The 55,355-nt window shown below is 66.8% G+C and carries 56 protein-coding genes and 3 tRNA genes (1 of these 59 running past the window's edge); 44 read left to right on the top strand and 15 right to left on the bottom strand.

The features are described from left to right. Together V2S85_RS17905 and V2S85_RS17900 are read left to right on the top strand one after the other, a co-directional pair. Positions 1–1,226, top strand: partial view of a TonB-dependent receptor gene (locus V2S85_RS17905; protein WP_330704199.1) — the final stretch only. Its footprint begins 1,516 nt before the window's first position; only the last 1,226 of its 2,742 coding nucleotides appear in the window; the start codon falls outside the window, past its left edge; its stop codon occupies positions 1,224–1,226. Positions 1,227–1,292: 66 nt separating this feature from the next. Beyond that, entirely contained in the window at positions 1,293–2,699 is a 1,407-nt protein-coding gene (locus V2S85_RS17900) for a DUF1593 domain-containing protein (RefSeq protein WP_330704198.1), read from the top strand. 38 nt (positions 2,700–2,737) lie between these two features. On the opposite strand, the gene V2S85_RS17895 is transcribed toward V2S85_RS17900, so the two are convergent. Continuing rightward, entirely contained in the window at positions 2,738–3,043 is a 306-nt protein-coding gene (locus tag V2S85_RS17895) for a hypothetical protein (protein ID WP_330704197.1), read from the bottom strand. Positions 3,044–3,298: 255 nt separating this feature from the next. Here V2S85_RS17895 and V2S85_RS17890 point away from each other — a divergent pair, with 255 nt between their 5' ends. Further along, positions 3,299–6,694, top strand: a complete 3,396-nt coding sequence (locus tag V2S85_RS17890) for an acyl-[ACP]--phospholipid O-acyltransferase (protein WP_330704196.1) — start codon at positions 3,299–3,301, stop codon at positions 6,692–6,694. A gap of 207 nt (positions 6,695–6,901) precedes the next feature. Here the strand turns inward: V2S85_RS17890 and V2S85_RS17885 are convergent, their stop codons facing one another. The 4 genes from V2S85_RS17885 to aroA all read right to left on the bottom strand — a co-directional run bounded on the left by V2S85_RS17885 (position 6,902) and on the right by aroA (position 11,874). Next, complete coding sequence (locus tag V2S85_RS17885; protein ID WP_330704195.1) at positions 6,902–8,248, bottom strand: anti-phage deoxyguanosine triphosphatase; 1,347 nt, start codon at positions 8,246–8,248, stop codon at positions 6,902–6,904. Positions 8,249–8,430: 182 nt separating this feature from the next. Further along, a complete protein-coding gene (locus tag V2S85_RS17880; RefSeq protein ID WP_330704194.1) occupies positions 8,431–9,855 on the bottom strand; it encodes a hypothetical protein in 1,425 nt (474 codons plus the stop codon). A 76-nt stretch (positions 9,856–9,931) separates the two neighbouring features. Continuing rightward, complete coding sequence (locus V2S85_RS17875; RefSeq protein WP_330704193.1) at positions 9,932–10,561, bottom strand: d(CMP) kinase; 630 nt, start codon at positions 10,559–10,561, stop codon at positions 9,932–9,934. After that, positions 10,558–11,874: a 3-phosphoshikimate 1-carboxyvinyltransferase gene (aroA, locus tag V2S85_RS17870; RefSeq protein WP_330704236.1), complete on the bottom strand. Its 1,317-nt coding sequence runs from the start codon at positions 11,872–11,874 to the stop codon at positions 10,558–10,560. The genes V2S85_RS17875 and aroA overlap by 4 nt, the downstream gene beginning before the upstream one ends. Before the next feature lie 221 nt (positions 11,875–12,095). Here aroA and V2S85_RS17865 point away from each other — a divergent pair, with 221 nt between their 5' ends. The 8 genes from V2S85_RS17865 (at position 12,096) to V2S85_RS17830 (ending at position 17,544) form a co-directional block, all read left to right on the top strand. After that, positions 12,096–12,419 carry a TIGR02300 family protein gene (locus tag V2S85_RS17865; protein ID WP_008829084.1) on the top strand — a complete coding sequence of 108 codons (324 nt, stop codon included), beginning with the start codon at positions 12,096–12,098 and terminating at the stop codon, positions 12,417–12,419. Positions 12,420–12,810: 391 nt separating this feature from the next. Continuing rightward, positions 12,811–12,886, top strand: a tRNA-Ala gene (locus V2S85_RS17860). Between the two features lie 161 nt (positions 12,887–13,047). Continuing rightward, complete coding sequence (gene ffh, locus V2S85_RS17855; protein WP_330704192.1) at positions 13,048–14,505, top strand: signal recognition particle protein; 1,458 nt, start codon at positions 13,048–13,050, stop codon at positions 14,503–14,505. A 37-nt stretch (positions 14,506–14,542) separates the two neighbouring features. Then, positions 14,543–14,977, top strand: coding sequence for a 30S ribosomal protein S16 (gene rpsP, locus V2S85_RS17850; protein WP_330704191.1), 435 nt, complete (start codon positions 14,543–14,545; stop codon positions 14,975–14,977). A 3-nt stretch (positions 14,978–14,980) separates the two neighbouring features. Next, entirely contained in the window at positions 14,981–15,496 is a 516-nt protein-coding gene (gene rimM / locus V2S85_RS17845) for a ribosome maturation factor RimM (protein ID WP_330704190.1), read from the top strand. Positions 15,497–15,849: 353 nt separating this feature from the next. Further along, positions 15,850–16,596 (top strand): tRNA (guanosine(37)-N1)-methyltransferase TrmD, encoded by a 747-nt coding sequence (trmD, locus tag V2S85_RS17840; protein WP_330704189.1) that lies wholly within the window; start codon positions 15,850–15,852, stop codon positions 16,594–16,596. Further along, entirely contained in the window at positions 16,593–16,958 is a 366-nt protein-coding gene (gene rplS / locus V2S85_RS17835; protein WP_008829168.1) for a 50S ribosomal protein L19, read from the top strand. Before trmD ends, rplS begins: the two co-directional genes overlap by 4 nt. 313 nt (positions 16,959–17,271) lie before the next feature. Next, positions 17,272–17,544, top strand: coding sequence for an HU family DNA-binding protein (locus V2S85_RS17830; RefSeq protein WP_330704188.1), 273 nt, complete (start codon positions 17,272–17,274; stop codon positions 17,542–17,544). 225 nt (positions 17,545–17,769) lie between these two features. On the opposite strand, the gene V2S85_RS17825 is transcribed toward V2S85_RS17830, so the two are convergent. Both V2S85_RS17825 and V2S85_RS17820 read right to left on the bottom strand, forming a co-directional pair. Then, positions 17,770–18,618: a hypothetical protein gene (locus V2S85_RS17825; RefSeq protein ID WP_330704187.1), complete on the bottom strand. Its 849-nt coding sequence runs from the start codon at positions 18,616–18,618 to the stop codon at positions 17,770–17,772. A 30-nt stretch (positions 18,619–18,648) separates the two neighbouring features. Next, on the bottom strand, positions 18,649–19,476 hold the full coding sequence (locus V2S85_RS17820; RefSeq protein ID WP_330704186.1) for an RNA methyltransferase: 828 nt from the start codon (positions 19,474–19,476) through the stop codon (positions 18,649–18,651). A gap of 185 nt (positions 19,477–19,661) precedes the next feature. Here V2S85_RS17820 and V2S85_RS17815 point away from each other — a divergent pair. The 4 genes from V2S85_RS17815 (at position 19,662) to V2S85_RS17800 (ending at position 22,912) form a co-directional block, all read left to right on the top strand. Continuing rightward, positions 19,662–19,747: transfer RNA gene (locus V2S85_RS17815), tRNA-Tyr, on the top strand. 134 nt (positions 19,748–19,881) lie between these two features. Then, the gene (locus V2S85_RS17810) at positions 19,882–21,228 is read left to right on the top strand and encodes an LLM class flavin-dependent oxidoreductase (protein ID WP_330704185.1); all 1,347 of its coding nucleotides are present in this window, start codon (positions 19,882–19,884) and stop codon (positions 21,226–21,228) included. Between the two features lie 80 nt (positions 21,229–21,308). Next, a complete protein-coding gene (locus tag V2S85_RS17805; RefSeq protein WP_330704184.1) occupies positions 21,309–22,058 on the top strand; it encodes a phosphatidylserine decarboxylase in 750 nt (249 codons plus the stop codon). A gap of 53 nt (positions 22,059–22,111) precedes the next feature. After that, a complete protein-coding gene (locus V2S85_RS17800; protein WP_330704235.1) occupies positions 22,112–22,912 on the top strand; it encodes a phosphatidylcholine/phosphatidylserine synthase in 801 nt (266 codons plus the stop codon). Here the strand turns inward: V2S85_RS17800 and V2S85_RS17795 are convergent. The 3 genes from V2S85_RS17795 to V2S85_RS17785 all read right to left on the bottom strand — a co-directional run bounded on the left by V2S85_RS17795 (position 22,890) and on the right by V2S85_RS17785 (position 23,924). Beyond that, entirely contained in the window at positions 22,890–23,150 is a 261-nt protein-coding gene (locus V2S85_RS17795) for a hypothetical protein (RefSeq protein ID WP_330704183.1), read from the bottom strand. The genes V2S85_RS17800 and V2S85_RS17795 overlap by 23 nt on opposite strands. A 158-nt stretch (positions 23,151–23,308) precedes the next feature. Further along, the gene (locus V2S85_RS17790) at positions 23,309–23,578 is read right to left on the bottom strand and encodes a hypothetical protein (protein ID WP_330704182.1); all 270 of its coding nucleotides are present in this window, start codon (positions 23,576–23,578) and stop codon (positions 23,309–23,311) included. Between the two features lie 115 nt (positions 23,579–23,693). After that, on the bottom strand, positions 23,694–23,924 hold the full coding sequence (locus V2S85_RS17785) for a hypothetical protein (protein ID WP_330704181.1): 231 nt from the start codon (positions 23,922–23,924) through the stop codon (positions 23,694–23,696). A 55-nt stretch (positions 23,925–23,979) separates the two neighbouring features. Here V2S85_RS17785 and rpsB point away from each other — a divergent pair, with 55 nt between their 5' ends. The 3 genes from rpsB to V2S85_RS17770 all read left to right on the top strand — a co-directional run bounded on the left by rpsB (position 23,980) and on the right by V2S85_RS17770 (position 26,488). Beyond that, positions 23,980–24,738, top strand: a complete 759-nt coding sequence (gene rpsB / locus V2S85_RS17780) for a 30S ribosomal protein S2 (protein WP_330704180.1) — start codon at positions 23,980–23,982, stop codon at positions 24,736–24,738. Positions 24,739–24,858: 120 nt separating this feature from the next. Beyond that, the gene (tsf, locus tag V2S85_RS17775) at positions 24,859–25,782 is read left to right on the top strand and encodes a translation elongation factor Ts (protein WP_036522544.1); all 924 of its coding nucleotides are present in this window, start codon (positions 24,859–24,861) and stop codon (positions 25,780–25,782) included. Positions 25,783–25,948: 166 nt separating this feature from the next. Next, a complete protein-coding gene (locus V2S85_RS17770) occupies positions 25,949–26,488 on the top strand; it encodes a carboxymuconolactone decarboxylase family protein (protein WP_330704179.1) in 540 nt (179 codons plus the stop codon). Positions 26,489–26,680: 192 nt separating this feature from the next. Here the strand turns inward: V2S85_RS17770 and V2S85_RS17765 are convergent, their stop codons facing one another. Next, positions 26,681–27,289 (bottom strand): NAD(P)-dependent oxidoreductase, encoded by a 609-nt coding sequence (locus tag V2S85_RS17765; RefSeq protein ID WP_330704178.1) that lies wholly within the window; start codon positions 27,287–27,289, stop codon positions 26,681–26,683. A 54-nt stretch (positions 27,290–27,343) separates the two neighbouring features. Here V2S85_RS17765 and V2S85_RS17760 point away from each other — a divergent pair, with 54 nt between their 5' ends. The 12 genes from V2S85_RS17760 (at position 27,344) to V2S85_RS17705 (ending at position 38,430) form a co-directional block, all read left to right on the top strand. Further along, positions 27,344–27,775, top strand: a complete 432-nt coding sequence (locus V2S85_RS17760; RefSeq protein WP_330704177.1) for a helix-turn-helix domain-containing protein — start codon at positions 27,344–27,346, stop codon at positions 27,773–27,775. Between the two features lie 101 nt (positions 27,776–27,876). Beyond that, positions 27,877–28,596: a UMP kinase gene (gene pyrH / locus V2S85_RS17755; protein ID WP_330704176.1), complete on the top strand. Its 720-nt coding sequence runs from the start codon at positions 27,877–27,879 to the stop codon at positions 28,594–28,596. A 3-nt stretch (positions 28,597–28,599) separates the two neighbouring features. Next, the gene (gene frr, locus V2S85_RS17750) at positions 28,600–29,157 is read left to right on the top strand and encodes a ribosome recycling factor (RefSeq protein WP_330704175.1); all 558 of its coding nucleotides are present in this window, start codon (positions 28,600–28,602) and stop codon (positions 29,155–29,157) included. 31 nt (positions 29,158–29,188) lie between these two features. Beyond that, positions 29,189–29,878, top strand: a complete 690-nt coding sequence (uppS, locus tag V2S85_RS17745; protein ID WP_330704174.1) for a polyprenyl diphosphate synthase — start codon at positions 29,189–29,191, stop codon at positions 29,876–29,878. Further along, entirely contained in the window at positions 29,865–30,638 is a 774-nt protein-coding gene (locus V2S85_RS17740) for a phosphatidate cytidylyltransferase (RefSeq protein WP_330704173.1), read from the top strand. The genes uppS and V2S85_RS17740 overlap by 14 nt, the downstream gene beginning before the upstream one ends. Positions 30,639–30,640: 2 nt before the next feature. Continuing rightward, positions 30,641–31,792 (top strand): 1-deoxy-D-xylulose-5-phosphate reductoisomerase, encoded by a 1,152-nt coding sequence (locus V2S85_RS17735; protein WP_330704172.1) that lies wholly within the window; start codon positions 30,641–30,643, stop codon positions 31,790–31,792. A 13-nt stretch (positions 31,793–31,805) separates the two neighbouring features. After that, entirely contained in the window at positions 31,806–33,185 is a 1,380-nt protein-coding gene (rseP, locus tag V2S85_RS17730; protein WP_330704171.1) for an RIP metalloprotease RseP, read from the top strand. 174 nt (positions 33,186–33,359) lie between these two features. Beyond that, a complete protein-coding gene (gene bamA / locus V2S85_RS17725) occupies positions 33,360–36,026 on the top strand; it encodes an outer membrane protein assembly factor BamA (RefSeq protein WP_330704170.1) in 2,667 nt (888 codons plus the stop codon). After that, on the top strand, positions 36,026–36,751 hold the full coding sequence (locus V2S85_RS17720) for an OmpH family outer membrane protein (RefSeq protein ID WP_330704169.1): 726 nt from the start codon (positions 36,026–36,028) through the stop codon (positions 36,749–36,751). Before bamA ends, V2S85_RS17720 begins: the two co-directional genes overlap by 1 nt. A gap of 15 nt (positions 36,752–36,766) precedes the next feature. Then, positions 36,767–37,219: a 3-hydroxyacyl-ACP dehydratase FabZ gene (gene fabZ, locus V2S85_RS17715; RefSeq protein ID WP_330704168.1), complete on the top strand. Its 453-nt coding sequence runs from the start codon at positions 36,767–36,769 to the stop codon at positions 37,217–37,219. Between the two features lie 200 nt (positions 37,220–37,419). Continuing rightward, a complete protein-coding gene (gene rpmE / locus V2S85_RS17710) occupies positions 37,420–37,647 on the top strand; it encodes a 50S ribosomal protein L31 (RefSeq protein WP_008996844.1) in 228 nt (75 codons plus the stop codon). Between the two features lie 189 nt (positions 37,648–37,836). Then, on the top strand, positions 37,837–38,430 hold the full coding sequence (locus V2S85_RS17705; RefSeq protein ID WP_330704167.1) for a superoxide dismutase family protein: 594 nt from the start codon (positions 37,837–37,839) through the stop codon (positions 38,428–38,430). A gap of 75 nt (positions 38,431–38,505) precedes the next feature. On the opposite strand, the gene V2S85_RS17700 is transcribed toward V2S85_RS17705, so the two are convergent. Continuing rightward, complete coding sequence (locus tag V2S85_RS17700; RefSeq protein WP_330704166.1) at positions 38,506–39,138, bottom strand: 2OG-Fe(II) oxygenase; 633 nt, start codon at positions 39,136–39,138, stop codon at positions 38,506–38,508. A 179-nt stretch (positions 39,139–39,317) separates the two neighbouring features. On the opposite strand from V2S85_RS17700, the gene V2S85_RS17695 reads away from it, so the two are divergent. The 10 genes from V2S85_RS17695 (at position 39,318) to V2S85_RS17650 (ending at position 48,014) form a co-directional block, all read left to right on the top strand. Beyond that, positions 39,318–39,394: transfer RNA gene (locus V2S85_RS17695), tRNA-His, on the top strand. A gap of 134 nt (positions 39,395–39,528) precedes the next feature. Further along, the gene (gene ccmC, locus V2S85_RS17690; protein ID WP_330704165.1) at positions 39,529–40,263 is read left to right on the top strand and encodes a heme ABC transporter permease CcmC; all 735 of its coding nucleotides are present in this window, start codon (positions 39,529–39,531) and stop codon (positions 40,261–40,263) included. Next, positions 40,263–40,415 carry a hypothetical protein gene (locus V2S85_RS17685; protein WP_330704164.1) on the top strand — a complete coding sequence of 51 codons (153 nt, stop codon included), beginning with the start codon at positions 40,263–40,265 and terminating at the stop codon, positions 40,413–40,415. Before ccmC ends, V2S85_RS17685 begins: the two co-directional genes overlap by 1 nt. Continuing rightward, positions 40,415–40,873 carry a cytochrome c maturation protein CcmE gene (gene ccmE / locus V2S85_RS17680; protein ID WP_330704163.1) on the top strand — a complete coding sequence of 153 codons (459 nt, stop codon included), beginning with the start codon at positions 40,415–40,417 and terminating at the stop codon, positions 40,871–40,873. The genes V2S85_RS17685 and ccmE overlap by 1 nt, the downstream gene beginning before the upstream one ends. Then, positions 40,870–42,837, top strand: a complete 1,968-nt coding sequence (locus V2S85_RS17675; RefSeq protein ID WP_330704162.1) for a heme lyase CcmF/NrfE family subunit — start codon at positions 40,870–40,872, stop codon at positions 42,835–42,837. Before ccmE ends, V2S85_RS17675 begins: the two co-directional genes overlap by 4 nt. Beyond that, positions 42,834–43,415 carry a DsbE family thiol:disulfide interchange protein gene (locus V2S85_RS17670; RefSeq protein ID WP_330704161.1) on the top strand — a complete coding sequence of 194 codons (582 nt, stop codon included), beginning with the start codon at positions 42,834–42,836 and terminating at the stop codon, positions 43,413–43,415. The genes V2S85_RS17675 and V2S85_RS17670 overlap by 4 nt, the downstream gene beginning before the upstream one ends. Continuing rightward, positions 43,412–43,837, top strand: coding sequence for a cytochrome c-type biogenesis protein (locus V2S85_RS17665; protein ID WP_330704160.1), 426 nt, complete (start codon positions 43,412–43,414; stop codon positions 43,835–43,837). The genes V2S85_RS17670 and V2S85_RS17665 overlap by 4 nt, the downstream gene beginning before the upstream one ends. After that, entirely contained in the window at positions 43,834–44,514 is a 681-nt protein-coding gene (locus tag V2S85_RS17660; protein WP_330704159.1) for a tetratricopeptide repeat protein, read from the top strand. The genes V2S85_RS17665 and V2S85_RS17660 overlap by 4 nt, the downstream gene beginning before the upstream one ends. A 124-nt stretch (positions 44,515–44,638) precedes the next feature. Next, positions 44,639–46,591 carry a potassium transporter Kup gene (locus V2S85_RS17655; RefSeq protein ID WP_330704158.1) on the top strand — a complete coding sequence of 651 codons (1,953 nt, stop codon included), beginning with the start codon at positions 44,639–44,641 and terminating at the stop codon, positions 46,589–46,591. 307 nt (positions 46,592–46,898) lie between these two features. Further along, on the top strand, positions 46,899–48,014 hold the full coding sequence (locus V2S85_RS17650; protein ID WP_330704157.1) for a TonB family protein: 1,116 nt from the start codon (positions 46,899–46,901) through the stop codon (positions 48,012–48,014). Positions 48,015–48,132: 118 nt separating this feature from the next. On the opposite strand, the gene V2S85_RS17645 is transcribed toward V2S85_RS17650, so the two are convergent. Then, complete coding sequence (locus V2S85_RS17645) at positions 48,133–48,798, bottom strand: extensin family protein (RefSeq protein WP_330704156.1); 666 nt, start codon at positions 48,796–48,798, stop codon at positions 48,133–48,135. A gap of 224 nt (positions 48,799–49,022) precedes the next feature. Between V2S85_RS17645 and V2S85_RS17640 the strand changes: the two genes are divergently transcribed. From V2S85_RS17640 to V2S85_RS17630, 3 genes are all read left to right on the top strand, one after another. Beyond that, positions 49,023–50,156 (top strand): phosphoserine transaminase, encoded by a 1,134-nt coding sequence (locus V2S85_RS17640; RefSeq protein WP_330704155.1) that lies wholly within the window; start codon positions 49,023–49,025, stop codon positions 50,154–50,156. A gap of 141 nt (positions 50,157–50,297) precedes the next feature. Next, positions 50,298–51,881 (top strand): phosphoglycerate dehydrogenase, encoded by a 1,584-nt coding sequence (serA, locus tag V2S85_RS17635; protein ID WP_330704154.1) that lies wholly within the window; start codon positions 50,298–50,300, stop codon positions 51,879–51,881. 138 nt (positions 51,882–52,019) lie between these two features. Continuing rightward, positions 52,020–52,928, top strand: coding sequence for a helix-turn-helix domain-containing GNAT family N-acetyltransferase (locus V2S85_RS17630; protein ID WP_330704153.1), 909 nt, complete (start codon positions 52,020–52,022; stop codon positions 52,926–52,928). Between the two features lie 4 nt (positions 52,929–52,932). Here the strand turns inward: V2S85_RS17630 and V2S85_RS17625 are convergent, their stop codons facing one another. Next, on the bottom strand, positions 52,933–53,712 hold the full coding sequence (locus tag V2S85_RS17625) for an EF-hand domain-containing protein (RefSeq protein WP_330704152.1): 780 nt from the start codon (positions 53,710–53,712) through the stop codon (positions 52,933–52,935). 151 nt (positions 53,713–53,863) lie between these two features. Here V2S85_RS17625 and V2S85_RS17620 point away from each other — a divergent pair, with 151 nt between their 5' ends. Next, positions 53,864–55,003: an ATP phosphoribosyltransferase regulatory subunit gene (locus V2S85_RS17620; RefSeq protein ID WP_330704151.1), complete on the top strand. Its 1,140-nt coding sequence runs from the start codon at positions 53,864–53,866 to the stop codon at positions 55,001–55,003. 53 nt (positions 55,004–55,056) lie between these two features. On the opposite strand, the gene V2S85_RS17615 is transcribed toward V2S85_RS17620, so the two are convergent. Then, a partial coding sequence (locus V2S85_RS17615) for a hypothetical protein (RefSeq protein WP_330704150.1) occupies positions 55,057–55,355 on the bottom strand: 299 nt, incomplete at its 5' end.

Here is a 55,355-nt window from a genome sequence, read left to right as displayed (position 1 = left end):
CTGACCGTGTGCTTCCGGGCTATCTGTTCCAGCCCACCAACCGCAACTTCTTCCAGGGTGGCGGTCCTTCGAACATTATCCGCGACTGGGTGATCTACAGTCCGCAGCAGCTGGTGAGCGTGATCGACCAGTTCGCGGCGGAGGACGGCATTGCGTTCAACCCGGCGGTCTTCTCGCCTTCAGCCTCTTCGGTGGTCGATGAGAAGGTGAAGATCGGCTACGTCATGGCCAACTTCCGCACCTCGCTGGGCTCGATGCCGCTGACGATCAACGCGGGTCTTCGCTATGAGGGGACGACCTATACCTCGACCGGCGCATCGCGCACGGTCCTCAGCGCGCAGCCGAACGGGCAGGGGCAGAACATCATCGTCGTCTCGCCGGTCGTGCCGGTCGGTTTCAAGGGCAAGTACAACGACTGGCTGCCCTCGGTGAACATCAAGCTGGAGGCGACCAACGACCTCATCCTGCGCCTCGCTGCCTCGAAGGTGATGACGCGCCCGACGCTGACGGACCTGTCGCCGCGCCAGTCGATCCAGACCAACCCCGGCAACGAGACGATCAGCCGCGGCAACCCCGATCTGCAGCCGTTCCGCGCCAAGCAGATCGAGGCGGGCGTGGAGTGGTACTTCAACGCGAGTTCGCTGCTGTCGGCGGCCGCGTTCTACAAGAAGATCGACTCCTTCGTGACCCTGGTGACGACGCCGCAACTGGTCGATCAGGTGACGTTCCAGGTCACCGTGCCCGACAACGGCAAGGGTGCGACGGTGAAGGGCTTCGAGCTTGGCTATCGTCAGGCCTTCACCGGCCTTCCCGCGCCGTTCGACGGTCTGGGCGTGCAGACCAGCTTCAACTACACCAAGTCGAATGCCAACTACACCAACCAGGTCGCGGGCGTGTCCTACGGGCTGGAGGGCCTGTCGAAGACCTCCTACAGCCTCGTCGGGTTCTACGAGAAGTACGGCCTGCAGGCGCGGGTGGCCTATACCTGGCGCGACAACTTCCTGCAGGTGGCCTCTGGCCGCAACGGTGAGCCGGAATACTTCGCCGCCTATGGCCAGCTCGATGCCGGGCTGTCCTATGAAGTGACGCCGCAGTTCACGATCTTCGCCGACGCGCTCAACCTCAATGACGCCAAGGAGTTCATCTACTCCGTCAGCGAGGACCGCACCAAGGAGTATCGCAGGACCGGGCGCCGCTTCTCCGGCGGTGTGCGCGTCCGCTTCTGACCATCGATGGAAGGGACCGGGTCGCGATACCCGGTCCCTTCTTGGCATTCGGGATGACATATGGTGATGAAGCGCCTTGCTCCGGTTCTGCTCGCAGCCGCAGCGCTCGGGTTGCCGGGGCTGGCAAAAGCCGCTCCGGTGTCCCGCGTCGCGGAAGCCGGAAAGCCGCGCGTGATCGTCCTGACGGACATCGGCTCGGACCCGGACGACATGGAATCGATGGTGCGGTTCCTGCTGTACTCCAACGAATTCGAGGTCGAGGCGCTGGTGCCCTCGACCTCGCGGCATCTGCAGGATTCCGTCCATCCCGAGCAGATCCTGAAGCGCATCGACGCCTACGAACAGGTGCTGCCCAACTTGCGTGCCCATGCACAGGGTTGGCCTACTGCCGCGCAATTGCGCGCGCGCGTAAAGCCGGGGCGGCCTGAATACGGGATGCTCGGCGTCGGCGCGGGGAAGGATACCGAGGGATCGCGCGCCATCGTCGCCGCGCTCGACAAGGCGGACCCGCGCCCGGTGTGGATCTGCGTCTGGGGCGGGGCGGTCGATCTGGCGCAGGCGCTGTGGTCGCTGCGCGAGACACGCCCGGCAGAGGACGTGGCGCGCCTTGCGGCGAAGCTGCGCGTCTACTCGATCTCCGATCAGGACAACGCGGGGCCATGGGTCCGGCGGCAGTTCCCAGACGTGTTCTGGATCGTCAGCCTCACGGCCCACCGGCACTACAACTTGTCGACCTGGGGCGGCATCTCGGGCGACCGGATGTACTATTTCGACGGACCGGACTTCACCACCGTCTCGAAGGAGTGGCTGCGCGAGAATGTGCAGATCGGCCCGCTCGGCTCGCTATATCCCGACTACGAGTTCATCATGGAGGGAGATACGCCCAGCTTCCTCTACCTGGTTCCCAACGGCCTCGGCGATCCCGAGCATCCCGACTACGGGAGCTGGGGCGGGCGTTACGGCAAGGTTTCCGAATGGGACGGCATCTGGACCGATACCAGCGACCTCGCCACCGGCATCGACGGCAAGGTCCGCCAGACCAACAAGGCGACGATCTGGCGCTGGCGCGAGGCGTTCCAGAACGACTTCGCGGCGCGCATCCAGTGGACGCTGCAGGGTGCGTTCAGGGGCGCCAACCATGCGCCCCGGCTGGTCCTGAACGGGCAGGGCGGGATCGTACCGGTGGAGATCGCGGCGCAGCCCGGCGACACGGTACGGCTCTCCGCCGCCGGATCGCGCGATCCCGATGGCGATGCGGTGCGCTACGACTGGTGGCAGTATCGCGAGGCCGAGGCGGTGAACCGCAATCCGCGCCTCGAACTCCAGCGCGGCGACCCGCTCGATACCCGCTTCGTGGTTCCCCAAGTGAGCGAGCCGACGCGGTTCCACATCATCCTGGAGGCGCGCGACGCGGGCAAGCCGGCCCTCACCAGCTACCGCCGCGTGATCGTTTCGGTGACCCCGCGCTCCTGACCTGAGGGTCGGCAGCGCAGCGGATCAGCCGGCGGCGATCACACTTCGACGGTCAGGAGCGTGATGTCGTCTTCGCGCGGGGCCGTGATGCGATCGGCCGGGAGCGGCGAGAACTCGTCGTCCTTGAGCGTGGCATCGGCAAGCCCTGCGAGCTTGAACTGACCGAGGCGCGGATCCTCGTCCGATCGCCAGGTCTTGTCGATGTTGAGCGCAGCGACGAACAGGTCGCCATGCCGCTCGAACAGCAGGTGCGGGGCGAGATTGATGACGCTTCCGTTGTAGCTCGCCTGCACCAGCCGGCGGCGCGAAATCGCTTCCATCATCGTCAAACGCATGTCGGTCATCGCGCGGCGACACCGGGAACAGGGGAATTCAGCATGCCGGCATAATCGCGCAATTGGCCGGCGGGCACAAGTCGCGGTTTGTCCAGGTCGGTCATAACCGCCGATCCGTTTCGGGATGGGATGCCGAAAACGGCATGCAGAAAATAATTGAACGTTGTATATTTTTATGCGATCCCGTCTCTCATCGCTGCCCCAATGGCGGTCGGAGCGTTAAGCTTTGGCTGCTAGGCAGGGGTCCATACGGGGGAAGTACGCATGTCCGCACCTGATCTGTCCTTGCTTGCCAGGCGCCGTTTCGCGCCGATGTTCGTCGTTCAGTTCCTGGGGGCGTTCAACGACAACCTCCTCAAGTTCGCGATGCTGTTCCTGGCGAACTTCGGCATCTTCGCGAGCCAGCCGGACAAGGCGGAAATGCTGGCGGCGATCGCCACAGGGCTGTTCATCGCGCCGTACTTCCTGTTCTCGGCGCTGGCCGGGCAGCTGGCGGACCGGGTGGACAAGGCGCGGCTGGTGCGCTGGATCAAGCTGGCCGAAGTGCTCATCATGGCGCTGGGGCTGGCGGGCTTCTGGTTCCAGTCGATCCCCGCGCTGCTGACCGCGCTGTTCCTGATGGGGCTGCATTCGACGATCTTCGGCCCGGTGAAATACTCGATCCTGCCCCAGCACCTCGCCCCGAACGAGATCATGGGCGGCACCGGGCTGATCGAGGCCGGCACCTTCCTGGCGATCCTGGGCGGGCAGCTGCTGGCCGGCGTGATCCCGGCGTGGGAGGCGGGCCTCGCCGCGATGGGCGTGGCGCTGCTGGGCTACCTTGCCGCCCTGGCGATCCCGCCCGCGCCGCCGGTACGCGGCGAGCATGCGGTGGAATGGAACGTCTGGAAGGGCACGCTGCATGTCCTTGGCACCGCGCATGCCGGGCGCGGCGTGTGGCTGTCGATCCTGGGCATCAGCTGGTTCTTCGCGGCGGGCGCGGTGCTGGTTTCCGAATTCGCGCCGCTGGTGAGCGGCACCCTGGCCGCGACGCAGGAAGTGGCGACGGTGTTCCTCGTGATCTTCTCGCTGACGATCGCCGCGGGCTCGGTCGCGGTCAACACGCTGCTGCGCGGCGAGGTTTCGGCGCGCTATGTGCCGGTCTCGGCCTTGGGGCTGGCGCTCGGCCTCATCGACCTGTGGCTGTCGAGCAGCGGCTTCGCGGTCCACACCGCCGGCGCCTCGATCGGGCAGTTCGTCGCCACTCCGGGCGCGATACGGATCCTCGTCGACCTTGGCGTCATCGCCTTTTCCGGCGGCATGTTCATCGTGCCCCTCTACGCGATCCTGCAGACGCACAGCCTGCCGGAGGAACGCTCGCGCATCATCGCGGCCAACAACATCGTCAATGCGGCGGTGACGGTGGTGGTGGTGCTGGCGATCACCGGCCTGCTGGCGCTCGGCGCGCAAGTGCCCGAACTGATCGGCGTGCTGGGCTTCGCCTCGCTGGTGGTCGCCGTGGTCAGCATCTGGCTGCTGCCCGAAACGCTGTTCAAGAGCGTGATCCGCGCCGTGCTCAAGGTGCTCTACAGGGTGGAACTGAACGGCACCGAGAACATGCCAAGGGGCGGCGAAGGTGCGGTGGTGGTGGTCAATCACCTCAGCCTGCTCGACGGCGTGCTGCTGGGCGCGTTCCTGCCCGGCAAGCCGACCTTCGCGGTCAACACGCATATCGCCAAGGCCTGGTGGGTGCGTCCGTTCCTGGGCCTGTTCGATGCCTTCCCGGTCGATCCGACCAACCCGATGGCCGCCAAGGCCATGGTCAAGGCGGTGCGCGAGGGGCGGACCCTGGTGATCTTCCCCGAGGGCCGCATCACCGTGACCGGCGCGCTGATGAAGGTGTTCGACGGCCCCGGCATGGTGGCCGACCGCGCCGACGCACCGATCGTGCCGGTGCGGCTGGACGGTCCGCAGCGCACGCCGTTCTCGTATCTCAAGGGCAAGGTGCGCCGCCGCTGGTTCCCGAAGATCACCGTGACCGTGCTGCCCCAGCGCCGTTTCTCCATAGAGGGCGAGATGAGCGCGCGCGAGCGCCGCGCCATCGCCGGGCGCCGTCTCTACGACGAGATGAGCGCGATGATCTTCGACACCACCGAGACCGACCGCACCCTGTTCGAGGCACTGTGCGACGCGCGCGATACCCACGGCGGCAAGGCGAAAGTGGTGGAGGACGTCAAGCGCCAGCCGCTGACGTACGACCGCCTGCTGATCGCCTCGGGCCTGCTGGGCCGCCGCCTTGCCGCCTCGACGCGGCAGGGCGAGGCGGTGGGGCTGCTGCTGCCCAACGTCAACGGCGTCGTCGCCGCGTTCTTCGCGCTGCAGGCCGAGGGCCGGGTGCCGGCGATGCTGAACTTCACCGCCGGCCTCGCCAACTTGCGCTCCGCCTGCGCGACGGCCGAGATCCGCACCATCGTCACCGCCCGCGCCTTCGTCGAGCAGGCGAAGCTGGGCGAGGTGATCGCGGCACTGGAGGCGGACGGCCTCGCCGTGGTGATGCTGGAGGACGTGGGCGCCGCCATCGGCACGGGTGCGAAGCTGTGGGCCGCGCTGCGGCGTGGCGGCATCGCGCGGCGCCACCGGCGTCTGCGGGTCTCGGCCGATGCCCCGGCGGTGATCCTGTTCACCAGCGGCTCGGAAGGGACGCCCAAGGGAGTCGTGCTCACCCACCGCAACCTGCTCTCCAACTGCGCGCAGCTGGCCGCGCGGATCGATTTCAATTCGAGCGACGTGGTGCTGAACGCACTGCCGGTGTTCCACAGCTTCGGGCTGACCGGCGGCACCTTGCTGCCGCTACTGAACGGCATCCGCACGGTGCTCTATCCCAGCCCGCTGCATTACCGCATCGTCCCCGCGCTGGCCTATGACGCCAATGCCACGATCCTGTTCGGCACCGATACCTTCCTGTCCGGCTATGCCCGCATGGCGCACGGCTACGACTTCTATTCGCTGCGCTACATCTTCGCGGGCGCCGAGCGGGTGCGTGATGAGACGCGCCGGGTCTATGCCGAGAAGTTCGGCCTGCGCATCCTCGAAGGCTACGGCGCCACCGAGGCGGCGCCGGTGATCGCGGTCAACACGCCGATGCACTTCAAGGCGGGAACCGTCGGCCGCCTGCTGCCGGGGATCGTCGGGCGGCTCGACGCGGTGCCCGGCATCGCCGAGGGCGGGCGCCTGTTCATCCGTGGCCCCAACGTCATGGCGGGATACCTGCTGGCGAGCGCGCCCGGCGTGCTGCAGCCGCCGCAGGAGGGCTGGCACGACACCGGCGACATCGTTACCATCGACGATGCGGGCTTCGTCACCATCCGGGGCCGCGCCAAGCGCTTCGCCAAGATCGGCGGCGAGATGGTCTCGCTGCCGGCGGTGGAAGGCTATGCCGCAGCGGTGTGGCCCGGTTTCGAGCATGCTGTGGTGACCCGCCCGGACGCGAAGAAGGGCGAGCAGTTGGTGCTGTTCACCACCGCGCCGTCGCCCGATCCCAGGGCGCTGCAGGAATGGGCGCGGGCCAACGGCGTCACCGAACTGATGGTCCCGCGCGACATCCGCGCCGTCGAGGCGCTGCCGGTACTGGGCACGGGCAAGCTGGACTACGTGACGATGGGCGAGATGGCGCTGGGGTGAGGGGGCCTATGTCGCGCACCCCGTCATCCCGGCGCATGCCGGGACCGTGGGCCGGTCTTGAGGCGATCGCTCTCGGCGTGACGCTCCGGCGCGAGGGCCTGTGGCGAGAAGGGAGCGCCAGACGCTTGGCCTCAGACGGTTCGGATCAGACAGGAACCGCCTAAAGACCTGCCCGCGGTCCCGGCATGCGCCGGGATGACGGGTGTTCTACAACCGGTCGAACACCGAACCCATGCGCGGGCTGAACAGTCGCTCATACGTGCGCAGCAAGTGCGTGTCGGTCATGGCCGCCACGTAGTCGCAGATCACGCGCACGCCGCCGCCCGCCTCGTAGAGCGCGCAGGTTTCGCGCGGGAGCAGGCGGCGCGGGTCGGCGGCGAGGGCCTCGAACACCGCGACCACCATCGCCTGGCCCTTGAATTCGAGCTGCTGCACTTCCGGGCTGGCGATGACCTCGCGCACCACGAAGCCCTGCAGGGCATCGAGAAACGCGCGGCGCGGCGCGGGCAGGGCGATGCGCCAGCGCAGCAGCGGTTCGCGGAATCCCTTCTTCTCGACGAAATGGGCGCCGGTCAGGAAATGGTGCACCAGCCGGCCGACGAAGCGCTTGCGGGTATCGGCGCCGCCGAACAGCCCCTCGACCATGTGCGAGAAGACGTCGTTCTCGCTCTCGCCGGGATACTTCTCCTTGAGGGCGTCGAGGAACGAGCCGCAATGGCCGTCCAGCGCGGCGGTGAAGGCCTCCCTGGTGACCAGCCCGAGGGCGATGGCATCCTCCAGATCGTGGACGCCGTAGGCGATGTCGTCGGCCACATCCATGATCGTGCAGTCGAGCGACTTGTGCAGCGTGCGGGCATGCTTGCCCTCGACCTGTTCCAGCGCCTGGAATTTCTGCCGGTCGGATGCGGAGAGGGGATCGAGGATCCAGTCCACCACGTCCTGCTCGCCGTCGAAGTGGCACTTGGGCGGCTTGCAGGCGGCGGGATCGAGCACCCGGATGGTCGAGGGGCCGGGCAGCAGGCGCGGCTCCAGCGCCGGATTGCGCGCCGCCGACCAGGCGACCGGGTACTTGAGCACGCCGAGCAAGGTGCGGCGCGAGAGATTGGCACCGGCTCCGGCGGAGAATGTCTCCAGCCGCGCGAGGATGCGCAGCGTCTGGCCGTTGCCCTCGAAGCCTCCCCCGCCTTCGGCATCTGCTCGCATGCAGTAGTTGAGCGCCACTTCGCCGCCGTGGCCGAACGGGGGGTGGCCGAAGTCGTGGGTGCAGCCGATCGCGTGGATCAGGCTGCGGTCGGGCAGCAGCGCGGTGGCGACGTGGTCGGGGAACGACTTGGCCAACTGGCGCGCCAGGCCGCCGGCGATCTGCGCCACTTCCAGCGAATGCGTCAGGCGGGTGCGGTAGAAATCGCTGTCGCCCAGGTTGAGGATCTGCGTCTTGCCCTGCAGCCGCCGGAACGAGGCGGAATGGATGACGCGGGCATAGTCGATATCGCCGTCCTCGCGCGCGTCTTCGGCCTGCGGGGTCCAGTTCTCGCGGCGTGCGTGCCAGCTCATGCGTTCACCATGCGCGCCGGTATTCCAGCCGCCGGTGCCAAGGGCAATGCGCGCCTTGTGGAAAAGGGCTTGCCTAGCCTCGTCATTGCGAGCGCAGCGAAGCAACCCAGGGCGTTTTAATGCTGCCCTGGGTTGCTTCGCCGCGCTCGCAATGACGAAGGGCGGCATCGCGAAGGAAGAGGCTACCGCCCGATCAGGCCCAGTGCGTGGCGGACGAAGGCGTCGCGGTCGGTCACCCATTCGGCTCCGGCGGGCAGCTCCGGCTCGACATAGGCCCAGCCGCGCCGGGTCGATTCCTCCGAATAGACCCTTGCGTAGTTGCCCGAGGTGCCGAACGCGATCGAGACCGCCCGCTGCTGCTCGCGGGTGGTGTCGTCGTCTCCCTCGACGTGCGATCCGTCGGCGCCGAGCCGGTAGCCCGTCTGCCTGAGCGCGAAGATCCAGGGCTCGTCGCGGAAGCTCTCGATCGCGGTGTTCATGAAGACCGAGAGATAGACCTTGTCCAGCGCCCGGAGCGGATCGGCGGGCATGCGCCAGGAGGGATCGGCGACGACGTTCCACGGATAATTGCCCGGCTCGCCGTAACGGATGTCGGTACGCAGGTCGACGAGGGTGTCGCGCGGCGTCTGGGCGGACTGCATGCGCTCGATCCGCAGCCCGTCAGCCCAGGTGAAGCCGAAGGCCGAGGCGTCGATCAGCGGCATCGCCGAAGCCGTCGAATTGCGCGGCACGTTCGAGACGGTGACGTTCTCGTAGATCCGCAGGTAGGCCTTGTCCTTGAGCTGATGCCCGCTCGCCATGTTCTCGTAGGCGCGCTGGCCGTGGAACACGGTGTTGCGGAAATGCGAGACGAGGGTGCCGTTGATGTAGGTGGTGTGCTCCTGGTCGGTGTTGGTGCCGACGTTTCCGGCGATGTCGCTGTCCTCGACGTAGAGCATCGTCTGCCCGTTCGGGACGAACAGGCCGTTCTTGCCGCCGTAGATCGTGGAGCGGCGAATCACGGCGGTGAACAGGCCGGGCTTGCGGGTGTCGGTGACTTCCAGGTGGAGCGCCGCCTTGGGCATGATCGCGGCCGGAAAGTCGAGTTCGACGTCGCGCATCTCGAAGTGGACGCGCTGGTCGCCGACTTCGAACAGGCGCAGGTCCACACTCGCCCAGTCGTCGCCGGTGCGAAAGGCCACGCGCCGCCCGGGCATCGACGAGCGCAGGATGTACTGCGTCCCCTGCAGCGAGCCGGCGACTTGCGGCAGGAACGGCGCGAAGGGGTAGACGCACGGGTTCCCGGCGGCATCGAGCGCATCGTAGACCAGCTCGAACCCGCCTTCGACGCGGCCGCCCAGGCCATCGGCGCCGCGTCCGTAGTAGACCTCGCGGCCCGCCTCGCGCGATGCGTCGCACTTGACCTTCAGGGTGACCGCCGGGGCGCGGAAGCCGCCCATCGGCATGTAGAAGGGGTAGAGCCGGTCGCGCTCGCCGGGCGCCGGGCTGTTCACCGCGGCGGGCTGCGGTGGCGGCAGCGGCGCGGCGTTCACGGTAGCCGGCGCGACGTCGAACAGCAGCGGCAGCGCCAGCGCGAACGCGGTCTTCAGGCGATGGGTCGAGGTCAAGACGGTCTCCGCGCGAATGTCCGGGGCAGGGCTAGCGCAAATTGGTGAACGAAGCGCTGCTGGGCCGGACCTCGCGTCAGGTGTCGGCTGACGCCAGCGCATCGACCGCAGCGATGGCGGCGGCGATGGCCTCCTCGCGCCGCAGGGTCGAGGTGTCGATCACCAGGGCGTCCTCGGCGGCCCTGAGGGGCGCGTCCTTGCGGCCCCGGTCGCGTTCGTCGCGCGCGGCGAGGTCGGCGGCGATCTCCTCCAGCGAAACGTCGCGGCCATGCGCCTGCATTTCGAGGAAGCGCCGCTGCGCGCGGGCCTCGACCGAGGCGACGACGAACAGCTTGGCCTCGGCCTCCGGCGCGATGACGGTGCCGATGTCACGCCCGTCGAGCACGGCGCCGCCGGGCTGGGTGGCGAAGCTGCGCTGGCGCTCGAACAGGGCCTGGCGCACGGCCGGGTGGATCGAGACGCGGCTGGCGAGCCCGCCGGTCGCCTCGGAGCGCAGTTCGGGATCGGCCAGCAGTTCGGGCGCGAACGTGCAGGCAGCCAGCGCGTCTGCCGGATCGTCCGGATTGCCGCCGCTCAGCGCGCACTGGCGGCCCACCGCGCGGTAGAGCAGCCCGGTGTCGAGGTGCGGCAGGTGAAAGTGCGCGGCCAGCGCCTTGGCGATCGTGCCCTTGCCCGAGGCGGTCGGTCCGTCGACGGCGATAATCATGCGGTCAGGCCCTCCAGCATGGCTTCGAACACGGGGAAGCTGGTGGCGATCGGGCGCACGTCGTCCACTTCGACGCCCGCCCGGCTGGCGAGGCCGGCGACCGCCATCGACATGGCGATGCGGTGGTCGAGATGGGTGGCGATGGCGCCGTTGGTGCCGACCAGCGGCTCGCCGCCGGAGCCGGTGATGACAAGGCCGTCCTCGGTCTCGCGCACGGTGACACCGGCGGCGGCGAGGGCGGTCGCCATCACGGAGATACGGTCCGATTCCTTGACGCGCAGTTCTTCGAGGCCCGTGGTGGTGGTGACGCCTTCGGCCAGCGCGGCGGCGACGAAGAGGACGGGGAACTCATCCACCATGGCGGGCACGATCGCGGGATCGACCGCGATACCCTTGAGCGCGGAGTGCCTGACCAGCAGGTCGGCGACCGGTTCGCCGCCGACCTCGCGCGGATTCACTTCCTCGATGGAGCCGCCCATCTGGCGCAGCACTTCGACGATCCCGGCGCGGGTGGGGTTGAGGCCGACGTTCTCGATCAGCACTTCGCTGCCCGGGATGACCAGCGCGGCGACGATGAAGAAGGCGGCGGACGAAGGATCGCCCGGAACTTCGATGGTCTGCGGCTTCAGTTCGGCCTCGCCCCGGATCGAGATGACCCGCGCGCCGTCGGCATCCGTCTCGACGGTGAGATCGGCGCCGAATCCGCGCAGCATCCGCTCGGAGTGGTCGCGGGTGGGCACCGGCTCGATGACGGTGGTGATGCCGGGCGTGTTGAGGCCCGCAAGCAGGATCGCGCTCTTCACCTGTGCCGAGGCCATCGGCAGGCGGTAGCGGATCGGCACCGCCGGGCTGGCACCTTTAAGGATAAGGGGCAGGCGGCCGCCTTCCGATGCCTCGAAGCTGGCACCCATCTCGGAGAGCGGATCGATGACGCGGCCCATCGGGCGCTTGGAGAGCGAGCCGTCGCCGATGAAGGTCGCGGTGATCGGGTGGCTGGCGACAAGGCCCATCAAGAGGCGCGTCGACGTGCCCGAATTGCCCATGTCGAGCGGCGCTTCGGGCTGGAGCAGCGCACCCACGCCGACGCCGTTGACGGTCCAGGCGCCTTCCCCGGTGCGCGTCACGGCGGCGCCCATCGCGCGCATCGCGGCGGCGGTGGAAAGCACGTCCTCGCCTTCGAGCAGGCCGGTCACCTTCGTCTCGCCCACTGCCAGCGCGCCCAGCATGATCGAGCGATGGCTGATCGACTTGTCGCCAGGCACCCGGATTCGCCCTTTGAGCGGCCCGGTCGGCAGGAAGCGGCGGGGGCGCATGTTCAGGGTGTCGTGGCTCACGGGGTTGGACTTTCGAGGCTGGAATGCTGCAAAAACGGGGCGGCTTTTGACAGCGCCTGTCCGCTATGGCAAGGCGCGCGCCCTGATGCGGCCTTGCGCGCCTAATCTCGCGAGACTTGATTAAGTGCGCAGGCTTTCCCATCAAGACACGCAATTTACTTTGCCCGCGCCATCCGGAACGGGCCAGACGAGGACTTTCCATGGCCAAGGCTGAATGGGGCGCCAAGCATGGCTGCCCGAAATGCGGCACCCGCTTCTACGACCTGGGCAAGGATGACCCGGTCACCTGCATCGAATGCGGCAACGAATGGACCCCCGAGCCGGTGCTCAAGTCCAAGCAGCCGATTCCCTACGAGGAAATCCAGAAGAAGAAGGAAGTCGTCGAGACCGAAGACGAGGATCTGGCCGAAGAGGATCTCGACATCGATGACGACGGCGATTCGCCGGACAACGATGTGGACCTCGGCGGCGACGACGATCTCGGCATCGGTGCCGGCGGCGACGACGAAGACCACGACAACTGATCTGACACGGGGCCGGTCCGCTTTATAGCGAACCGGCCCCGGCTGATTCTGGGGTGCTTGTTCGGTGGCGCACGCTGCTGCGCTTTCGCTCCCCCAGTCATTCTCCCGCGAAGGCGGGAACCGATCTCCCGACGGCTCCTGTTGAACCCGCATCAGTTGGGCCCCCGCCTTCGCTGGGATGGCAGGGGAGTGGGAGCGCAAGTGTGGTTTTGAACGGCGGGCCGAGCTTCAAAACTCGCCGCCGAAAAAAATCGACATCACGCAAATTTTCCTCTTGCCAAGTTTTCAGACCGCCCGTAGATGGCGGCCTCCCAAGCGGAGGCGCTTCTTCGAAACGCCGAAAACAAGGGAAACGGGTTGGTCCTCCCAGGGCTAACTTGCTGAAATGATTGGGGCCTTAGCTCAGCTGGGAGAGCGCCTGCATGGCATGCAGGAGGTCAGCGGTTCGATCCCGCTAGGCTCCACCATTTCACTAAATTGAAGTTTCGCATGATTGCGACACGCTGGTTGACGAGGTTTCGTCCACTGGCGTTTTTTGCTATCAAGTCATGCATCCGCCGGTCAGCGAGGTTTCGCCCACCGGCGTTTTTGGCGTGTTTCGCGCCGGATTTGAAGGAGTGAACGGCCTATGTTCGACAGTCTGTCAGATCGCCTTGGTGGCGTCTTCGACAAGCTGCGCGGCCGTGGTGCGCTCAAGGAGCAGGACGTTCTCGATGCCATGCGCGAAGTGCGCATCGCGCTGCTCGAGGCCGACGTCGCGCTGCCGGTGGTGCGCCGCTTCATCGATACCGTCACCGAAAAGGCCGTCGGCCAGAACGTCCTGCGCTCGGTCACGCCGGGCCAGCAGGTCGTCAAGATCGTCAACGACGCGCTGATCGAGACGCTGGGCGGCGAAGAGACCCCCGGCCTCGACCTTGAGGCCGTGCCGCCGATCGTCATCATGATGGTCGGCCTCCAGGGTTCGGGCAAGACCACCAGCACCGCCAAGATCGCCAAGCTTCTCAAGGAGAAGCAGGGCAAGAAGGTGATGATGGCCTCGCTCGACGTGAACCGTCCGGCGGCGCAGGAACAGCTCAAGGTGCTGGGCGAGCAGGTGAGCGTCGCCACGCTCCCGATCATCGCCGGCCAGCAGCCCACCGAGATCGCCACCCGTGCGATGCAGGCCGCGCGCCTGCAGGCCGTGGACGTGCTGCTGCTCGACACCGCGGGCCGCCTCCACGTCGACCAGCAGCTGATGGACGAGATGAAGGCGGTCGCCGCCCTCTCGACCCCGCGTGAAACGCTTCTGGTGGTCGACTCGCTGACGGGTCAGGACGCGGTCAACGTCGCGCAGTCGTTTTCCGGCCAGGTCGATCTCACCGGCGTCGTGCTCACCCGCATGGACGGCGATGCGCGCGGCGGTGCGGCGCTGTCGATGCGTGCCGTTACCGGCAAGCCGATCAAGTTCGCAGGCACCGGCGAGAAGATGGATGCGCTGGAGGTCTTCCACCCCAGCCGCGTCGCCAACCGCATCCTGGGAATGGGCGACATCGTCTCCATGGTCGAGAAGGCCGCCGAAGCGGTCAAGATCGAGGATGCCGAGGCGCTTGCCAAGCGCATGGAGCAGGGCAAGTTCGACATGAACGACCTGCGCATGCAGCTCAAGCAGATGCAGAACATGGGCGGCCTCGGCGCGCTGGCGGGCATGATGCCGGGCATGAAGAAGGCCAAGGCGGCGATGCAGCAGTCGGGCATGGACGACCGCGTCCTCCTGCGCATGGACGCGATCATCGGCTCGATGACGCCGAAGGAGCGCAGCAATCCTGCACTGCTCAACGCCAAGCGCAAGATCCGCGTCGCCAACGGCTCGGGCACCCAGGTCCAGGACGTCAACAAGCTGCTCAAGATGCACCTGGAGATGTCCAAAGCCATGAAGCAGATCAAGAAGATGGGCGGCCTCAAGGGGCTGGCCGCGATGTTCGGCAAGGGCGGCCTCGATGCCGCGATGCCGGGCCTTGGCGGTGCCGGTCTCGGTCCCTCGGCCGGGGGCTTCCCCGGTCTTGGCGGCGCTGGCGGCGCCGATCTCAGCAAATTCCTGAAACGATAATCTCAAATATTCCCAGAATTATAGAAAGGTAAGTCTCATGTCCGTTTCGATCCGTCTCTCGCGTGGTGGTGCCAAGAAGCGCCCGTACTACAAGATCGTCGTCGCCAACGCGACCGCGCCGCGCGACGGCAAGTACCTGGAGCAGGTCGGCACCTACAACCCGATCCTCGCCAAGGACGACGAGAACCGCGTGCGTCTGGTCGAGGACCGCGTGCGTTACTGGCTCGGCGTTGGCGCCCAGCCGACCGACCGCGTTGCCCGCCTGCTCGACAAGGCCGGTGTGAAGGAGCGCGCCGCTACCAACAACCCGAAGCAGGCAGAGCCCGGCAAGAAGGCCAAGGAGCGCGCTGAAGACCGCGCCACCAAGCTGCGCGAAGCTGAAGAAGCCGCTGCCGAGGCTGCTGCCGCCGCCTCTGCTCCGGCCGAGGAAGCTGCTCCCGAAGCAGCCGCCGAGGAATCGACCGAGGCCTAAGCCTTGGTTGACGGCAAGAAGGATCGCCCCGTCACGCTTGCCGCCGTTTCCGGCGCGCACGGCGTGATGGGCGAGGTTCGCCTCAAGCTGTTCGGTGAAGGCGTGGCGGCGCTCAAGCGCTACCGCGCCTTCAACGATTCCAGCCTCACCGTGGTGAAGCTGAAGGACGACGGCAAGGGCGGCGCGATCGCCCGCTTCGACGAGGTGAAGGACCGCAACGCGGCGGAAAAGCTGCGCGGCACGGTGCTTACCGTCCCGCGCTCGGCGATGCCGGCGCTTGAGGAGGGTGAGTATTACCACGCGGACTTCCTCGGCCTGCCTGCCGTGTCGGAAGAGGGCGAGGCGCTGGGTACGTGCGTGGCGGTCGAGAACTTCGGCGCGGGCGACGTGCTGGAGATCGAACGGCCGGTGGGCGAAGATGGCAAGCGCCGCCGCTTCATGGTGCCGATGACGCCCGCCGCCGTGCCCGAATGGAACGACGAGCGTATCGTCCTCAACGCGGCGTTCGCGGAAGAATAGCTCGCCAGTGGGCGCGCGCCCGGTCTTGGCGTGACACCTCTTTTCGTCGTCCCGGCATGGGCCGGGACGACCTCGCGCTCAATCTGGACCTCTCTGTCCTACACAGGGCGAGATCGGTATCATGCGCCGCATGACGCCAATGCCGCGCTTTTCCAATCTGTCACCTTGCGGTTCCGCCAAAGGTCACAGCCATGTCGATGAAAAGATAATCGTATCAAACGCTAACTTGGAAAATCGGGGGTGTTTCACACAGGCTTTCGTGTCAATTGGGCAGGGCGGATGAGCGGGCCTGAGCCCGTTGCCGGCGTCGCCGGCACCTTGATTGCCGCGCCGTGCCGGGCCAAGGGCGAGCGATGACTTTCTCCGCCACCGTGCTCACCCTCTACCCAGAGATGTTCCCCGGCCCTCTCGGCGTGTCACTGGCGGGCAGGGCGATGTCGGACGGCAAGTGGTCTATCGATCCGGTGCACATTCGCGACTTCGCCACCGACAGGCACCGCACCGTCGACGACACGCCCGCGGGCGGCGGCGCGGGGATGGTGCTCAAGGTCGATATCCTCGCCGCCGCCATCGACCACGCCCGCAGCGTCAACCCGGGCGCGCCGGTGATCGCCATGACGCCGCGTGGAAAGCCGATCTCGCAGCAGCGCGTGCGCCAGCTTGCGCAGGGCCCAGGCGTCATCCTGCTGTGCGGCCGTTTCGAGGGCTTCGACGAGCGCATCTTCGAAGGCCGCGAGGTCGAGGAAGTCTCGGTCGGCGACATCATCCTGTCCGGCGGGGAATGCGCCGCTTTGATGGTACTCGATGCTTGCATTCGGCTGCTTCCCGGCGTAATGGGCGCGCCTTCCAGCGGGACCGAGGAATCGTTCGAGGACGGTCTTCTCGAGTACCCGCACTATACCCGACCCCCTGAGTGGGAAGGGCGCACGATCCCTGAAGTGCTGCGATCGGGGGATCATGCGAAGATCGCCGCCTGGCGGAAACGACAGGCGGAGGACGATACACGGTCACGCAGGCCGGACCTCTGGGAGCGTCACAGGGACGCTCGGGTTCAGCCTGCCTCTGGCGCGCGGCGAAAAAACGAGGATTTGGGTTCATGAACCTGATTCAGCAGATCGAAGCCGAGGAAATCGCCAAGGCTGCGAAGGATATCCCTGAATTCCGTCCGGGCGACACCGTCCGCGTCGGCGTGAAGGTCGTCGAAGGCACCCGCACCCGCGTCCAGGCTTACGAGGGCGTGTGCATCGCGCGCTCGAACCGTGGCATGGGTTCGAACTTCACCGTGCGCAAGATGAGCTTCGGTGAAGGCGTGGAGCGCGTTTTCCCGCTCTACTCGCCGAACATCGATTCGATCACCGTGGTTCGCCGCGGCGTCGTGCGCCGCGCCAAGCTGTACTACCTGCGTGGTCGTACCGGCAAGCGCGCCCGTATCGCCGAGCGTCGTATCACCGACAACGCGTAAGCGAACGTCGGCCCGGCCTCACCGCCGGGTCCGCATCAAGAGGCGGCTCGGTTTCGAGCCGCCTTTTTTTGCGCCTCTCGTTGCTGCATCGCGGCAATGCATCGCCCGCCGCGAATCGCCGAGCCGCCCCCGATCCGATGCTGCGACGCACAACGCTTCGTCGCTGTAAAAACGGCGGAAAAACGCGATTAACTGCGGGTTTTGGCGCTATTTGGCCCTTGCCTCCCGTCATAAAAACGGCTCAATTCCGTCGCTCTCGAGGCGATTCAGTTTTTTCCAATCCGCTCCACTGAAAGGTAAGGGGGTTCCCATAATGAACAAGAACGATCTCATCGGCGCAGTCGCCGACTCCAGCGGCCTGACCCGCAGCGACGCCACCAAGGCCGTCGAGGCTGTCTTCGACGCCGTCACGGGCGCGCTGAAGAAGGGCGACGAAGTGCGCCTCGTCGGCTTCGGCACCTTCTCGGTGGCCAAGCGCAAGGCTTCGACCGGCCGTAACCCCCGCACCGGCGAGCCCATGGAAATCAAGGCTTCGGCCCAGCCGAAGTTCAAGGCCGGCAAGGGCCTGAAGGACGCCGTCAACTAAGACGCGCGGCCGGCCTGCCACGCCTCGCAGGTCGAACCGAATACGCCGTGCCAGCCCTCCAGCTGGCGCGGCGTTTTTCGTTTCCGGCGCCGAGAAGCGTATGCCGAGAGAGTGGCACACAGCGGCACACAGCGGCACACAGCGGCACCCTGGCAGCACCTGAGGGGAGCCGAGGCAGCCCGGGCTACCCCGCAATGTCTACCCCCGGCGTCCCACGACTTCACCTCAGCGCGTGAGCCTGACCAGCGCGGTCGGAGCGGCGGTGATGCGCGGACTGACCTTCCAGGCCAGCACGTTTCCGCCGGGTGCTTTCGCCGGCCCCTCGTCGGTGTTGTTGGCGAGGATTTCGCCATCGGTCACCACCGTGAAGGTGCCGTCGGCCATCGCGGACGGACCCTGCGCCCCGTCCCCCCCGTCCGCGCCGTCGCTTTTGCCCATCACGCTCTGGCCGATGCCCGACATCATGCCGGCCGCCGCGCCGCCGCTCGGCGGGCCGAAGCCGGGGGCTTCGATGCGCACGCTGCCGTCGCCCCTCGCGAAGACCTGGACGAAGGCGTTGCTCATCGGAAAGCCTTCGAAGGTGGGGAACACGAAGTCATGGTCGAGCCGGCCTGATATCGCGAAGTCGACGTCGAACTTGCCGTCGCCCAGATACTCGACCTTCTTCCAGCCCGCCTGCCGCCGCAGTTTGGCGGCGACCTCGCGGCCCGCTTCGGGATCGCTCGGGTCGAGCCCGCCGAGCAGCATGCGCACCGCTTCCGAATCGCTCTTGCGCTTCTGCTCGTGGCTCTGTTCCCAGTCGCGCTTCTGCCCGGCGAGTTCGTCGGCGGTGCATTCACGTTCGTCGTAGGTGGATTCGTCGTGGCAGGCGGAGGGGGTGAAGGTCTCGTCCTTGCCGGTCTGCATCAGCGGAACCATCAGGATCTCGCCGGTGTACCGGAACGCGAAGCTGCGGTCCTTGCGCAGCTCCAGTTGCGATCCGAACCGGCCGGGCGCGAAGATGCAGGCGCCGGCCAGCAAGGCCAGCCCCGCGACGACGATCGCCCGGCGTGCGCGAATGCCCATCGAGACCATGCTTCTCCCCTCCATCTGCCTGGCGCCAGCTTACGCCGTTTCGCGCGTCGCCGCCGCATAAAGCGCGATCGCGGCGGCATTGCTGACGTTGAGGCTTTCCATCGCCTCGCTGATCGGCAGCTTGGCGATGGCATCGCAGTGCTGGACGATGTTGTGGCGCATGCCGTCGCCCTCGGCGCCGAGCACGAGCGCGACCGGGCCCGCGGGCAGCGCTTCGCCCAGCGTCGCTTCGGCGGCGCCGTCGAGGCCGATGCGCCAGTATCCGGCCTCGGCGATCTCCTCCAGCGCGCGCGCCAGGTTCACCACGCGCACCCAGGGCAGCACTTCGAGCGCGCCCGAGGCGGATTTCGCCAGCGTGCCCGATTCGGGCGGCGCGTGGCGGTCCTGGGTGACGATGCAGCAGGCATCGAACGCGGCGGCCGAGCGCATGATGGCGCCGACGTTGTGCGGATCGGTCACCTGGTCGAGCACGATCACGGGACGCGAGGGATCACCTTCGAGCACGTCGGCGAGGAACATGTCGTCGAGCGGCGCGCATTCGAGCACGAGGCCCTGGTGCGGCGCATCCTTGGCGACGAGGCGCGCCAGGTCAGCGGGCTGTGCCCATTCCACCGGGAAGTCGCTGGGCAGCTCGCCATCGAGTGATTCGACGCCTTCGCGAGTCGCCCATAGCTTGCGGTGGCTGCGGTCGGGGTTCTTGAGCGCGGCTTCCACCGCGTGTCGGCCCCACAGGCGCACCATGCCGGAAGAGGCACGGCCGCTGCCGCGCCCGTTCTTCATCCGGCCCGCGCGTCCGCGCAGCGGCTTTGCCGGACGTTCGCCCTGCGGGCCTCCCCGTCCATCGCTACGCTTGTCCATCTGTCGTCCTTTCGAAAATATCGGGAAATGCAAAAATCTTGCCCCCTCTGGCAGGGAGGGCATTGACAGGCAAGGCTCGCTTCGGCAAAGGCGCGGCTCCTCGGCAACGGGGCGCCTTCGGGGGCCTCGACCAACGCCGGATTTCCTAGCTTTTGCGCGGATTTCCAGCAGCCAGCAACTGGTGTGGACAGGTGGCCGAGTGGTTAAAGGCAGCAGACTGTAAATCTGCCCGTGCAAGCGTACGCTGGTTCGAATCCAGCCCTGTCCACCACCAGCTGTCCCGGCGAACGAACGCCGGTCCGACGCCAGGCGGTTCTTCACGATAACTCATAAGGCTCGGCATGCTTCTCGATTGAGGCGGCCGCGCGCGGCGTTCAGGTCGTCTCCGTTCCGACGGAGACCCTGATGCACCTTGCCCTGTTCCTTTCGTTCTCGGGCTCGCACCTTGCGGGCTGGCGCCATCCGCTGGCCGGCCAGGGCGATCCCTTCGACATCGCCCGCTACCAGCGGATCGCCGCCCAGGCCGAGGCGGCCAAACTCGACATGCTGTTCGTGGCCGACAAGCTGTCGATCGACGATATCTACGGCGGTACGTTCGAGGCGGCGGTGCGGCTGCGTCCGGCGATCCATGTCGAGCCGCTGACGTTGCTGTCGGCGCTGGCGGTGAGCACCAGCCGCATCGGCCTGGGCGCGACGATCTCCACCAGCTACAGCGAGCCTTATCACGCGGCGCGGATGTTCGCCTCGATCGACCATTTCAGCGGCGGGCGGGCGGCGTGGAACGCGGTCACTTCGGTGAACGACGGCGAGGCGCGCAATTTCAGCCGCGAGGAGCACCTCGGCCATGCCGAGCGCTACGAGCGCGCCGCCGAGTTCATCGACGTCGTGCGGCTGCTGTGGGACACCTGGGAGGAGGATGCGATCGCGCCAGACAAGGCGGCGGCGCGCTATTCCGATCCGGCGCGCATCCATTACGCCGACCATCGGGGCAAATGGTTCCAGGTGAAGGGCCCGCTCGGCGCGGTGCGGCCGCCGCAGGGGCATCCGGTGCTGATCCAGGCCGGGGTCTCGGGCGCGTTCCAGCAACTGGCGGCGCAGGGCGCCGAAGTGATCTTTCCCGTGCAGTCGACCTTGGAAAAGGCGCGGGCCTTTTACGCGGACTTCAAGGCGCAGGTCGTGGCGGCGGGGCGCGCGCCGGATTCGGTCAAGGTCTTGCCGGGCATCGTCCCGATCATCGCCGATACCGACGAGGAGGCGCTGCAGCTCGAAGCCGAACTCGACGCGCTGATCGATCCGGAGGCGGGGCTGAGCTTCATGTCGGGCAGCATGAACTATGACTTGTCGGTCCATCCGATCGACGGTCCGGTGCCCGACATCCGCGACCGGATTCGCGGCAGCAAGGGGCGCTTCGACGTCGTCCTGAAGGACGCGATGGATCGCGGGCTGACGCTGGGCGAACTCGGGCGCAGCTATGCCAAGGGGCTGGCCTTCGCCAAGTTCGTCGGATCGCCCCGCACGGTCGCCGACCAGATGGAGCGCTGGGTGGCGGAGCGGGGCGCGGACGGTTTCGTGGTGATGCCCCCCTACATGCCGGGCGGCGCCGAGCGGTTCCTGGAGGGCGTGGTGCCCGAATTGCAGCGGCGGGGCCTGTTTCGCACGGAATACGAAGGTACGACGTTGCGCGAGCACCTCGGCCTCGAACGGCCGGGCAACCGCTTCGACGCCGATTTCCTTGCGGCGGCGGCGGAGTAGAGGCGCGCTATCCCCCGCGCAGGGAACAACCGGGCGGCGGCGGCATTGCGGTACTCGTGCACACTGGCTAGACGAGAACGATGCCCGGAAACATTCTCGATAATCAAGGTCGCGGCGAAGCGTCGTGGCAATGGCCCGCCATCCACAAGGAAGGCCGCAAGTTCGGCGCCATCGCCGGCGCCGTCGCGCTGCTGGTGTGGATCCTGTGGGGGCCGTGGTTCGGCTGGCCGCTGGCGGTGCTGACCGTCTGCGTGCTGGCGTTCTTCCGCGATCCCGTGCGCGTCACCCCGCAGGACGAGCGCGCGATCGTCGCCCCGGCGGACGGCCTCGTCACGTTGATCGGCAAAGTCTCGCCGCCGCGCGAACTGACCATGGACGATGGCAGCGGCAATGCGCCGATGCCGACCGACCTGGTCACCCGCATCTCGATCTTCATGTCGGTGTTCGACGTCCACATCAACCGCTCGCCGATCAGCGGCACGATCAAGCGGGTGATCTACATCCCCGGCAAGTTCGTGAACGCCGACCTCGACAAGGCGAGCGAAGAGAACGAGCGCCAGCACATCCTGGTCGAGCGCGCCGACGGCCTGCGAATCTGCTACACGCAGATCGCCGGTCTCGTGGCGCGCCGCATCGTGCCGTTCATCAAGCCGGGCGACATCATCGCCGCCGGCCAGCGCATCGGCCTGATCCGCTTCGGCAGCCGCGTCGACGTCTACCTGCCGGCGGGCGTCGAGCCCAAGGTGTTGATGGGCCAGAAGATCATCGCCGGCGAAACCGTGCTTGCCGAACTCGGCAGCGCGCCGCTGATCGAGGGCATCGCCCAGTGAACGACGGGCGCGGGATCGGCGGTCCGGACAGCCATGAACCGGAGTTCGATCCCGTGGATGACTTCGCCTCCGATGGCGAGGCCGTTCCGCGTCGGCGGCTGTCGCCAGGGCTTTCGGTGCGCGCGCTGGTGCCCAACGCCATCACCGCCGCCGCGCTGTGTTCGGGCCTGACGGGCATCCGCTTTGCCATCTCGGCCTATGAGGGCAATCCCGCGCATCTGGAAAAGGCGGTCCAGGCGATCATCCTGGCCGGCTTGCTCGATGGAATCGACGGCCGTGCGGCCCGTCTGCTCAAGGCCCAGACCCGTTTCGGGGCCGAACTCGACAGTCTTGCCGATTCGATTTCGTTCGGTGTCGCCCCGGCGCTGATCGTCTACCTCTGGACCTTGCATCAGGTGCCGAGCTTCGGCTGGATCGCGGCGCTGGCCTTTGCGATCTGCTGCGTGCTGCGCCTCGCACGGTTCAATGCCCGGCTCGACATGCTCGACCAGCCGCACAAGGCCGCCGGGTTCCTGACCGGCGTTCCGGCGCCGCTGGGCGCGGGCCTGGCCTTCCTGCCGCTCTACCTGTGGATCGCGACCGGCTGGTCCGAATTCGCCAATCCGATAGCCGTGAGCATCTGGATGGTGCTGGTCGCCTTCCTGATGATATCGAGCATCCCGACGCTGGGATGGTCACGGATGCGCCCGCCCAGCCACTTGCGCCTTGGCGTGATCGCGCTGGTCGGCCTGACGATGGCGGCACTGCTGACCGAGCCGTGGTTCACGCTGGTCGCCGTCACGATCGTCTACCTGCTGCTCATCCCGGTGGGGCTGGCGATCTACGTCCGGGTCAAGCGGCAAGGTCAATCGTAGCGCCGGGCCATTCCAGCCGTGCGGGAATCCGGCGTGCCGGACGCTTCCTGAGCGCCGCGAGGGTGGGCAGCGGCACCCGCTCCATCACCTTCCAGGTCAGCACCAGAGTCTCGGGACATTCTGCGAGCCGGGCCCGCAGGGCCAGCGCATCGGCGCCGTGGCGGCGCAGGGTCGCGGCGATCGTCAGCGCCGAGGCCAGCGCGGCGAGGGCAAAGATGCAGGCGGCGAATGCAGTCATGACCGTTCCTTTCGAACCTTCGCCCGCACCCGGCAGAGGGCTGTGGACACCTTGTGGAAAACGCGAATCTGTTCTAACAATGTTCCGATAGGCGTTAGTTCCCTTTTTGTTCCATGCGAGTCAAGCGCCTTTTTGCGGCGCCTCGGTTTCCCGCTTCTTCAGGCCACCTGGGTTCTGTGCGGATAGTGGTGCAGGCGGTGCGTCACCGGTTTGGGCTGCGGATGGCGACGGACCTTGTTGCCGCTCCGACGGGGCATCGCGGTCCGGGTATTGAGGGTGGTGACGCGGATCACATGGCCCGCTTCTTCCTCGGCCAGGGCGCGTCGCAGGGCGCGTAGCGAGGGCAGGGCGGTCAGCGTGGTCTTCCAGATCGTCGCGACGGCAGTCACTGCCGCCAGGCCGAAGATGATGGATGCGAAGATACTCATGGCGAGCGACCCTTGTTCTGTCAGGTTCCCTGCCCACCCCGCCTTCACGGCGCCTCCATCAGGACGAAACCCGAACAATTTCCGTTGTTTGCTGCGTTAACAAACTTATCATCAACTATGCTTCAGTAAAACATCCGGAAGCGATGAGTTCCGCGCCAACCCCTTGATCCGACCGGGAATCGCCGATTCGGGCGATGAAGTGGCAAACGTTTGCGGCGAATTGGGGCTGGCTTTCGGGGGCGAAGGCGTCTAAGGGCGCCCCGTTCGCGTAGAGATCGGCCGGATCGTCCGGTGCGACTCGAAGCGGGCAATCCACATGGAAGGCGCACATACCGGTGCCGATCACGGGGTCTCCGTGCGGTTCCTGCCTTCCAGAGGTTCAACCGGAAAGGAATTCTACTATGGCGGCACCTGTCGTCACCATGTCGCAGCTCATCGAAGCCGGCGCACACTTCGGTCACCAGACCCACCGCTGGAACCCGCGCATGAAGCCGTACATCTTCGGCGCGCGCAACGGCATCCACATCATCGACCTGTCGCAGACCGTGCCGCTCTTCGCGCGCGCTCTGGAATTCGTGCAGTCGACCGTCCAGGCCGGTGGCAAGGTTCTCTTCGTCGGCACCAAGCGCCAGGCGCAGGAGCCGATCGCCCAGGCAGCCCGCGCTTGCGGCCAGCACTACGTCAACCACCGCTGGCTGGGCGGCATGCTCACCAACTGGAAGACCATCTCGGGTTCGATCAAGCGCTTCAAGGCTCTTGAAGAGCAGCTGGCGGGCGACACCGCCGGTCTGACCAAGAAGGAAGTCCTTCAGCTGACCCGCGAGCGTGACAAGCTGGAACTGTCGCTCGGCGGTATCCGCGACATGGGCGGCATCCCGGACGTGATGTTCGTGATCGACGCCAACAAGGAAGAGCTGGCGATCAAGGAAGCCAACGTCCTCGGTATCCCGGTCGTCGCCGTGCTCGACACCAACGTCAACCCGAACGGCATTGCGTTCCCGATCCCGGGTAACGACGACGCCAGCCGCGCCGTGCGCCTCTATTGCGACGCGATCGCCAAGGCCGCGACCAAGGGTCACCGCGAAGGCGTGATCGACAGCGGTGCCGACATCGGTTCGTTCGACGAGCCGGTCGCCGAAGAGGCTGTTGTCGAGGCGTAATAGCCCGGCACGACGACACTTTCGTCACGGAATTGTCGCGCGCCGGGTCCATGTGGCCCGGCGCGCACCTGTTTCAAGGAACCTTGCACGGTTCCCCACTCAATCAAGAGGAATTGAGCGATGGCTTACACCGCCGCTGACGTGAAGACCCTGCGCGAGCGCTCGGGCGCCGGCATGATGGACTGCAAGAAGGCTCTCGACGAGACGAACGGCGACATCGAAGCCGCGATCGACGCGCTGCGCGCCAAGGGCCTTGCCGCCGTTGCCAAGAAGTCCAGCCGCACTGCCGCTGAAGGCCTGGTCGGCATCGCCGTGACCGGCACCAAGGGCGTTGCCGTCGAAGTCAACTCGGAGACGGACTTCGTCGCCAAGAACGACCAGTTCCAGGACTTCGTGCGCAAGACCACCGAAGCCGCGCTTGGCGTTGCCGGTGACGACGTCGAAGCCCTCAAGGCCTCGGCCTACCCGGGCGGCGGCACCGTGACCGACGCGCTGACCAACAACGTCGCGACCATCGGTGAGAACCAGCAGGTTCGCCGCATGAAGACCGTCGAAGTCTCGGCCGGTCTCGTCGTTCCCTACATGCACAACGCCGCTGCGCCGAATCTCGGCAAGATCGGCGTGCTCGTGGCTCTGGAATCTGAAGCCCCGGCTGCCGTTCTCGAAGGTCTCGGCAAGCAGATCGCGATGCACATCGCCGCTGCCTTCCCGCTGGCCCTGAACGCCGAAGACCTCGACGCCGAGCTGATCGAGCGCGAGCGCAAGATCGCCCAGGAAAAGGCCGCCGAATCGGGCAAGCCCGAAGCCGTGCAGGCGAAGATGGTCGATGGCGCGATCGCCAAGTACGCCAAGGAAAACGCACTGCTCTCGCAGGTGTTCGTCATGGACAACAAGACCCCGATCCAGCAGGTCGTCGACCAGGCCGGCAAGGAAGCCGGCGCGAAGATCGTCCTCAAGGACTACGTGCGCTTCCAGCTGGGCGAAGGCATCGAGAAGGAAGTCACCGACTTCGCAGCCGAAGTGGCCGCAGCGGTCGCCGGCTGACCTCAAGCCTTCTTCGCTGAAGAAACGTGGGGGCCGCAGGAGCATATGCTTCTGCGGCCCGTCTCGTTTGCGGCTCCCTAAAAAACATGCATGATTGACTTGTTAAAGGGTCGGCGTAGCCTTCCGCATCGACCCGGCCAGATCCGGGCGCAACCGGAGAGGCCCCATGCGCGTAGAACTCGCTCCCCAGCCGCAGAATCCGATTCCGGACCTTTCGGTCCAGTACTCGCCTGAGATCGTCCGGGCTTCAGGCGCCTTCGCGATGGCGCCTTACCAGTATTCGAAACTGCCCCTGCGGCTGTTCGAGGCATGCCGCATCGCCACCGCCGTCATCAACGGCTGCACCGTCTGTATGAACTGGCGCGCGCAGCGGGACTTGCGGATTCTCGGCTATGACGGCGGCGTGATCGATCAGGGCAACGCGCCTGACGAGGCCATGTATCAGGCCGTGCTCGGCGGTGACCTCGGCAGCCTGACCGAGAAGGAGCGCCTTGCCGTGCGGTACTCGCAGAAGATGGGCACCGACCCGCGCGGGCTGGCCGAGGACGATGCGTTCTGGGCTCAGGTCAAGAGCGTGATGACCGATGCCGAGATCGTGGATCTGACGCATTGCACCGCTGCGTGGATGGCGATGGGCAGGGTGGCGCATGTGCTGGGTGTCGACGGGGTTTGCTCGATTGGCGGGCCTTTGGCGGAAGCAGCCTAAGAGGGAGGAGGCAGGGGTTACTACCCCTGCACCCCGTATACCGTCGAGGTCTGGCGCGCGGCTTCGTCATGCGATGACGCTGCGCCGGGAGACTTTCAAAGCCTGCGCCGCCGCGTTGGGCTGAGGCGGCTGCGCGCGGAGCGACGACAGTTCCGGGGTCTGGGGCGATGGCCCCAGGACTTCCCTTTTATCTCAATAAGCTGCCGTAAACCGTTCCCTGGAATGCTTGTGGGCTTCCAGTTCATCGACCATCGCGATTGCGTAGTCGGCGAAGCTGATCTTGCTCTCACCTGCCTCGTCGGTGACCAGTTCGTCGCCGCCCGAGCGGTAGCTGCCCGTGCGCGGGCCTTCGAAGATCAGCGCGGCGGGGGAGAAGAACGTCCAGTCCACGTCGTCCACCTGCCTCAGGGCGCCGAGGAAGGTGATCCCGCCCATCGCGAAGGTCTTCCATTCCTCGGGAAAGTCCGGTGTGTCGATCAGGCGCTTGCCTGGGGCGACTTCGAGGCTGGCCGCGCCTCCGGTCACCAGCAACCGGGGCACGCCGGCCTCGCGGATTGCCGAGAGCAAGGTTTCGGCGGGGACGTCGAAGTGCAGGGCGCTGATGACGGCGTCGCTTCCGGCGATCAGGGCGGCGAGAGATGCGGGGTCCGAGGCATCGCCCGTCGCTGCCGTGATCCGCTCGCCGGTCGCGATCTTTTCCGGGTTGCGTGCTATGGCGAGGACTTCGTGGCCGCGAGCGGCGGCTTCCCTGGTGATCTCCGATCCGGCGCGGCCGCTGGCTCCGAGGACTGCGATCTTCATTTCCATTCTCCACTAGGTATCCAATGGTGACCAGATGTGGTATCGGCGATGGCCATGCAAGAAGGCACTTTCACCGCACCGGGTTACCTTCAGGAAACCGCCCGTCTCACGCCCGATGTCTATGCGGCGGACTGCCCGACACGGCAGTTGCTCGATCGCATCGCCGACAAGTGGAGCGTGCTGATCCTGACCACGCTCGGGGGAGGGGGCATGCGCTTCAACGGGCTCAGGCGCCGGATCGACGGCATTTCGCAAAAGATGCTGAGCCAGACGCTGCGCTCGCTGGAGCGTGACGGGCTGGTGCTGCGCGAGGTAGTGCCGACGGTGCCGGTCTCGGTCAGCTATGCGGTCACGCCGCTGGGGCGTGAACTGCTCGATGCGCTGCAGGCGATGATCGACTGGGCAGAGCGGCGGATGGCGGCGGTGGCCTCGGCGCAAGTTGCCTATGATCGGCGGGAAGTCGAACTGTCCGTAATGGCGCGCTGAACCGGGTTCATCCACAGTCCAAGCCCCTTGGCAATTGGCGCTTGCCCTCCTAAAGCCGGGGCCGTTCCAGTATTTCCGGCCCCCATAGGAGACCCAGCGGCATGTCATCCCCCTACAAGCGCGTCCTGCTCAAACTTTCGGGCGAAGTGCTGATGGGGAGCCAGCAGTTCGGGATCGATCCCGATTTCGTGGCGGAACTTGCCAAGGAAGTGAAGGCGGCCAAGGAAACCGGCCTCGAAGTCTGCCTGGTCATCGGCGGGGGCAATATCTTTCGCGGCATGGCGGGCGCCGCGCGCGGCATGGACCGGGCGCAGGCCGACTACATGGGCATGCTCGCGACCGTGATGAACGCGCTGGCGATGCAGAACGCGCTGGAGCAGATCGGCGTCGAGACCCGCGTGCAGAGCGCGGTGCAGATGGATCAGGTCTGCGAGCCGGTGATCCGCCGCCGGGCCGAGCGCCACCTCGAGAAGGGTCGCGTGGTGATCTTCGCTGCCGGTGTCGGCGCGCCGTACTTCACCACCGATTCCGGCGCCGCCCTGCGCGCTGCCGAGATGCGCTGCGACGCCCTGCTGAAGGGCACAAGCGTCGACGGCATTTACGACAGCGATCCGAAGCGCAATCCGGACGCCAAGCGTTACGATTCCGTCGATTACGACACCGTCCTCGCCGACAACCTGCAGGTGATGGACGCCTCCGCCGTGGCCCTGTGCCGCGACAACAGCATTCCGATCGTCGTGTTCTCGATCCGCGAGCAGGGCAACCTGGCCACCGTCCTTGCGGGTGGCGGCATCAAGACGATCGTTCAGAAAGGAGCCTGAACCATGGCCAAGTACGACAAGGCGGACCTCGAGCGCCGCATGAAGGGCGCGATCGACGCGCTCAAGCACGACCTCTCGGGTCTGCGCACCGGCCGCGCGAACACCGCGCTGCTCGAGCCGATCACCGTGACCGTCTATGGCAGTTCGATGCCGATCACGTCGGTCGCGACGATCTCCGCGCCCGAGCCGCGCATGCTTTCGGTGCAGGTGTGGGACAAGACCAACATCGGTCCGGTCGAAAAGGCGATCCGTTCTGCGGGTCTGGGCCTGAACCCGATCAACGACGGCAACACCCTGCGCCTGCCGATCCCCGATCTGACCGAAGAGCGCCGCAAGGAACTCGCCAAGCTCGCCAGCTCCTATGCCGAGAAGGCGCGCGTCGCCGTGCGCAACGTGCGCCGCGACGGCATCGAGAACCTGAAGGCCGACGAGAAGAAGAAGGAAATATCGGAAGACGACCGCAAGCGCGGCGAAACCGAAGTCCAGAAGCTGACCGACGACATGATCAAGTCGCTCGACGAAGTGTTCGGCGCCAAGGAAAAGGAAATCCTCGGCAAGTGAGCCTGTTGCGCTTCGCCGAGAAGGGAGCCTGATGGCCAAGGACGAATCTCTGCGCGCCCGTCATGTCGCCATCATCATGGACGGCAACGGGCGCTGGGCGAAGAAGCGCCTGCTTCCGCGCGCGGTGGGCCACCAGCGCGGCGTGGAGGCGGTGCGCCGCGTCGTGCGCGGCGCGCGCGAGATGGGGCTGGAGGCACTGACCCTCTACGCCTTCTCGACCGAGAACTGGCGGCGGCCCGAGGACGAGATCTCGGACCTGATGAGCCTGATGAAGCGCTTCATCCTTTCCGACCTCGACGAATTCGCGGCGGCGGGCGTGCGCCTCAAGATCATCGGCGATTACAAGGCGTTCAAGCCCGACGTCGTCGAACTGGTCGAAGGCGCGATGGCGAAGACCGCGCACAACACCGGCACGACGCTGGCGGTGGCGCTGAACTACGGCTCGCAGGACGAGATCGCCCGCGCTGCCACCAAGGCGGCGGCGAAGGGGCCGATCACGCCCGAGACGATCGCGGCGGAACTCGACACGGCGGACCTGCCGCCGCTCGACCTGCTGATCCGCACGTCCGGCGAAGTGCGGCTGTCGAACTTCCTGCTGTGGCAGGCGGCTTATGCCGAGATGCTGTTCACCGACGTGCTCTGGCCGGACTTCACCGCCGATCACCTGCGCGATGCGCTGAGCGCCTTCACCACTCGCGAGCGTCGCTATGGCGGGCGCTGAACCTCCGGCGAAAGGCACGTCCGACCTCAAGGTCCGCACCGTCTCGGCGATCGTCATGGTGCTGGTCGCGGGCGCTGCGCTGTGGTTGGGCGGCCCGGTGTGGATCGCCTTCGTCGGCGCGGTGTCCGTCGGCGTGCTGTGGGAGTGGGTCCGTCTGGCCCGCCGCATCGTGCCCGGCCCCGGCGCGCGCGCGGCGTGGAACTTCGCCGGGATGCTCTACGTCGGTATCGGCGCGGCCATGCTGATGTTCCTGCACAACGACGCCTTCACCCTCGCACCGATCCTGACGGTGCTGGTGACGGTGATCGCGGTGGACGTGGGCGCCTACTTCACCGGCCGCACCTTGCGCGGGCCCAAGATCGCGCCGTCGATCAGCCCGTCCAAGACCTGGTCGGGGCTGATGGGCGCGGTGTTCGGGGCGACCTGCGCGCTCTTCGCCGCCGCGCGGCTGTGGCAGGAAGGCGCGATCCGGCTGACCCCCGACGTCTCCGCCGCCAATGCGACCTCGTGCTTCGGGACGCAGCCGTGCTGGTATGCGCAGGCCGGCTCCGTGCCGCTGCTCGGCATGTGCCTGGTGATGGGCCTGCTGGTCGCGGTCTGTGCGCAGGCGGGCGATTTCTTCGAAAGCTGGATGAAGCGCCGTGCGGGCCTGAAGGACTCGGGCAATCTCATTCCCGGCCATGGCGGTTTCTTCGACCGGGTTGACGGATTGCTCGCGGTGCTGTTCCTGCTGGCCGTGGCCATCGTGTTCCTGTCCTGACCATGCGTACGCTCACCGTTCTGGGGGCCACCGGCTCCATCGGCGCATCCACGCTCGACCTGATCCGGCGGAGCCGCGAGGACTGGCGCGTCATCGCGCTGACCGCGCATTCCAATGCCGCCGAGCTGGCGAAGCTGGCCCGCGAATTCGCCGCCGAAGTCGCCGTCGTCGCCGACGAGGCGCACCTTCCGGCACTGCGCGAGGCGCTCGCCGGTTCGGGGATCGAGGCCGCTGGCGGCCCTGCCGCGCTGGTCGAGGCGGCCGCGCGCGGGGCGCAGGTCACCGTCGCTGCCATCGTCGGCTGCGCGGGCCTTGCGCCCACGATGGCGGCGATCGAGCAGGGCAAGGTGATCGCGCTCGCCAACAAGGAGGCGCTGGTCTCCGCGGGCGAAGTGATGATGGCCGCCGTCGCGCGCCACGGCGCCACGCTGCTGCCGGTCGATTCGGAGCACAACGCGATCTTCCAGTGCTTGTCCGGCAACCAGACCCGCGACGTGCGCTGGATCACCCTGACGGCGAGCGGAGGCCCGTTCCGCGACTGGTCGTGGGAGCGCCTGAGCGCCGCGACCCCGGCCGAGGCGGTGCGCCATCCCAACTGGGACATGGGCGCGAAGATCAGCGTCGATTCGGCCACCATGTTCAACAAGGGCCTCGAACTGATCGAGGCGCATCACCTGTTTCCCGTCGGCCTGGACCGCTTGCGGATCATCGTCCACCCGCAGTCCGTGGTGCATTCGATGGTGGAATACCGCGACGGTTCGACCCTGGCGCAGCTTGGCCCCTCGGACATGCGCGTGCCGATCGCCTCGGCGCTGGCCTGGCCGGCGCGCATGGATACGCCTTGCGCCCCGCTCGACCTTGCCGAAATCGGTGAACTGACCTTTCGCAAGCCGGATGAAGTCCGCTTTCCCGCCACCCGGCTCGCCCGCGAGGCGGCGCAGGCGGGCGGGGCGATCCCGGCCGTGCTCAATGCCGCGAACGAAATCGCGGTTGCCGCGTTCCTTGCCGGTCAGATTTCGTTCACGGATATCGCCGCACAAGTGGAAGACGTGCTAGGTACTTATGCGCCGCCGCCGCCCGGCAGCCTCTCCGATGTCCTCGAAGTGGACGGCGAGGCGCGGGCGAGGGCGCGGCTGCTCGTGACCAGTACCTGAAAAGAGGTAAAGCTTGACCGGTTCCCCAGGACTTCTGACGACGATCTTCGCCTTCCTCCTGGTGCTGGGGCCGCTGGTCCTCATCCATGAACTGGGGCACTATCTCGTCGGCCGCCTGTTCGGCGTGAAGGCCGATGCCTTCTCGATCGGCTTCGGCAAGGAACTGGCGGGCTGGACCGACAGGCGCGGCACCCGCTGGAAGCTCTCCGTGCTGCCGCTGGGCGGCTACGTCCAGTTCGCGGGCGACATGAACCCGTCGAGCGCGCCGAGCGCCAGCGACGCGCGCCTCAGCCCGCAGGAGCGGGCGCAGACCTTCCATGCCAAGCCGCTGTGGCAGCGCGCGCTGATCGTGCTGGCCGGGCCGATGACCAACCTGCTGCTGTGCGTGGCGATCTTCGCGGGCTTCTACGGCACGTATGGCCGCGTCGTCGCCGATGCCGAGATCAGCGGGTTCGAGGCCGGTTCGCCCGCCCAGGCGGCGGGGCTGCGCATCGGCGACCGCATCGTCGCGATCGATGGTGAGCGCATGGACGGCGCGATCGACGTCGCCGGACGCGTCGCCTATTTCCCGGGCAAGACGCTGCCCTTCGCGGTCGAGCGGCAGGGGCGCGAAGTCGTCGTGCCCGTCACGCTCGCCACGCGCGAGATGAGCGACCAGTTCGGCAACAAGGCACGGATTGGCGACCTCGGCGTGCGGATGACGCCGCCGCTGGTAGGCGGCTTCTACGGCGATTCGCCGGCCGAGGCGGCAGGCCTGCGCATCGGCGACCGCATTCTCTCGGTGAACGGCCGCCCGGTGGCGGGTTTCGAGGATATTCCCGCGCTCGTGCAGCCGCAGGCGGGCCATGCGGTGTCCGTGGCCGTGCGCCGCGACGGGCAGGTGCTGACGATCCCCGTCAGGGTCACCGAGGGCACCGTCCCCGACGCGCAGGGCAAGCCGCAGAAGGTCGGCCAGATCGGCGTGCGGGCCGGGCGTCTCGAGCGTGTGGCGCCGCTGCGAGCGGTGGCGCTGGGCTTCGACCAGAGCTTCAAGGTCATGGGCGACATGGTCACCGGGATCGGCCAGATCTTCACCGGCGACCGCTCGGTGCGCGAACTGGGCGGGCCGGTCAAGATCGCGCAATATTCCGGACAGCAGTTCACGCTGGGCTGGGAAGCCTTCGTGTCCTTCGCGGCGCTGATTTCGATTAACTTGGCATTCATCAACCTCCTGCCAATTCCTGGCCTCGACGGCGGACATCTGGCTTTCTACGCGGCCGAACTGGTTCGTCGCAGGCCTTTGGGTGTACGCAGTCAGGAGTGGGCGATCCGCACGGGCGTGGCGCTGGTCCTCGCTCTCATGGTGTTCGTCACGGTCAATGACCTGGCGTCTCTCCCGATTTTCGGGGGATAGCCTGGAGGGATTCACTAGCCATCACATTGTTGCCGGGTTTTGTCTGCTTGATCGGGACGGCTCCATCGGGCAGATGGCTCCGATTGCCTGCGGGTCTGGGTGCGTCCCCGCGGGTGGTCTGTTTTTCATCGCGAAAGCGAATACGGGATTTTGCGTAGAATGATCGGACGGGAAATGGTTCGCAGCGCTGGACGCGGCACCGCAGGGCGCTGGGCCCCACAAGTCGCGGCGATGCTCCTTGGAACCACCATCCTCTCGGCACTGCCGATGGAGGCTTCGGCCCAGGCGGCAAAGGCGAATACGGGCAAGACCGGCAAGCGCACGCCGGTCCCGGCCGCGCCTGCGGCTCCTGCGCCCGCCGCCGTCGCCCCGGTCGAGGAAGGCCAGCCGATCGAGACCATCGTGGTGAAGGGCGCCGAGCGCCTGGAGCCGCAGACGGTGCTGTCCTACATCAAGATGCGCGTCGGTCAGAGCTATACCAAGGTGACAGCCGACGCCGCGCTCAAGGATCTCTACGCGACCGAGCTGTTCAAGGACGCGCAGGTCGCTTTCGACGGCGGCGTGGTGACGATCACGGTTCAGGAGAACCCGGTCGTCAACCGCATCATCCTCGAAGGCAACAAGCGCATCAAGGACGACAAGATCCTGCCGGAGATCAAGGTCGCCCCGCGCCAGATCTTCACCCGCTCCAAGATCCGCGCCGACGTGGCGCGCATCATCGAGCTGTACAAGCGCCAGGGCCGCTACGCCGCGACCGTCGAGCCGAAGATGGTCTCGCTCGACCAGAACCGCGTCGACATCGTCTTCGAGATCACCGAGGGCGACAAGTCCAAGGTCCGCCAGATCAACATCATCGGCAACGAGCACTTCTCCGATGGTGAACTGCGCGGCCAGATGGTGACCAAGCAGGCGCGCTTCACCCGCCTGTTCAGCTCGGGCACGAGCTACGATCCGGACCGCATGGCCTTCGACCAGCAGAAGCTGCGCCAGTTCTATCTGACGCAGGGCTATGCCGACTTCCGCGTCGTCTCGGCCGTGGCCGAGCTGACGCCGGACAAGAAGGACTTCATCATCACCTACGTGGTGGAGGAAGGGAAGCGCTACAAGTTCGGCGACGTCAAGGTCGAGAGCCAGCTGCGCGACTTCGACGGCGAGAAGCTGGCCAAGAACCTCATCATGCACAAGGGCGACTGGTACAACGCCAAGCAGGTCGAGGATACGATCGACGGCCTGAACGAGACCGCCGGCACCTTCGGCTATGCCTTCGCCGACGTGCGTCCGCAGTACGATCGCGACAAGGAAAACCTCACCATGGGGTTGACCTTCGTGATCCAGGAGGCGCCGCGCGTCTACGTCGAGCGTATCGACATCAACGGCAACACGCTGACTCAGGACAAGGTCGTGCGCCGCGAGTTCCGTCTCGCCGAGGGTGACGCGTTCAACTCGCTGCAGGTCAAGCGTTCGACCAACCGCATCAAGTCGCTCGGCTACTTCCAGGAGAAGTTCGAGGTCGAGCAGAAGCCCGGCAGCGCCGACGACCGCATTCTGCTGGAAGCCAACGTCGAGGAGAAGCCGACCGGCGAACTCCAGCTTTCGGCCGGTTTCTCAAGCCTTGAAAGCTTCATCTTCCAGGCCTCGATCCGCCAGCGCAACTTCCGCGGTCGCGGCCAGACGGTGGGCCTTTCGGGCAGCATCTCGCGCTATTCCAAGAGCGTGGAGCTGAGCTTCGTCGAGCCCTACCTGATGGACAAGAACGTCTCGCTGGGCGTCAACATCTATCGCCGCGACTACAACAGCTTCAACTACTACAACTCCGACCGCAACACGACGTACGAGCAGTCGACCACCGGTATCCAGGCCCGCGCCGGCGTGCCGCTGACCGAGTACCTGACCGCCGTGGGCAGCTACACGCTGAACTACGACGACGTCAGCCTGGACAAGGACACCTACTACTCGACGCGTGAGGACGGCACGCTCAAGTGCGACCCGCTCTATGCCGGCCGCTACCTGTGCGACGCGATCGGCAAGCGCCTCAGCTCGATCGTCGGCATGTCGCTGATCTACGACACGCTCGACAACCGCCAGCGTCCGACGCGCGGCATCACCGCCTCCATCAACCTCGACGTCGCGGGCCTCGGCGGCGACGTGCGCTATGCCCGCCTGCGCGGCAATGCGTCCAAGTTCATGAACCTGGGCAAGGGCTTCATCTTCTCGCTCTCGGCCGAGGGCGGCGCGATCAAGGGGCTGGCCGGGCAAGACATCCGCCTGACCGACCGCTTCTATCTCGGCGAACCGCAGATCCGTGGCTTCGCGATCCGCGGTGTCGGCCCGCGCGTGCTGCGCAAGACCATTACGGACGGCGTGGAATCGACCAAGCGCAGCGAATGGTCGGACGATGCCGTGGGCGGTAACTATTACTACATGGGCCGCGCCGAACTCGAACTGCCGCTCGGTGCCGGTGCGCGCGAAATGGGTCTGCGTCCCTCCATCTTCGCCGATGTCGGCGCGGTGTGGGGCGTCAAGCAGCCGACCCTTACGGATTGCAAGAACGGCTGTATCCCGACGTACTACACGAAGGACTCGAACGGCGTGGACACCACGACGACGACGACCTCGTCGACCGACTCCAGCGGTCGCCAGCTGACCGCCACCGGCAACTATGCCTACAACTTCAACGAGTATTTCGTCGGCGATACGTGGAAGCCGCGTGTCGCCGTCGGTATCGGCGTGAACTGGAACTCGCCCTTCGGCCCGTTCCGCATCGACTTCTCGCGCGTCCTGCTCAAGCAGGAGGGCGATGATCCCAAGGCCTTCACTTTCAACGTGGGAACCCAGTTCTGATGACTACCAGGAACAAGACCATCGCGCTGGCCGCCGCCGGCCTCGCGTTCGCCACCGTCGCCGCGCAGCCCGCGCTGGCAGCCAAGAAGGATGCCGCTCCGGCCGCTGCCGCTCCCGCAGCCGGTGGCAACATCGTGCAGGGTCTCGGCGTCGCCAGCTTCGACGCGGTGATCGCCAACTCGAACGCCTACAAGACCGCCGAGACTCAGCGCCAGACCACCTTCAAGGCGCAGTTCGACCAGGCGCAGACCCGCCAGAACGCGCTCAACGCCCAGATCAAGCCGCTGATCGACAAGTTCAACGCCGATCGCCAGGGCGGCAAGGCCACCCAGGCCTCGCTCGAGCAGCAGGCCGGTGCGATCCAGCAGATCCAGGAGAACGGTAAGGCCGAACTCCAGCGCATCCTGCAGCCGGTCGGCCTGTCGCAGGCTTACGTCAACGAGCAGATCGAGGACAAGCTGAACGACGCCGTCAAGGCGGCGATGACTAAGAAGGGCGTGTCGATCCTGATCTCGCCCGACGCGATCCTCGCGGTCAACGGCGGCGCCTACAACCTCAACCAGGACATCCTGAACGAGCTGAACACGTCGATCCCCTCGGCCCAGCTGGTCCCGCCGGCAGGCTGGGAACCGCGCCAGGTCCGCGAGCAGCGCGCCCAGGCCGCCGCCGCGCAGGGCCAGGCCCCGGCCGGCGCCGCTCCGGCGACGCAGCCTTCGGGCCGCTGATCGGACGTCACGGGCATGAGCGATAAGGCCGAAGTCGTGTACGACACCGCGAAGATCCTGGCGGCGCTTCCGCATCGCTACCCGATGCTGCTCGTCGACCGCGTGGTCTCGATCTCCGAGGAGGAGATCGAGGCGGTCAAGGCGGTGAGCTTCAACGAGGACTTCTTCCAGGGGCACTTCCCCGGCCGTCCGATCATGCCCGGCGTCCTCCAGATCGAGGCGCTGGCGCAGGCCGCAGGCATCCTCGCGATCGAGAGCCTCGGCCTCGCGGGGACCGGCAAGCTGGTGTACTTCATGGCGATCGAGGACGCGAAGTTCCGCGCCCCCGTGACCCCGGGGCACCTGCTGACGCTGCGCACCGGCTTCGTGCAGAAGCGCTCGCGCGTCTGCAAGTTCTGGGGCAAGGCCTCGATCGACGACAAGGTGACCTGCGAGGTCAACTTCACGGCGATGATCGCGGATAGTTGATATTGAAGCCAACTCCGCTCATCCTGAGCTTGTCGAAGGATCGGCCGCAGTGCCTGCCTTTGGGGGCTTCGACAGGCTCAGCCTGAGCGGGATTGGAACGGTACAGGTATCCACCCTTGCATTTCGGTCCGCTTCGCTGTAAGCGCGCCGCTTTCCAAGCCAGGCCGGTCGGAACCGGCCACATGCGAAAGAGATTTACCATGAAGGCCGATACGCACCCCGACTACCACACCATCACGGTGCAGATGACCGATGGCAGCACATTCCAGACCCGCTCGACCTGGGGCAAGGAAGGCGACACGCTGGTTCTGGACATCGACCCGACCTCGCACCCGGCGTGGACCGGCGGCAAGGCCCAGCTTCAGGACGGTGGCCGCGTGGCCCAGTTCAACAAGCGTTTCGGCGGTCTCTCGCTCACGAAGAAGTGATCGCGCGGCCCACGGGCCGACATCGCTTTATCGAGAAGGCGGTCCATTCGGGCCGCCTTTTTCGTTATGCGCCGGGCGCGACGGAACTTTCCGGCGAGACTTGCGATTGCCTTTCATGTGCAGCCCTTTAGGGTCCGCCCCGACGCGCGGTCCGGGCGTGTATCGGGCCAGCAAGACCGGAGAAACCAAATGAAGCGATCCTCCCGCATCCTCGCCGCATCGGCGGCACTGCTCTCGCTCGCCGGGGCGGCTCATGCCGCCGACGAGCATGCCGGGCATGCAGCCACTCCCGCTGCCGCCACCGCAGCCACCACGGTCGCCGCCGCGCCGATGATCCATGCCGACGTGATCGGTCTCGACGGCAAGAAGCTGGGCATGGTCATGCTGCAGGAAACTCCCGCCGGCGTGCTGGTCAGCGCCGAGGTGCAGGGCATCCCGGCGGGCGAGCATGGCTTCCACTTCCACCAGAAGGGCCTGTGCGAGACCGCGACCAAGTTCGACAGTTCGGGCGGCCACTTCGCGGGCGGCGAGCACCAGCACGGCTACATGGTCGCGACCGGCCCGCACGGCGGCGACATGCCCAACCAGAACGTCGGCGCCGACGGCGTGCTCAAGACGCAGGTACTGAACACCGGCGTGACGCTCTCGCCGGGGCCCAAGTCGCTGCTCGATGCGGACGGCTCGGCGCTGGTGATCCATGCCGGCACCGATGACTACACCAGCCAGCCGTCGGGCAATGCCGGTGGGCGAATCGCCTGTGCGGTGATCGCTGCGGCGAAGTAACGGAACGGAGCGTCGTCCCGGATGGTTTTCCGGCCGGACGGTTTTCCGGCGAGATGATTTTCCGGGACGACGGTTTCAGCCCCAGGGCCGCTCGCGGTACCACTGGGTGATGACGTACTTGCGCCCCTTGCGCACTTTCATCGCGTGATGGAGCGTCGCCGCGTTGGGGCTGCCGTCCGCGCGGCGGTTGTTCCATGCGATGACTTTGCCGGCTTCCGGCTGGATCATCTTGTCGATCACCTTGAAGCGCGTGGCGCCGCCGGCCTCGACGTCGTTCAGGTAGACCATGAAGGTCCAGGTCCGCTGTCCGGCCGTGGCGCAGAACTTTTCGAAATCGGCGCTGTTCGGCTCGAAGTAGTCGGTGTGCGCCTTGAATTCCTGCCCGACCTCGTAGCGCTGGCCCTGCAGTGGTTCGGCGTGGCTGCGGTCGATTCCCGAGAGCTGCGACAGCGCCTCCGCCAGCCCCGCGACGACCGGATAGTCCGGCGACAGGTCGCAAGTGGAACTGGTGCGAAAGGCGTCGTCGCCGTTGTAGTCGGCGATCGTCGAGGGGCGGTTGTTCGTCTCGATCAGGTCGATCAGTTCGGCGCAGGTTTCCCGGCTCAGGAACTCGCGCAGGATGAACAGGTCCAGCCGCGAGGAGGGGAAGCGCTGCGCGCCGGGGCGCGAAAGCAGTCTTGCAGCCGATGATTCGCCGGGTCCGTCCATGGCGTGACCTTAGCCACGGGCAGCGCGAAGGAAAATCGGGGCGTTGCCTTCGCCGGGGAATTTTCGTGCCCTCGCATTTTTGCTTTGCAAGAATCCCCTCGCTGTGCAAAAGGCGCGCTCCGCATCGGAGGCACCCGCTTCCCTTGCCGGATGCGGCGCCCGCAAGTCGGGCGCCTGTGGCGATCGTAGCTCAGTTGGTTAGAGCGCCGGTTTGTGGTACCGGAGGTCGTGGGTTCGAACCCCATCGATCGCCCCATTTTCTCCCTTTTACCACAGTATGATGCGCCGAACGGCAGCATGATACCAATGCCCGATTGGCGGGCGAAAAGCGCTGTGCTTTGATCTGAGTCACTTGCTCCTTTCAACCCGCACTATAGAAGCGCGCCTGTCATGCACGGCTTTGCCAATCCCGCCCGTTTCCTGCGCATCGCGCGCTGGCTCATGCCGATGTGCATGGGGCTCGGCCTCGTCGTCGCCTTCGCGGCGCTGGGCTGGGGGCTGTTCGTCGCGCCCGCCGAGCGTCTTCAGGGCGAGACGGTGCGGATCGTCTACCTGCACGTCCCCGCCGCATGGCTGGGCATGGCCGGGTGGATGGGCATCGCCGGGGCGAGCTTCACCGAACTCGTCTGGCGCCATCCGCTGGCGGGCATCGCCGCCAGGGCCTGCGCGGTGCCGGGCGCGGTGTTCACCGCCGTATGCCTCGTCACCGGCTCGCTGTGGGGACGGCCCGCCTGGGGCACCTGGTGGGTCTGGGACGGGCGGCTGACCTCGATGCTGGTGCTGCTGTTCCTCTACTTCGGCTGGATGGCGCTGTCGCAGGCGAGCGAGGCTTCGGACGGCGGCCAGAACCGCGCCCCCGCGATCTTCGGGCTGGTCGGCGCGGTCAACGTGCCGATCATCCATTATTCGGTGATCTGGTGGAACAGCCAGCACCAGCCGCCGAGCATCACGGCCGGCGGGTCGGCGATGTCGGGCGATTTTCTCGTGCCGCTGCTGGCCGCGATGCTGGGCTTCACCCTGATCTTCGCGGGCGTGGTGCTGGCGCGGATGCGCGCGATCCTGGCCGGGCAACAGGCCGAGGCGCGGCTTCGCCGCAAGGCCCGCGCCGAAGTGGAAGCGTTCTGATGCGCGAGATGATGAACCCCTGGACCTTCGTGGTCGCCGCCTACGTCGTGGGCGTGGGCGCGACGCTGGGCATGGTGGCGTGGTCGCTGCTCTCGATGCGCCGGGCCGAGAAGCGGCGCGATTCGGCGCGCGGCTCCGGAGGCGTGCGCTGATGGCGACGGCCGTGAAAGCCAAGCACCAGCGCCTCGTGCTGCTGGTCGTCGCGCTGGTCGTGCTGATCGGCGCGGCGCTGCTCGCCGCCTGGGCGCTGCGCAACCAGGCCAGCTATTTCTACGTGCCGAGCGAGATCGTCGCCAAGCCGCCGGAACCGGACCGCGCGGTGCGCCTCGGCGGCATGGTGGAGAAGGGCTCGCTCAAGACGGCGGCGGACGGCGTGACGATCAATTTCGCCGTGCAGGACGGCAAGGCGCGGGTGCCGGTGACGTTCCACGGCATCGTGCCGTCGCTGTTCGTCGAGGGATCGGGCGTCGTCGCCGAAGGCAGGCTGCGGGCGGACGGCACGTTCGTCGCCGACAACCTGCTCGCCAAGCACGACGAGAACTACGTACCGCGAGAGATGCAGGACATGACCAAGGAACAGGCCCAGAAGGTCATGCAGGAAACCAAATGATCGCGGAACTAGGGCTTGCCGCCCTCTGGCTGGCAGCGGCGCTGGCGGCGCTGCAACTCGTGTCCGGCGTGCTGGGACTGACGCAGCGCGGCGCGGTGCTGGGCGAGGCGGTGCGGCCCGTCGCGGTGGTGCAGGGCGTGTTGGCGCTGCTCGCCTTCGCCTGTCTCATCTACGTCTTCGCGGTCACCGACCTGTCGGTGAAGCTGGTCGCGCTCAATTCGCATTCGATGAAGCCGCTGGTGTTCAAGATCGCCGGGGCCTGGGGCAATCACGAGGGCTCGATGCTCCTGTGGGTGACGGTGATGGGCCTTGGCGGCGGCTTCGTGGCGCTGGTCGAGAAACGGTTGCCCGAACGCACCATGCTGGCGACGCTGGCCGGGCAGGCTTTCGTGAGCCTGGGCTTCTACGCCTTCCTGCTGATCGCCTCCAACCCATTCGAGCGGCTGTCGCCGGCGCCTGCGGAGGGCAATGGCCTCAACCCGTTGCTGCAGGATCTCGGCCTCGCGTTCCATCCGCCGACGCTCTACCTCGGCTACGTCGGGCTCTCGATCGCGTTCAGCTTCGCGATCGGCGCGCTGGTCACGCGCGAGGTCGGCCCGGCCTTCGCCAAGGCGATGCGGCCCTGGGTGCTGGGGGCGTGGATATTCCTCACCGTGGGCATCACCGCCGGTTCGTACTGGGCCTATTACGAGCTGGGCTGGGGCGGCTGGTGGTTCTGGGATCCGGTCGAGAACGCCTCGCTGATGCCCTGGCTGGCGGCGACGGCGCTGCTCCATTCGTGCGGCGTGCTGGCGGCGCGCAATGCGCTGAGGGCCTGGACGATCATGCTGGGCGTGGTCGCCTTCTCGATGTCGATGATCGGCACGTTCCTCGTGCGTTCGGGCATCCTGACGAGCGTGCATGCCTTCGCGGTCGATCCGCAGCGCGGCACTTTCATCCTCGCACTGCTGGCGATCTACATCGGCGGGGCGCTGACCCTGTTCGGCCTGCGTGCCTCCACCGTGACCGAGGGCGAGCGCTTCGCCGTGGTCAGCCGCGAAGGCGCGCTGGTGGTCAACAACGTGATGCTCTCGGCGATCCTGGGGATCGTGCTGTTCGGGACGCTCTATCCGCTGTTCGCCGAGGCGATGGGGGCCAAGGTCTCGGTCGGGCCGCCGTACTTCAACCCGATGAGCGCGCTGTTCGCGGGGCCGATGCTGGTGGTGCTGATGGTCGGGCCGCTGCTGCGCTGGCGGCGGGACCAGTTCTCGCGCGTCCGGCGCGGGCTGGTGATCCCGGCGATGCTGGTCGTCGCGGCGGGGATCGGGTTGGCCTTCGTCGGCGGCATCGCGCTGCTGCCCTACCTCGGCCTGGCGCTGGCGGTGGGGCTGGCATGGGCAAGCCTGTTGCCGCTCAAGGGCCGCAACTTGCGCCGCACGCCGCTGCCGATCTGGGGCATGGTCGTCGCGCATTTCGGCATTGCCGTCGCGCTGTTCGGGATGAGCAGCGAGAGCGCCTTCTCGGTCGAGAAGCTGGTGGCGGTGCGCGCCGGAGAGGCAGTCGCGGTGGGGCCCTGGGGCGTCAAGCTCGACACCGTCGAGCCGGTCGCCGGGCCGAACTGGACCGCGCTGGAGGCGAGGCTGTTGGTGCGCTATGGCACGGACGGCAAGGTCGAGCGGATGCTGCCGCAGTCGCGCAGCTTCTGGGCGCCGCCGCAGCAGACCAGCGAATCGGCGCTGCTGACGCGCTGGAACGGGCAGCTTTACGCGGTTCTCGGCGGCGAGGCGCCCAAGGTGGATGGCGAGAAGGACGGCCGCTGGCAGCTGCGCCTGTGGTGGAAGCCGTTCGCGCCGCTGATCTGGATCGGCGGGCTGATGATCGCATTCGGCGGCCTGCTGGCGCTGCTCGGCCGCGTGGCGACGGACCTCAGGCGCATCATCGCCCGGGACAAGATCGCCTATCGGCGCGAGCAGCAGGGACGATGAGCGTGGCACCTAACGGCACCCAAGGTAACCACAACGGCACCAGGCGACACGCACGATGGGCGATCTGGTTGCCGCTGGCGCTGTTCCTCGGCTTCGTGGCGCTGGTCATGGTCGGGCTCTATCGCCCTGCCGACCGCAATGTCGCCAGCCAGCTCGTCGGCAAGCCGATGCCGCGGTTCGACCTGCCGGCCGCGCTGCCCGGCAGGCCGGGGCTGGACAGCAAGGTGCTCGCCAACGGCAAGCCGCATCTGGTCAATATCTTCGCCAGCTGGTGCATCCCCTGCCGCGTCGAAGCGCCGCAGCTGGGCGCGCTGGCGAAGGCCGGGGTGCCGATCGAGGGCATCTCGGTGCGCGATACCACGGAGAACCTCCACGCCTTCCTCGAAGCCAACGGCGATCCGTTCCAGCGCGTCGGTGCGGACGACGACGGCAAGGTGCAGCTGGCGCTCGGATCGTCCGGCGTGCCGGAAACCTACGTCGTCGATGGCAAGGGCATCATCGTCTATCAGCACATCGGCGAGATCCGGCCCGAGCATCTCGGCCTGCTGCTGGAGAAGCTGAAGGAGGCCGGGCAATGAGGGGGCATGGGAAGCGCCTGATCGCTCTCGTCGCCCTGACCCTCGCGGCGCCCGTCTTCGCGCAGGAGGAGCAGTCCACCGCGCCTTACGCCTATCGCCAGCTGAGCGATCCGGCGAAGGAGGCGAGGGCGCAGGATCTCATGGTCACGCTGCGCTGCCTGCAGTGCCAGGGCCAGTCGATCGCCGATTCGGACGCGCCGATCGCCGGCTCCATGCGCAGCCTCGTGCGCGAGCGGATCGCGGCGGGGGAAACGCCCGAGCAGATCCGCGCCTGGCTGATCGAGCGCTATGGCGACTACGTCAGCTACGCCCCCCAGCTGACCACCCTGACCTGGCCGCTGTTCGCGGTGCCGGCCGTGCTGCTGCTGATCGCGGGGCTGCTGCTGCGCCGCCGCTTTTCCGGGAAAGGGCAGGAGCAGTGACCTGGTTCTTCGTCATCGCCCTTGCCCTGCTGGTGCTGGCGGCGCTGCTGTTCGTGTTCAAGGTGCCGCGCGGCACGCGTGAGGCGGTCGCCTCGGCGCTGCTGCTGGGCATCGCGGGCTACGTCCTGCAAGGCAGTCCGAAACTTGCCGGGGCACCGAAGGAGGCCGATGAATCGGTCTCCGCCGATCCCGCCGCGCTGGTCGAGGGCCGCGCCAAGGTCACCAACAGCGGCATCCCGACCAACAACCGCTGGGTCGTCATCGCCGATGGGCTCGCTCGCAACGGGCGCTATGCCGATGCCGCCGAAGTGCTGCGCGGCGCGGTGGAGGACAACCCGAAGAACGCCGACGCCTGGCTGGCGCTGGCCAACGCGCTGGTCGCCCACGCCGACAACATGCTGACGCCGCCCGCGCTCTATGCCTATCGGCGTGCGATCGACGCCGAGCCGGATGCGCCCGGCGCACGCTTCTTCCTCGGCCTCGCCTATGCGCGCGAAGGCCGGCTGGCCGAGGCGCGCGAACTGTGGGTCGAGGTTGTGAAGAACGCACCGGAAGATGCGCCCTGGCGGCTGCCGCTGGCGCAGCAACTGATGCGTCTCGATGCTGCGATCGCGGCGCAAAACGGTCAGGCCCCGGCCGAATCGGCGCCCGTTCAGCCCGGCCCGGCCAATCCCTGAACGGAACATTGCCGCCGGGCGCCGGGATTGTAAGTATCGTTGCTTGGCCCCATTCATGCTGCTAACGGCGCAAGCCTGCCGCAGCCGCTCTAGCGTGTCTGCGAGTCCATTACAGGACGCATGAATGAGTGATTCTCCAGCAGACACACCTTACGTTCCTTCGACGGCGGGTGAGTCTCACAGTTCGGGCGGCCATCACGGCCACGGTTCGGGCAATATCACCAAGCTCGCGCTTGGCGCCGTCGGCGTCGTCTTCGGCGACATCGGCACCAGCCCCCTCTATGCCTTCCGCGAAACCTTCGTCGGCCCGCACCCGCTGGCGATCGACGAACTACACGTACTCGGCGTCGTCAGCCTGATCTTCTGGTCGATGACGCTGGTGGTGTCGGTGCAGTACGTCGGCGTGCTGATGCGCGCGGACAACAAGGGGCAGGGCGGCAGCCTCGCGCTCGTCGCGCTGATTTCCGGCGTGATCCGCAAGTCCGGCTATGGCCCGCTGGTGGTGCTGCTGGGCGTCTTCGCGACCTCGCTGTTCTATGGCGATTCGATGATTACCCCGGCGGTCTCGGTGCTGTCGGCGGTCGAGGGCCTCACCGTTGTCCAGTCCGACCTCGCGCCCTTCGTGCTGCCGATCGCGCTGGTGCTGCTGATCGCGCTGTTCGTCATCCAGAAGAGCGGCACCGCCAAGATCGGCGCGCTGTTCGCGCCGGTCATGGTCACCTACTTCACCGTGCTCGCAGTGCTGGGCATCTACCATCTGGTCCAGATGCCCGAGGTGCTGGTGGCGCTGAACCCGTGGTACGCGATCCAGTTCTTCCTGACCGACAAGATCCTCGGCTTCCTCGCGCTCGGCTCGGTGGTGCTGGCGGTGACGGGGGCGGAGGCGCTCTATGCCGACATGGGGCACTTCGGGCGCGGCCCGCTGCGGCTGTCGTGGTTCGCCTTCGTGATGCCCTGCCTGCTCATCAACTACTTCGGGCAGGCGGCGATGATCCTCGGCCTCGACGACGCGCAGGCGGCGGTCGCGATGGAGAACCCGTTCTTCAACCTCGCGCCCGAATCGCTGCGCCTGCCGCTGGTGATCCTGGCGACCTGCGCCACCTTCATCGCCAGCCAGGCGGTGATCTCGGGCGCGTTCTCGATCACCCATCAGGCGATGCAGCTGGGCTTCATCCCGCGCCTTTCCACCCGCCACACCAGCGAGCACGAGGCGGGCCAGATCTACATCCCCTTCGTCAACTGGGCGCTGATGACCGGCGTGATCGTGCTGGTCCTGGTGTTCCAGAACTCGTCGAACCTCGCCTCGGCCTACGGCATCGCGGTGACCGGGGCGATGCTGATCGACACCTGCCTGATGGCGGTGATGCTGGTGGTCGTGTGGAAATGGCACAAGGCGCTGGCGATCCCGGTGATCGTCACGTTCTTCGTGGTCGATGGCGCCTACTTCGCCGCTAACGCCACCAAGATCCCCGACGGCGGCTGGTTCCCGCTGATGATCGGCGGCATCGCCTTCACCCTGCTGACGACGTGGAACAAGGGCCGCCGCCTGATGCGCGACCGCATGACCGAGGCCGCGCTGCCGCTCAACGTCTTCGCCAAGAGCGCGCACGGCAGCGCCGCGCGGGTGCCGGGCACGGCGATCTTCATGGCCTCCAGCAACATGGGCGTGCCCTCGGCGCTGCTCCACAACATCAAGCATAACAAGGTGCTGCACGAGCGCGTGGTGGTGCTGACGGTGGAAGTGCAGGACGGCCCCTATGTGGAGCCGGAGGATCGCTTCACCGTCGTCGATCTGGGGCAGGGCTTCTACCGATTGACGCTGCGCTACGGCTTCATGGAGGAGACCGACATTCCCGCCGCGCTGGCGCATGCGCCGATGTGCGGTGGCCCGTTCGAGATGATGAAGACCAGCTTCTTCCTCTCGCGCCAGACGCTGGTGCCTTCGGAAAAGCCGGGCATGGCGATCTGGCGCGAGAAGCTGTTCGCGTGGATGATGCGCAATGCGGCCAGCGCGATGGAGTTCTTCCGCCTGCCGACGAACCGCGTGGTGGAACTGGGCAGCCAGCTGGAGATTTGACGGGCCTTCGAGGGCAGGGATGAGTTTTCCGTTCCGCGACCCGTCATCCTGAACTTGTTTCAGGATCCATTGGGCGGTTTTCCCGGCAGGCACATGTCACCATCGGCGCTCCCGGTTTGCTGCGGCAAAGCGCCGGGCCTGAGGCGCGATGGACCCTGAAACAAGTTCAGGGTGACGAAGCGGGAGCGGAAGACCGGTGGGCGATTCCCCTCCTTTGAAGGGGATCGGGCTCAAATCTGTTTCCGATCTGTCCTTGTCCTGTCTTGGCAACGTGTTAGCCTGAATTCTCCGGACAAGGAGATCAGGCATGGTGGCGGTTGCTCTGGCAGTTCTGATGGCGGTGGCGGCGCCTCCTGCGGTCCCTCCGCCGCCGGTCGTCGCCGATGAATTCCGCCGTTCCAGCGAACGCGGCCTTGCCGCCTGGACTCCCGGGGAGGTGCGCTGTGATGGCGGCGCTCTCGTCTCCGGCGCGCCGCTGCGCCGTCCGCTGAACACCATCGGCTGGCGCGGGCCGAACGCGCAGCAGTCGGTGACGCTGCGTTTCGACATCGACGCCAGTGGCCGACCGGTCTCGATCACGCGCGGGGATGCCCGCTTCGTGCCCAACGACGACATCGCGCCCGCGCTCGCCGCCAGTCGGTTCCCGGCCAGGGCGCACAGCGCCTGCTCGGTGACGTATGCGGTCGCGGTGGAGCCTTTCGCGACTGCGTCGGTGCCCGATCTGGTGTCCTACACGGTGTCACCGCTCAACGGGCAACTGCCGATGCCGGGCTGGGAACGCATCCGCGAAGGCGGCAACTGCGCCGACGCCCCGCGCCCGCAGCCGCTGGTGCGCGCGCTCCCGGATTTCGCGAAGCTGCCCGGCACCCCCGGCATGAAGGAATGGGCGCTGGTGACGTACGACACCGATGCGGGCGGCAAGCCGGTGAACGTGCGGATCGGCACCGGCACCGGCAACAAGGCGCTCGATGCGGCGGCGGTCAAGGCGATGCGCGAATCGCGCTTCACCGGCGGTGCGCGCAAGGGGTGTTCCTATCCCTACTGGCGCCAGCCCGAAGTGCTCCCCGCGCCGCCGATGCCGGAAAAGAGCGCGTTTCCCGCAGGCGACAAGTGCCCGGCCGGGCAGGACTGGGCGAGCCAGCCGGTGCTGCGCTTCCCGCAGGCCTACAACCGCCGCCGGATCGAGGGCTGGGCGGTCGTCAGCTACGACATCGCGCCGTGGGGGGCGGTGGGCAATGCCAAGGTACTGGCCGCGCAGCCTTCCGACGACTTTGGACGGCAGGCGCTGCAGGTGATCCAGTCGGCCAAGGCGGCGCCCTCGCAGGAAGGTCGCAGTGGCTGCATCGAACGCATCCGTTTCGCGATCCATCCAGACGCGGGCGACAGCGACGACGCGCCCGATCCGATCATCCTCGGCGGCTGAGCCCCGTTCCTCCCGGGAACCTCACCTTCCGTCATTGCGAGCGTGGCGAAGCAATCCAGGGCGACCTCAACCGCCCCGGATTGCTTCGCTGCGCTCGCAATGACGAATGGGCGCGTCGTCAGCGGCAGAAATCCGCGCCGTCCGCCTCAAGATGGAAGTGGTTCTCGTGCGCGGCGTTGTAACCGGGGCCCAGCGTTGTGCCGAAGCGCTTGCAGGCGCTGTCGTGGACCACGCGCAGGAAGCGGCGTTCGGCGGGCGTGCCGCCGTTCCAGCCGGTCAGCACGGTGATGCGTCGTCCGTCGCCAAGGACGAAGCCAGAGACGTCGATGGCATTGGCACTGGCATGACCCGACCGGCGTGAAGTGCCCGCGACGTTGCGGCACGAATAACTGCCGAACGTCTCTATCTTCACCAGCCGGCTGCCGAGGATCTGCTGCGCCGCGCGGTCCACGCCGTAGCGTGCCCAGCCCGCAAAGGCCGTCGATGTTGCGCAAGTCACGGGGCCGAGCCCGGAAACGGTCACCGTGGCGTCGTCGGTGTTGAGGGCGGCCAGCTTGACCGTCCCCACCGTGGAGCAGGCGCTGCCGTACCAGCGATCCTCGACCGGGGTGAACACGGCCTGCTGCGCGCTGAGAGTCGACAGGCACTGCCGCAGTTCGGGGCGCGGCGGCGATGGGCGGGGGCGACTCGCCATGTGATTCGGCCGTCGGTTCGAAGGCGCCGGACGGTCGATGCACCCGCTGAGCACGGCGAGCAGGGGGAGGGTGAACAAAATTCTGCGCATGGGTCCAAGCTCTTGGCCAAGCTTCTTGGGGGGAGAGTGCCTTAACCTGTGCTTATCCGTGCCTTACACGGCGGCAGGGCGCCATATGGGTGCGACCGTTTTGCACAGTGAACTGACCGCCCTTTGGCCTGCAAGACGATTGACATCCCCGTAGGTGCCACTAGGAGCGGCTCCGGGCCACGCGGTCCCAACGCCGCGCGTGCTCTCTGTAAGGAGAGTCAGAAATGACTGATTTGATTGCCGTTCCCGCGCGTAAACCTGCTCGTCCGCAGTTCTCTTCCGGACCTTGCGCCAAGCCGCCCGGCTATTCCCCCGAAAAGCTCGCCACCGAATCGCTGGGTCGTTCGCACCGTGCGAAGATCGGCAAGACTCGCCTCGCCTACTGCATCGACCTGATGCGCGAAGTGCTGCAGCTGCCGGATACCCACCGCATCGGCATCGTCCCGGGTTCTGACACCGGCGCCTTCGAGATGGCCATGTGGACCATGCTCGGCCAGCGCGCCGTGACCACGGTTGCGTGGGAAAGCTTCGGCGAAGGCTGGGTGACGGACGCCGCCAAGCAGCTCAAGCTCGATCCCACCGTGATCCGCGCCGACTACGGCCAGCTGCCCGACCTCACCCAGATCGATTTCAGCAACGACGTGCTGTTCACCTGGAACGGCACCACCTCGGGCGTGCGCGTCCCCAACGCCGACTTTATCCCGGCCGACCGCGAAGGCCTGACTTTCGCCGACTCGACCTCGGCGGTGTTCGCCTACGACATCGACTGGTCGAAGATCGACGTCGCCACCTTCTCCTGGCAGAAGGTTCTGGGCGGCGAGGGCGGCCACGGCGTCCTCATCCTCGGCCCCCGCGCGGTCGAGCGTCTGGAAACCTACACCCCGGCATGGCCGCTTCCCAAGGTGTTCCGCCTCGTTTCCAAGGGCAAGCTCGCAGAGGGCGTGTTCAAGGGCGAGACGATCAACACCCCCTCGATGCTCGCCGTCGAGGACGCGATCTTCGCGCTGGAATGGTCGAAGTCGCTGGGCGGTCTGGAAGGTCTGAAGGCCCGTTCGGACGCCAACGCCGCTGCCCTTGGCAAGATCGTCGCCGAGCGTGACTGGCTGGGCCACCTTGCGGTGGACGAGGCGACCCGTTCGAAGACCTCGGTCTGCCTGACCGTCGAAGGTGCCGACGCCGACTTCATCAAGAAGTTCGCTGCCCTGCTCGAAAAGCAGGACGCCGCCTACGACGTCGCCGGATACCGCGATGCCCCTGCGGGCCTGCGCATCTGGTGCGGCGCCACCGTCGATACCCAGGATATCGAGGATCTCGGTCCCTGGCTCGACTGGGCCTACGCCACCGTCAAGGCTGGCTGACTTTCTTAAGCCCTCTCACCTTTAGGGGAGAGGGTTGGGAGAGGGGCTCACCCCTCCCGTTTTTCCAGACATCAAAGGGCCGGGGTGCGGCATATTCCCCTCTCCCCGGCCCTCTCCCCTGAAGGGGAGAGGGAGACTATTATGACCAAGCCCAAAGTCCTCATTTCCGACAAGATGGACCCCAACGCCGCCCGCATCTTCGAGGAGATGGGCTGTGACGTAGACGTCATCACCGGCGAGAACCCGGAACAGCAGATCGCCCGCATCGGTGAATACGATGGCCTCGCCATCCGTTCGTCGACCAAGGTGACCAAGGAAATGCTCGCCGCCGCCAAGAACCTCAAGGTCATCGGCCGCGCCGGCATCGGTGTCGACAACGTCGACATCCCGGCCGCCTCGGCGCAGGGCGTCGTGGTGATGAACACGCCGTTCGGCAACTCGATCACCACCGCAGAGCACGCCATCGCGCTGATGTTCGCGCTCGCCCGCCAGCTGCCCGAAGCCAACGCGCAGACCCAGCAGGGCCTGTGGCCGAAGAACGGCTTCATGGGCGTCGAAGTCACCGGCAAGACGCTCGGCCTGATCGGCGCGGGCAACATCGGCTCGATCGTCGCCAGCCGTGCGCTGGGCCTGCGCATGAAGGTCGTCGCCTTCGACCCGTTCCTGACGCCAGAGCGCGCCGTGGAAATGGGCGTCGAGAAGGCGGACCTCGAAACGCTGCTCGCCAAGGCGGACTTCATCACGCTGCACACGCCGCTGACGGACCAGACCCGCAACATCCTCTCGGCCGAGAACCTCGCCAAGACCAAGAAGGGCGTGCGCATCATCAACTGCGCACGCGGTGGCCTGGTGGACGAAGCCGCGCTGAAGGCGGGCCTCGATTCGGGCCACATCGCGGGCGCCGCTCTCGACGTGTTCCAGACCGAACCGGCGAAGGATTCGCCGCTGTTCGGCACCCCGAACTTCATCTGCACCCCGCACCTCGGCGCATCGACCACCGAAGCGCAGGTCAACGTGGCGCTGCAGGTTGCCGAGCAGATGGCCGACTACCTCGTCAACGGCGGCGTCACCAACGCGCTCAACATGCCGTCGCTGAGCGCCGAGGAAGCCCCGAAGCTCAAGCCCTACATGAAGCTGGCCGAAGTGCTGGGTTCGATGGTCGGTCAGCTGACCGTGGACTCGGTGCCGCGCATCTCGATCCACGTCGAGGGCGCTGCCGCCGAACTGAACCAGAAGCCGATCACCGCCGCCGTCCTCGCCGGCTTCCTGCGCGTGCAGTCGGCCACGGTGAACATGGTCAACGCCCCGTTCCTGGCGAAGGAGCGCGGCCTCGAAGTGCGCGAAGTGAAGACCGAGCGCGAGGGCGACTACCACACCCTGATCCGCGTTTCGGTGAAGACCGAAGCGGGCGAGCGTTCGGTGGCTGGCACGCTGTTCAACAACGTCGAGCCGCGCCTTGTCGAGATGTTCGGCATCAAGGTCGAGGCGGAACTGGACGGCTCGATGCTCTACATCGTCAACGAGGACGCGCCGGGCTTCATCGGCCGCATCGGTACGCTGCTGGGCGAGAACGCGATCAACATCGGCACCTTCAACCTCGGCCGCCGCGCGGCTGGCGGCGAAGCGGTGCTGCTGCTCTCGGTCGACGGCGATCTCTCGGCCGGGCTGCTGGAGCAGGCGCGCGCGCTGCCGGGCGTGAAGACCGTCAAGGCGCTGACGTTCTAAGCTGACGCTTTAACAGGCTCCCAACGAAAGGGGGTCGGTGCCTTGCGGCGCCGGCCCCTTTTTAGTTCGTGAGGCGTCGTTTGCCTCGCGGTTCTTGATATTGTTGACTCAGTCAACATAATAGATCAAGGCTGGCGCATGAACCAGGCCATCGACGCGATCCGCACCTTCAACCGCTTCTTCACCCGGCACGTCGGCGCCATCGACGCGCGCTTTCTCGACACCGACGCGAACCTGCCGGAAGCGCGCCTCCTGTTCGAGATCGCACGGCTGGGGCCGGTGCTGGCCAATGTCCTGCAGGCCGAGCTGGGCCTCGATCGCGGTTATCTCAGCCGGATGATTGCCCGGTTCGAGGAGCGGGGCTGGGTCGCGCGGGACCGGCTCGACAGCGACGCGCGTGCCCGCCCGATCCGGCTGACGCAGGCGGGGCAGGCGGCGTTCGAAGAGATCGACGGGCGCCAGCGCGATGCCGTCGCGCACGATCTGGAACGCCTGAGCGCGACCGAGCGCGACGATCTGGTGCAGGCGCTGACAAGGGGGCGGCTGCTGCTGGATCGCCAGGCGCCCGATGCCTTCACGATCCGCGATGCGCGAGTCGGCGAAGTCAGTCAGGTGGCGGCCCGTCAGTCGGTGCTCTACGCCGAAAGCCACAGTTGGGGCCGCGGACTCGAAGTGGTGGAGGCGGAAACCACTGCGGCGTTCCTGCGAAACTTCGATGCCGAGCGAGAGCGCTGCTGGGTCGCGGATCTGGGCGGGGTCATGGCCGGAGCAGTGTTCCTCACCGACGAGGGGGAAGGCACCGCTCGGCTGCGCCTGCTCCACGTCGAGCCTTTCGCGCGGCGGCGGGGCATCGGCGACGCGCTGGTCGCCGGCTGCCTCGATTTCGCGCGGGAGAAGGGCTACGCACAGGTGGTGCTATGGACGCATACCGTGCTCGAAGCCGCGCGCCGCATCTACGCGCGCAACGGCTTCGAGTGCATCGACACCCAGGTCCACCATACGTTCGGCGAACCGGTTCAGGGCGAGACCTGGCGCGTGCTGCTCTGACGGATCAGCGCGGCGGCGGGCCGCCCATCGGGCCGGGGCCGCCCGGGCCGCCGCGCATGCGGCCACCATCCTTGCCCTTGGGGCGCAGCTCTTCCATCGTCAGGTAGCCGTCGTGGTCGGCGTCGGCAGCCTCGAACAGCTTGCCTTCGTAGGCCAGCAGTTCCTCCAGCGAGACGCCGGCATCGTAATTGGTGTTGGCCTTGGCGATGACGGTGCCGGTCAGCGGCTCGATCAGCGCCGCCAGCATGCGGTCCTCGGGATCCTTGCCGGCATCGGGCATGATGGCCTCGGCGATCGGCCCGTCGCGGTCGCCGATCGCGGCGCCTTCCTGCGAGGCGGCCGAGCCCATGTCGCGCTGCCAGGCGGTGAATTCGGCGACCGAGATCGAGCCGTTGTGATCGGCATCGACGCGGGCGAAGCGGGTGCGGATGATCTCGGCGCGGCGGGCCTCGACGATCGCGTGCAGTTCGTCGAGCGTCACCGTGCCGTTGCGGTCGGTGTCGGCCTCGCGGAACATCGCGGTGACGACCTGGTCGAAGCGTTCGCGCTTGATCGGCTTGGGCTGGCGCGGGGCACGGGGCGCGCCGTCGCCGCCGGAGGGCGGGCCGCCGCCCATGTCACCGCCGCCGCCACCCATGTCGCCGCCCATGCCGCCGCCGCCCATGTCGCCGCCCATACCGCCCATGCCCTGGGCAAGTGCGTGAGGGGCGAATGCGGATGTCGCCAGCGCGATCAGCACGGGGGCGAGGATCGGCAGGCTCTTGCCGGGACGAGGCATCTTCATCGGTTCGTGATCTCCATTGCATGCGTCCCGCCAGACGATGGCGCGATGCTTAGCGGTTCCGGGTGTCGCTGCCGATGGGAAAATCGTCACCAATCGTCGCAGATTTGCGCATTCGACAACCGCGCCGCGTCGGGCTAAGGGCGCGGCCATTATGCAGGAAAACGACCGCGATCTTCTGCCCGAGGGACTGGGCGACCGACTGGTGCAACAGGCATGGACCTCGCAGACCGTGCGCCGCGCCGCGCATGACGTGTTGGCGAGCCACGGCTATGCGCGCGTCGAGACGCCGGTGCTCGAATTCGAGAAGGCGCTGGCGCACCGCATGGCGGGCGTGCAGGTGCGCCGCATGTTCCGCTTCGTCGATCCGGTGTCGCTGCGGATGCTGGCGCTGCGTTCCGACATCACCGCGCAAGTCGCGCGCATCGCCGCCACCGGGCTGGCAGAGGCGCCGCGTCCGCTGCGCCTGTCCTATTCGGGGCAGGTGGTGACGATCAAGGGCGACGGCCTCGATCCCGCCCGCGAACGCCTGCAGGTGGGCGCCGAACTCGTCGGTGCCGATTCGACTGAGGCCGTGGCCGAGATCGTCGAACTGGCGATCGAGACGCTGCGCGCGGCCGGGGCGACCGGGGTGTCGGTGGACTTCACGCTGCCCGACCTCGTCGATACGCTGAGCGCCGGCGCGCTGCCGCTGCCCGCGCAGAACATCGAGGCGGTGCGCCAGATGCTCGACGCCAAGGACGCAGGCGGGCTCGTCGATGCGGGCGGCGAGGCGTATCTGCCGCTGCTCTACGCAGTCGGCCCCTTCGACACCGCGATCGAGCGGCTGGCGGCATTCGATGCCGAGAACACGCAGGAGCGCGGGGTACTGGCATCGCGCATCGCCGCGCTGCGCGCCATCGCCGCGCGGGTGAGCGGCAAGGCGCGGCTGACGCTCGATCCGTCCGAGCGCCATGGTTTCGAATATCAGTCGTGGTTCGGCTTCACGATCTATGCAGACGGCATTCCCGGCAGCATGGGTCGCGGCGGTACTTACTCGATCCTCGGCCAGACCGGACGCAATCCCGAAGCCGCGACCGGTTTCTCGCTCTATCCCGATCCGCTGATCGAGAGCCTCTCCGCCGCAGCGGGCGAGGAGCGGCGCCTGTTCCTTCCGCTCGGCCACGACCGCGAAGTCGCGTCGCGCCAGCGCGCGATCGGCTGGGTGACGGTGGCGGCGCTGTCCGAAGCCGACGACGCGCTGGCCCTGGGCTGCTCGCACAAGCTGGAAGGCGGCGAGGCGGTCGCGCTTTAAAGAGCGATCGCCTCGGATACTGTTCACGGTCGGGCATCCGACATTTCGCATCGTCACCCTGAACTCGTTTCAGGGTCCATCATGCCGATTGGCGTGGTGGCCGGAATTACAACCCGCCAGCGCCGTTCGGTGAACTGACGCATTGGGCCATGCTGCAAGATGGACCCTGAAACGAGTTCAGGGTGACGGTAGCTTTGCCGTGTCGGCTTTGAATGTCGATCGACTCTAGCACTACTTTGGCAGAAGTTTGAAATGCGTGACTGATAGGCTCCCACCGCAATGAGGGCATTGGTCTGGCGGAGGTCTTGATATTCGGTCAATGATGGCCTGTCGGATGGCGGGCATGCTCGGC

The organism is Novosphingobium resinovorum (assembly GCF_036352595.1).
GTDB classification, from domain to species: domain Bacteria; phylum Pseudomonadota; class Alphaproteobacteria; order Sphingomonadales; family Sphingomonadaceae; genus Novosphingobium; species Novosphingobium resinovorum_B.
The sequence above is the reverse complement of the archived record's forward strand: the minus strand, read 5'-3'. Positions and strand labels throughout refer to the sequence as shown.

Bases quoted from the DNA above. Each gene is read 5' to 3' on its own strand.
- trmD (WP_330704189.1), top strand. From the start codon at position 15,850: ATGACTTTCTCCGCCACCGTGCTCACCCTCTACCCAGAGATGTTCCCC.
- V2S85_RS17900 (WP_330704198.1), top strand. From the start codon at position 1,293: ATGAAGCGCCTTGCTCCGGTTCTGCTCGCAGCCGCAGCGCTCGGGTTG.
- V2S85_RS17685 (WP_330704164.1), top strand. From the start codon at position 40,263: ATGCGCGAGATGATGAACCCCTGGACCTTCGTGGTCGCCGCCTACGTC.
- V2S85_RS17865 (WP_008829084.1), top strand. From the start codon at position 12,096: ATGGCCAAGGCTGAATGGGGCGCCAAGCATGGCTGCCCGAAATGCGGC.
- rplS (WP_008829168.1), top strand. From the start codon at position 16,593: ATGAACCTGATTCAGCAGATCGAAGCCGAGGAAATCGCCAAGGCTGCG.
- bamA (WP_330704170.1), top strand. From the start codon at position 33,360: ATGGTTCGCAGCGCTGGACGCGGCACCGCAGGGCGCTGGGCCCCACAA.
- V2S85_RS17625 (WP_330704152.1), bottom strand. From the start codon at position 53,712: ATGAAGATGCCTCGTCCCGGCAAGAGCCTGCCGATCCTCGCCCCCGTG.
- uppS (WP_330704174.1), top strand. From the start codon at position 29,189: ATGGCCAAGGACGAATCTCTGCGCGCCCGTCATGTCGCCATCATCATG.
- V2S85_RS17720 (WP_330704169.1), top strand. From the start codon at position 36,026: ATGACTACCAGGAACAAGACCATCGCGCTGGCCGCCGCCGGCCTCGCG.
- V2S85_RS17805 (WP_330704184.1), top strand. From the start codon at position 21,309: ATGCCCGGAAACATTCTCGATAATCAAGGTCGCGGCGAAGCGTCGTGG.
- V2S85_RS17650 (WP_330704157.1), top strand. From the start codon at position 46,899: ATGGTGGCGGTTGCTCTGGCAGTTCTGATGGCGGTGGCGGCGCCTCCT.
- rpsB (WP_330704180.1), top strand. From the start codon at position 23,980: ATGGCGGCACCTGTCGTCACCATGTCGCAGCTCATCGAAGCCGGCGCA.
- ccmE (WP_330704163.1), top strand. From the start codon at position 40,415: ATGGCGACGGCCGTGAAAGCCAAGCACCAGCGCCTCGTGCTGCTGGTC.
- V2S85_RS17830 (WP_330704188.1), top strand. From the start codon at position 17,272: ATGAACAAGAACGATCTCATCGGCGCAGTCGCCGACTCCAGCGGCCTG.
- V2S85_RS17875 (WP_330704193.1), bottom strand. From the start codon at position 10,561: ATGATTATCGCCGTCGACGGACCGACCGCCTCGGGCAAGGGCACGATC.
- V2S85_RS17620 (WP_330704151.1), top strand. From the start codon at position 53,864: ATGCAGGAAAACGACCGCGATCTTCTGCCCGAGGGACTGGGCGACCGA.
- V2S85_RS17795 (WP_330704183.1), bottom strand. From the start codon at position 23,150: ATGACTGCATTCGCCGCCTGCATCTTTGCCCTCGCCGCGCTGGCCTCG.
- V2S85_RS17675 (WP_330704162.1), top strand. From the start codon at position 40,870: ATGATCGCGGAACTAGGGCTTGCCGCCCTCTGGCTGGCAGCGGCGCTG.
- aroA (WP_330704236.1), bottom strand. From the start codon at position 11,874: ATGCGCCCCCGCCGCTTCCTGCCGACCGGGCCGCTCAAAGGGCGAATC.
- V2S85_RS17760 (WP_330704177.1), top strand. From the start codon at position 27,344: ATGCAAGAAGGCACTTTCACCGCACCGGGTTACCTTCAGGAAACCGCC.
- ffh (WP_330704192.1), top strand. From the start codon at position 13,048: ATGTTCGACAGTCTGTCAGATCGCCTTGGTGGCGTCTTCGACAAGCTG.
- V2S85_RS17890 (WP_330704196.1), top strand. From the start codon at position 3,299: ATGTCCGCACCTGATCTGTCCTTGCTTGCCAGGCGCCGTTTCGCGCCG.
- V2S85_RS17895 (WP_330704197.1), bottom strand. From the start codon at position 3,043: ATGACCGACATGCGTTTGACGATGATGGAAGCGATTTCGCGCCGCCGG.
- V2S85_RS17655 (WP_330704158.1), top strand. From the start codon at position 44,639: ATGAGTGATTCTCCAGCAGACACACCTTACGTTCCTTCGACGGCGGGT.
- V2S85_RS17700 (WP_330704166.1), bottom strand. From the start codon at position 39,138: ATGGACGGACCCGGCGAATCATCGGCTGCAAGACTGCTTTCGCGCCCC.
- fabZ (WP_330704168.1), top strand. From the start codon at position 36,767: ATGAGCGATAAGGCCGAAGTCGTGTACGACACCGCGAAGATCCTGGCG.
- pyrH (WP_330704176.1), top strand. From the start codon at position 27,877: ATGTCATCCCCCTACAAGCGCGTCCTGCTCAAACTTTCGGGCGAAGTG.
- V2S85_RS17820 (WP_330704186.1), bottom strand. From the start codon at position 19,476: ATGGACAAGCGTAGCGATGGACGGGGAGGCCCGCAGGGCGAACGTCCG.
- V2S85_RS17740 (WP_330704173.1), top strand. From the start codon at position 29,865: ATGGCGGGCGCTGAACCTCCGGCGAAAGGCACGTCCGACCTCAAGGTC.
- V2S85_RS17670 (WP_330704161.1), top strand. From the start codon at position 42,834: ATGAGCGTGGCACCTAACGGCACCCAAGGTAACCACAACGGCACCAGG.
- frr (WP_330704175.1), top strand. From the start codon at position 28,600: ATGGCCAAGTACGACAAGGCGGACCTCGAGCGCCGCATGAAGGGCGCG.
- V2S85_RS17765 (WP_330704178.1), bottom strand. From the start codon at position 27,289: ATGAAGATCGCAGTCCTCGGAGCCAGCGGCCGCGCCGGATCGGAGATC.
- V2S85_RS17645 (WP_330704156.1), bottom strand. From the start codon at position 48,798: ATGCGCAGAATTTTGTTCACCCTCCCCCTGCTCGCCGTGCTCAGCGGG.
- V2S85_RS17770 (WP_330704179.1), top strand. From the start codon at position 25,949: ATGCGCGTAGAACTCGCTCCCCAGCCGCAGAATCCGATTCCGGACCTT.
- tsf (WP_036522544.1), top strand. From the start codon at position 24,859: ATGGCTTACACCGCCGCTGACGTGAAGACCCTGCGCGAGCGCTCGGGC.
- V2S85_RS17735 (WP_330704172.1), top strand. From the start codon at position 30,641: ATGCGTACGCTCACCGTTCTGGGGGCCACCGGCTCCATCGGCGCATCC.
- V2S85_RS17630 (WP_330704153.1), top strand. From the start codon at position 52,020: ATGAACCAGGCCATCGACGCGATCCGCACCTTCAACCGCTTCTTCACC.
- rpsP (WP_330704191.1), top strand. From the start codon at position 14,543: ATGTCCGTTTCGATCCGTCTCTCGCGTGGTGGTGCCAAGAAGCGCCCG.
- V2S85_RS17640 (WP_330704155.1), top strand. From the start codon at position 49,023: ATGACTGATTTGATTGCCGTTCCCGCGCGTAAACCTGCTCGTCCGCAG.
- rpmE (WP_008996844.1), top strand. From the start codon at position 37,420: ATGAAGGCCGATACGCACCCCGACTACCACACCATCACGGTGCAGATG.
- V2S85_RS17790 (WP_330704182.1), bottom strand. From the start codon at position 23,578: ATGAGTATCTTCGCATCCATCATCTTCGGCCTGGCGGCAGTGACTGCC.
- serA (WP_330704154.1), top strand. From the start codon at position 50,298: ATGACCAAGCCCAAAGTCCTCATTTCCGACAAGATGGACCCCAACGCC.
- V2S85_RS17665 (WP_330704160.1), top strand. From the start codon at position 43,412: ATGAGGGGGCATGGGAAGCGCCTGATCGCTCTCGTCGCCCTGACCCTC.
- V2S85_RS17705 (WP_330704167.1), top strand. From the start codon at position 37,837: ATGAAGCGATCCTCCCGCATCCTCGCCGCATCGGCGGCACTGCTCTCG.
- V2S85_RS17810 (WP_330704185.1), top strand. From the start codon at position 19,882: ATGCACCTTGCCCTGTTCCTTTCGTTCTCGGGCTCGCACCTTGCGGGC.
- ccmC (WP_330704165.1), top strand. From the start codon at position 39,529: ATGCACGGCTTTGCCAATCCCGCCCGTTTCCTGCGCATCGCGCGCTGG.
- V2S85_RS17825 (WP_330704187.1), bottom strand. From the start codon at position 18,618: ATGGTCTCGATGGGCATTCGCGCACGCCGGGCGATCGTCGTCGCGGGG.
- V2S85_RS17885 (WP_330704195.1), bottom strand. From the start codon at position 8,248: ATGAGCTGGCACGCACGCCGCGAGAACTGGACCCCGCAGGCCGAAGAC.